Genomic DNA, 57,671 nt, shown 5'->3' on the forward strand with positions numbered 1-57,671 from the left:
CGTGCGCAGCACGCATCAACATCTGACCGGCCGTGGTTGTTTGAACGAAGCGGATGAAATCCGCGCAGTGAGTTCCACGGCCCCACCTCGGCGCGAGCATCGCAAGGCAGTCCCGCGCAGCGGGACCACCAAGCTGAAGCCCTGACGGAGACTGGCCCAGCCCGCGCCCCGCGCTGCCAAGACAAACCGCTCAAACCTGAGCGCACCAAGGCACTCAGCAGGCGTCGTCGAGGATGAGCAGCGCCTCATCGCGCCAATAGGCAGCGGCCGCAAAATAGCCCTCCCATACGCAGCCATTGCAGCCACGCCCACAGCAGGTGGTGGGCTCAGGCGGTGGTTGCCGCAACTCAACACCACGCGCCTGCGCCTGGGCTTGCAGGGCGGCAAACATGCGCTGGGCCGAAGCCAGGTCGGTGAGCGGAAAGTCCATGAACGGCAACGGCAACGGCAACGTCAACTCAGGCGCGAACCCCGAGGCGCCACAGCGAGGTCAGCTCCGCCTGGCGGGCCACGTGCAAAGGGTCGTTGTCGTCGGTGGCCTTGGGATGGTGGGGCTTCACGTCAAGGCGGGCGATGATGGTGAGTCCGGCGCCATCAATGGCCGCCTGCAACTCGGCCCGCGAACGCAAGCCCAGGTGCTCGGCCAAGTCGGACATGATCAGCCAGCCTTCGCCGCCGGGTTCCAGGTGAGCGGCCAGGCCGTTCAGGAAGCCCTTCAGCATGCGGCTGTCAGGGTCGTAGACGGCGTGCTCGATGGGGGAGCTGGGTCTGGCTGGCACCCAGGGTGGGTTGCAGACGATCAAGGGCGCGCGGTCTTCGGGGAACATGTCTGCCTGCACGATGTCCACTTTGGCGGACAGGCCCAGTCGGTCGATGTTCTCGCGTGCGCAGGCCAGTGCTCGCGGGTCCTGGTCGGTGCCGACCACACGGCTCACGCCACGCCGGGCCAGCACAGCAGCGATCACGCCAGTGCCCGTGCCGATGTCGAAGGCCAGCGCTTTGTTGGCGGGCAGCGGGGCCTTGGCCAGCAGGTCGATGTACTCGCCCCGCACGGGCGAAAACACGCCGTAGTGCGGATGGATGCGGGCTTTGAGGAAAGGGATCTCGACCCCTTTCTTGCGCCACTCGTGCGCACCAATCAGGCCCAGCAGTTCGCGCAGGGACACCACGCTCGCTTCGCTGCCCAGGCCATAAGCTTCCACGCAGGCTTGCTGCGCATCGGGCGCGCGGCGCAGTGGGATGGTGTGGTCAGCGTTCAATGGGATCAGCACCGAGGCCAGAACGCGCGCGCGCTGCGCCTGGGCCTGGCGATGCAGGTTGAAGGCCTCGGCCGGTGTCGCTGAATTTTTGCGGGTCTTGCGATCGTTGCGCCGCGCCAGGGCTTGCACCAGGTGGCGGGCGTTCTGATAGTCGCCACGCCACAGCAGGCCGGTGCCTTCGCAGGCCAGCCGGTAGGCGGTGTCGGCGCTCATGCGGTCATCGGCCAGCACGACGCGCTTGGGCGGCGGGGCAGCGCTTTCAGAACGCCAACGGGCGGATTGATTTTGCTCGGCCTCGATCCAATGGACGCAAGGGAAGGGCGCTTCTTCGAGCGCGGAGGGGGAGGGTGTGTTGAGACTCATTGGGGCTTTCCCAATGAGTGTAAGTCAGGCTTGCAGGTTGAGCAGCGTGCCCATCATGTCCTGCTGGGTGCGCACGGTGTGCAGGTTGGCCTGGAAGGAATAGGTGGACGAGATCTGCTGCACGATGTCGGCGGCCAGGTCGTGCCCGATGGTCTGGGTTTGTTCGATGGTGGTGGCCACGCCCCCGTTGGGCAACTCGCGTTGGCTGACGACCTCGCGTTTGAAATTCGACGTCTGGCTGTTGGCGACGTTATGGGCCGAGCTGTCCAGGTGCTGGAGGGCTGCGGTCATGCCGGATCGGCCGATCGATGAGACTGCGTTCATGGTGAACCTCAAGATCAATGACACAAGCTGTCAATGAAATGTAGGTCTTATCCGCAGACTGCGCTGACCGATAAGTGGCCAGGGCGGGAATTGTTCATGGTGGGGGCGCTTTGGGTGGCGCTTTGCACTGCACGGCCATCTGCGCCTTGTTATTGGTGGGGGTGTTGAGGTTGCCGGTGATGCGGTCCCACAGGCGCACGGGGTAGAGCTGGTCGTTGGCCATGCGCTGGTAGTGGTGCGACTGGCGCCGCACGTCGTAGCCGTGGGGGCACAGGCGTTGGGCCTCGGTTTCCAGCTGCGCGATGCTGGTGCCTGCCAGCTCGTAGGCGGCTTCACCGCCGCCCATGGCCACAGGGGTCACCTGCACGGTGGCGCACCCCATCAGGGCGGCCAGGGGCAGGGCGGTGGTCAGAGTTCTCAGGCGCAGGTGGTTCATCTTCAGGCAGGCGTGGATTCGGCGACGCGTTTGGCCAAGTGTGCCAGCGCGTCTTCCACTTGATCCACCAATATCAGGCACAGATCCCCCGGAGACAAGCGGTGCAGGGCGGTGTCGATGGCCACGAACTCGCCGCGGATCTCGTCGATGTTGCGGGTGCGCTTGGCGTCTTTCAGGCCATCGCGCAGCAGGGCCAATACCTCGCCGTCTACGCGGCCGCGCTGGCAGGCGTCCTGGAACAGCAGCACGTCGTCAAACGCATCGCCCAGGATGGCGGTCTGTTCGCGGATGTCGTCGTCGCGGCGGTCGCCCGCACCGCTGATCACCACCGAGCGGCGTTTGGCCGGGATGCCCTCCACGGCGGCCACCAGGGCGCGCATGGCGTCGGGGTTGTGGCCATAGTCGGCGATGACGGTGGCGCCCTTGTAGTCCATCACATTGAAGCGACCAGGGGCGTTGTCGGCGTCGTTCACGAAACTGGCCAGGCCGCTGCGCACGGCATCCCAGTCCAGGCCCACGCCCCAGGCAGCGGCCACGGCGGCCAGCACGTTCTCAACCTGGAAGCCGATGGTGCCGTTGCGGGTGATGGGGATGTCGCGCAGCGCGATGCGTTCGCGCCAGGCGCCTTGTGCGGCCACGATCGCGTCGCCATCGACGAACACGGTGCGCTTGTTCTGCGCACGGTGGGTGGCCATCACGGGGTGGTGGTGGTTCTGCGCGAAGAAGATGATTTCGCTCACGCACTTGCTGGCCATGGCCGACACATTGGGGTCGGCGGCGTTCAGCACGGCATAGCCCTTGGGCGACACGTTCTGCACGATCACCCGTTTGAGCACGGCCAGGTCTTCGACCGTGGTGATGTAGTTCAGGCCCAGGTGGTCGCCCGAGCCGATGTTGGTGACCACGGCCACCTGGCAGCGGTCAAAGCCCAGGCCTTCGCGCAGCACGCCGCCACGCGCGGTCTCGAACACGGCGGCATCCACGTCGGGGTGCATCAGCACATTGCGGGCGCTCTTGGGGCCGCTGCAATCGCCGCTGTCGATCTGGCGGCCTTCGACGTAGACGCCATCAGTGTTGGTCATGCCCACGCGCAGGCCGGTGGCGGCCAGCAGATGTGCGATCAGGCGCGCGGTGGTGGTTTTGCCATTGGTGCCCGTGACGGCCACGACCGGGATGCGGCCATCGTCGCCCGGGCCGAAGAGGTTGGCCACCATGGCCTCGCCCACCTGGCGGCCCTTGCCGTAAGACGGCGTCAGGTGCATGCGCAAGCCTGGCGCGGCATTCACTTCAACGATGCCGCCGTGCTGGTCTTCCAGGGGCTTGAGCACGGTCTCGCAAACCACGTCCACGCCACAAATGTGCAGCCCCACCATCTGCGCGGCGGCCACGGCGCGCGCCGCGACTTCGGGGTGCACGTCGTCGGTTACATCGGTGGCGGTGCCGCCGGTGCTGAGGTTGGCGTTGTTGCGCAGGATGACGCGGCGGCCCTTGTCGGGCACCGAGTCGGGTTTGAGGCCCTGCACATCCAGCCGCGCCACGGCGATGTCGTCAAAACGGATCTTGGTGAGCGAGGTGGCGTGGCCTTCGCCGCGCTTGGGGTCCTGGTTGACGATGTCGACCAACTGGCGCACGGTGTGCTGGCCATCGCCGATCACTTGTGGTGGGTCGCGACGGGCGGCGGCCACCAGGCGGTCGCCGACGACCAGCAGGCGGAAGTCGTCGCCGGGCAGGTATTTCTCAACCATGACTTCGCCATGCTCGGACGCGGCTTTGTAAGCGATGCCCAGGTGCTCGCGGCTGACGATGTTGACTGTCACGCCCTTGCCCTGATTGCCATCTTGCGGCTTGACGACCACGGGCAGGCCGATTTCGAGGGCCACGGCCCAGGCTTCATCCAGCGATTGCACCGGGCGGCCCATGGGCACGGGCACCCCGGCCGCGTGCAGCAGTTTTTTGCTCAGGTCCTTGTCCTGCGCGATGGATTCGGCCACGGCGCTGGTCGAGTCGACCTCGGCGGCCTGGATGCGGCGCTGGCGTGAGCCCCAGCCAAACTGCACCAAGCTGCCTTGCGTCAGGCGGCGCCAGGGGATGCCGCGCGCTGCAGCGGCCTCGACGATGGCGCCCGTGCTGGGGCCCATGCGCTCGCTCTCATCCAACTCGCGCAATTGCGTGATGGCGGCGGCCACGTCGAAGTCGCTGCCGTTCAGGGCGGCATTGACCAGGGCCTGCGCCAGCTCGAAGGCCAGGCGGCCGACGGCTTCTTCCGAGTACTCGACCACGGCCTGGTACACCCCGGGCTCCACCGTGATGGCCGTGCAACTGAACGTGACGGGGCAGCCGGCCTGCGCTTGCAGCGCCAGCGCGGCGGTTTCCAGCACATGCGCCAGCGAGACCTTGGTGTTGGCGCCCCGGTGCTGCAGCGCGCCGATGGTCGGGAACAGGGCACGCACGCGCGCCTCGAAGCCCGGCAGGTTGACGATTGAGCGTTCGGCCTCGGTGCAGGCCACGATGGCCTCCATGGCGGTGTGTCGGCTCCAGAGGTTGGGGCCCCTCAGTGCCCGGATGCGGGAAACGTCCATCAGCGTGTCTTTCTTCTTGTGCTTTGCGTCAGCGGGCGTAGGTGAAACCGAGCGCGGGCCGGGCCGGCGAGAGGTCGGCGTCGAAGGTTTCGATGCCCGCGGTGATCAGGTCGGGCTTGATGTCCAGCGCCCAGGCAACGGCCACGGCGGCCAGCAGGGTGTCGGACGACACGGGCGTGCCGCGTCCTTGGCGCAAGGTCAGGCTGCTCAGCTCGCTGAGGGTGTTTTCAAACGCCCCATTGGCCAGCACCACGATGCCGTGGCGCATGAAGACGGCGCGGCCGCCTTCCGCGCGGTGCGCCACGATGGTGGCCAGCTGAGGGTCTTCGCCGTACAGCAGGGCTTGGCCGTCGCACAGAGAGGCCATGGCCGCGATGCGCTCGTCGTTCGCGTTCAGCACGGCCACGCCTTCGGGCAAGACCACGTCCACCTGCGTGCGCATGACCTTGACCAGTTGGTCGGACTCGGTGATGTCGAACTCGGCGAGCTCGGCGGCGCCCTCCAGGTCGGTGACCACGCCCACCTGGCAGCGGTCGTAGGGCAGGCCGTCGCGCAAGATGGCACGGGCGCTGCTTTCAAACACGGCAGCTTCGACCGAGCGGTTCATCAGCAGGCGGTGGCCGGCTTCCCAGTGGGCGGCATCCTGGCGCTCCACGTGGCGGCGGTCCAGGAACAGGCCATCCCCGCAGGCCAGGCCCACGTACTTGCCGCTCAGGTGGATCAACCAGGTGATCAGGCGCGACAGGGTGCTGGTGCCTAGCGAGCCGGTCACGCCCACGATGGCGATGCGGCCGTCGTCGTCTTGCGGGAACAGATGGTCGACGATGGCGCGTCCCACTGGACGGGGCGAACCTTCGGCCGGTTTCAGGTGCATCAGCAGGCCAGGGCCCGCGTTGACTTCAACGATGGCGCCGCCTTGCGATTTCAAAGGGCGGGAGATGTCTTGCGCGACCACGTCCACCCCGGCGATGTCCAGGCCCACGACCCGCGCGGCCAGCGTGACGGCGTGTTCCACCTCCGGGTGGACCTCGTCGGTGCAGTCCAGGGCGACGTTGCCATTGCGCTGGATCAGCACCTGGCGGCCGGGATCGGGGATGGCGTCGATGCTGAGGTTCTGGCGCTGCAGGTCCAGCAGCACGGCCTCGTCTTCCAGCGGCTTGATGATGTTGAGCGGGAAGTCCTCGTTCAGACCACGGCGCGGGTCGGTGTTCAGCTGGGTGTCAATCAACTGCATGACGGTGGCGTGGCCGTCGCCCGTCACCCAGGCGGCTTCGCCCCGGGCGGCGGCGACCACTTTGCCGCCCACCACCAACAGGCGGTGCTCGTGGCCACGGATGAATTTCTCGACCAAAACCTCGCTGCCATGCCGGTCGGCCACTTCAAAGGCGGCCTCGACCTCGGCCTGGGTGTTCAGGTCCAGGGCCACGCCTCGGCCATGGTTGCCGTCGCTGGGCTTGACCACGACGGGCAGGCCGATGTCTTGCGCGGCCTCCCAGGCGGCGGATGGGCTGTCGACCACCTCGCCCTCGGGCACGGGCACGCCGCAGGCCTTGAGCAGGCCCTTGGTCAGGTCCTTGTCGCTGGCGATGCCTTCGGCGATGGCGCTGGTCAGGTCGGTTTCGGCCGTCCAGATGCGGCGCTGGCGGGCGCCATAGCCCAACTGGACCAGGTTGCCGTCGTTCAGTCGGATGTGGGGAATGCGCCGGTCGGTGGCGGCGGAGACGATGCACGCGGTGCTGGGGCCGAGGTAGCAGTCGTCCACCTGGTCGCGCACCTTGGCCACCGCGGCGGCCACGTCAAAAGGCTGCGCGTTGATGGCCGCCATCAGCAGGCAGTGCCCTTCGGCCAGGGCGGCGCGGGCCACATGCTCGTCACGCGCGCGGAACACCATGCGGTAGACGCCGGTGGTCGAGGTGCTGCGGGTCTGCCCGAAACCGGTGGGCATGCCCGCCAGGTTCAGCAGCTCGATCACCACGTGTTCCAGCACGTGACCGGCCCAGGTGCCTTCCTTCAGGCGCTCCAGGAAGCCGCCGCGCTCGCCTACGCCGCAGTGGTGCTCAATCAGGGCGGGCAATTGGGCCACCAGCCGGTCGTTGAAGCCGGGCAGCAGGTTGGAGGGGTAATCTTCCAGCAAACCCAAGTCCAGCCAGACTTCCAGCACGGGGCGGTAGGTCCAGACATTGGGGCCGCGCAAATAATTGATGCGCAGCAGTTTGATGTCGTCCATTCTTGTCATGTTCTTGTGCATTCTGGCGGCCGTTCAGGCGGCGCGCGACTCGGGATTGTGCTTGAGGACACCGGGGCTGCTCACAGTCACCCTGGCCGAAAGTGGCACCGATTCGGCGAGAATCCGCGATTGCGCTACGAAATCAAAATGCAACATCATCATCCTGTTGACGCTCGCGGGGCCCTGGCCAAACACGCTCAGGCAGGCCTGCAGGCCCAGCTTGCAAAAGAAGAGAACGTTTTAGCCACCCTGATGGTTGACCTGGACCCGCGCTTGCGGTTCTCTCAGGGCATTTTGGTGCTCACGGACCGGCGTGTTCTCTCCCAAGACGCCCCAGACGGCGCCTGGCGGTCCTGGCCCCTGGCCGAAGGCTTGGTCTTGAGGCAGGTTGACCACGCCGGGGTCGGCACCCTGGAATTGCACGGTGTGCACCAGCGGATCGCTCACTGGCACTTCACCATGGCCCTGGGCCCAGCTGCCCAAGGTTTTCAGACATTTTTCGACCGCCAGCAGGCACTGCTGAAAGCCGGGGTCCCGCCTGACCTGGACGATGACGGCCTGCCCCTGTGCCCCGCTTGCCACGCGCCCTTGCCGCCCGACAGCGAGGACTGCCCCGCTTGCGATCGCCATGCCGATGAGCCGCCCTCGACCTGGGTGCTGCTGCGGCTGTGGCGCTTTGCCCGGCCCTACCAGGGAAAACTGGCCCTGGGTTTCGGCCTGACCCTGGCCTCCACCGCCGCCACCTTGGTGCCGCCTTACCTCAGCATCCCACTGATGGACAAGGTGTTGATCCCCTTCCAGAGCGGCCAGACCATCGACACCTGGTACGTGGCTTCTTTGCTGGGCGGCTTGCTGATCTCGGCCCTGCTGGCCTGGAGCCTGGGCTGGGCGCGCACCTACGTGCTGGCGCTGGTGTCCGAGCGCATCAGCGCCGACTTGCGCACCTCTACCTTCGAGCACCTGCTGAACCTGTCGCTGGAGTATTTCGGCACCAAACGAACGGGCGACCTGATGTCGCGCATCGGCTCCGAGACCGATCGCATCAGCGTCTTCCTGTCCCTGCACGCGCTCGATTTCGCCACCGACGTGCTGATGATCACCATGACGGCGATCATCCTGTTCTCGATCAACCCCTGGCTGGCGCTGGTCACCTTGCTGCCGCTGCCCTTCATCGCCTGGCTGATCCACCTGGTGCGCGACCGCCTGCGCACCGGTTTCGAGAAGATCGACCGCGTCTGGGGCGAGGTCACCAATGTGCTGGCCGACACCATTCCCGGCATCCGGGTGGTCAAGGCCTTTGCGCAAGAGCAGCGCGAAGCCAAGCGTTTCAAGGACGCCAACTGGCACAACCTGGAGATCAACGACAAGCTCAACAAGACCTGGTCGCTGTTCTCGCCCACGGTGTCGCTGATGACCGAGATCGGGTTGCTGGTGGTGTGGGCCTTTGGCATCTGGTTGGTCTCGCACCAGCAGATCACGGTGGGCGTGCTCACCGCCTTCATCGCCTACATCGGGCGCTTCTATGGTCGGCTGGATTCGATGAGCCGCATCGTCTCGGTCACGCAGAAGGCGGCGGCGGGCGCCAAGCGCATCTTCGACATCCTGGACCACGTCTCGAACGTGCCCGAGCCCACGCACCCGGTGGCCTTGCCAACGGTACAGGGCCGCTTGCAGATGGAGGGCATTGGCTTTCGCTACGGCAGCCGCGCCGTGATCCGCGACCTGAGCTTGGACATCCAGCCTGGCGAGATGATCGGCCTGGTAGGCCACAGCGGTTCGGGCAAGAGCACATTGGTGAATCTCATCTGCCGCTTCTATGACGTGAGCGAAGGTGCCATCCGCATTGATGGCACCGACATCCGCCGCGTGGGCGTGGCCGATTTTCGGCGCCACATCGGGCTGGTGCTGCAAGAGCCTTTCCTGTTCTTTGGCACCATCGCCGAGAACATCGCCTATGGCAAGCCCGAGGCCACGCGCGCCGAGATCGTGGCGGCAGCCCGGGCCGCGCACGCGCACGAGTTCATCCTGCGCTTACCGCAAGGCTACGATTCGCTGGTGGGCGAGCGCGGTCAAGGCCTGTCGGGTGGGGAGCGCCAGCGCATCTCGATCGCGCGGGCACTGCTGATCGACCCGCGCATCCTGATCCTGGACGAGGCCACATCCTCCGTGGACACTGAGACGGAAAAAGAGATTCAGAAAGCCTTGGACAACCTGGTGCAAGGCCGCACCACCATCGCCATTGCCCACCGCCTGTCCACGCTGCGCAAGGCCGATCGCCTGGTGGTGATGGACCGGGGGCGAGTGGTCGAGGTGGGGCCGCACGACGAGCTGATGGCAAAGCAGGGCGCCTATTGGCGTCTGTACGATGCCCAGGCCCGCAAGGAACAACAGGCCGAGATGGAGGGGCTGGCATGAGCAGCAGCGACGCAATGATGACGTTCACACTGGTCCGCGACGCTTTCGGCCGCTTGGTCTTGACCGACGCGCAGGGTGTGCACCACGAGGGCGTCACCCCCGTGCGGGCCTTCCCGATCGCCGCGCCCGATGAGGGCGTGTCGCTGGTCGACACGCACGGACACGAACTGGCCTGGATCACGCGCCTGAGCGCGCTGCCCGAGGCTCCGCGCCAACTGCTGCAAGACGAGCTGGCCGTGCGCGAGTTCACCCCGGTGATCGAACGCCTGGAGGCGGTGTCCACCTTCGGCACGCCCAGCACCTGGGCCGTGGTCACCGACCGAGGCCCGGCCATTTTTGTGCTCAAGAGCGAGGACGACATCCGCCGACTGGCGGGCGGCGCTTTGCTGATCACCAGCAGCCACGGCGTGCAATTCTCGGTGCGCGACCGGCTGGCATTGGACGCGCCTTCGCGGCGTTTGCTGGAGCGTTTCCTCTGAACGGCCTATTTACACCTGGAGTGGGTCGGCTGTAAGCTGGGGGAAATGCTGCGTTGCAGCAAAAAATGCATCCAACACCGGGAGGTCGCCCATGATTGCGCCATTCGTGTCCATGTGGGCCACTTTGCTCATCGCTTTGTCATTGACTGCATCGGCCCAGGCCCAGGTCTTGTCGAGGCTGTCGGCGCTGGGTCTGCAGCGCGACGCCGTCACGGTGTCGGGCCTGTCGTCCGGGGCCTACATGGCTGGGCAGTTCCAGGTGGCTTACTCAGCCTCTTTGTCAGGCGCGGCGGTGTTGGCGGGCGGCCCCTACGGTTGCTCGCGTGGCAGCGTGTCGGCCGCCATGTTCAACTGCTCGTGCCCGGCCGATCAGAACTTCTTGCTGAGTGCCATGACGGCCATGGGCGGCGGCTGCCAGGTGTTCAACCCCGACGTGTACCTGGTGTTCAGCGAGCGGGCAGTGAAGGGCAATGCCAGTGCCCATGCGATTGATGACACCTTCCATGTGAAGGGGCACCGCATCTGGCTGTTCTCAGGTGGCCAGGACCACGTGGTGGACGCCCAACTGGTGAAGGCGGCCGAGAAGTTTTACCAACGCCTGGGTGTGCCTTCAGCGCAGGTGCACCTCGAGGCCAATAGCGAGGCGGGGCACGGCTTTCCCAGCCCCTTGGCCACCCAAGCCTGCAGCCTGACGCACACACCGTTCCTGACGCAATGCCATGTCGATGCGGCGGGCGAGTTGCTGAAGTGGCTTTATCCCAATCCGCCCCTGATGCAAGCTGGCGCGGCCGATGAGGGGTCTTTGAAGCAGTTCAAGCAGACTCCCTACGATGACCGGAACGTGTTCAGCAGCCTGGACAGCACCGGGTGGGCCTATGTGCCCAAGGCCTGCGAACAGCCGGGTGCCCAGTGCCGATTGCACGTGGCTTTTCACGGGTGTGAGCAAGGCCAGAGTTTTGTGCAGGATGGCCAGAAGTTCGGTCTGCAGTTCGTGAAAAAGGCGGGCTACAACCGCTGGGCAGAGGCGGGGCGCATTGTGGTTCTCTACCCGCAGGTCAAGCCCAGCACCCAGGGCAACTTCTTCAACCCCTATCAGTTCAACCCCAAAGGGTGTTGGGATTTCTGGGGCTACACCGAAAAGTTCGCGGCCTTGAACCCGGGCGCGCCGAACTTCGCCAAACAGTCGGCGCCGCAGATGAAGGCGGTGAAGGCGATGGTGGATGATTTGTTGAGGGGGCTGTGAGAGAGAGATTGTCACGCGCAAACCCCTCTTGTCATGAGGAATCCTTTTCAACCGATATGCAAAGAACCACATTCACCTGCATGTGAGCGGATGCGACAAGGCGACCCGGGCTGTCGGCACCATCAATGGCCGTTTGATTGATGCATGGAAAAAGCAGTTGCCCCAATGACACTCGCAGAAACAGGCGCATGAGCGTGCAGTCCCATGCCATCGCTCAGCCGTTGGTCCCCCAAGAGCCTTGGCTGGGGAGTAAGTTCGCGACCTTCTTTTTGACCTCGGTGCCTGAACAGCGAACCCGCATCGTGCGGTCGCTCTGGTCTGCGCTGGTGGTGGTCATGTGCGTGGGCTTGATCGCCTACGCGGTCCACACCGACGTGATGGTGTCCAAGGCGGGGTGGGCCTTGTCCTGCGTCATGATCGCCTCGAACATGGCGTTCTACGTGGCGCTGCGCAGTGGCTTCAACCTGCGATTTGCCGATCCGGCGCTGACCTTGCCACAGGTTTTGGCGGCCTTGACCTGGATTGCGGGGTGCTATGGCCTGACCGGTGAAACGCATGGCGGGCTCCTCATGTTCGTGGCCCTGGTGCTGGTGTTTGGTGCCTTCAATTTGACGCCTCGGCGTGCCCGCATCACCAGCCTGTATGCGCTCTTGGTCATGGGGCTGGTGATGGCCATCAAGAGCCTGAATGATCCCCTGCGTTATCAGCCGCGCGTCGAGTGGGCGTATTTCATCTTCCTGTTGACGATGGTGCCGACCGTGGCGGTCCTGGCTGCGCACCTGCAAAAGATGCGCCAACACCTGCGGGGGCAAACGGCGGATCTGGTCTCGGCGCTGGCGCGCATTCAGGACATGGCCGCGCGCGATCCGCTGACGGGTTTGATCAATCGCCGAAAGATGCTCGATGTGCTGGCACAGCATGCGGCCTTGAGCGAGCGTGAGATGCTGGCCTTTTCGCTGGCCTACATTGATCTGGACCACTTCAAACAGGTGAATGACAGCTGGGGCCACCGGGTGGGTGACGAGGTGTTGCGGGGTTTCGCTGACGAGGCCCAGCGCTTGCTGCGCGACACCGATGTGATGGCGCGCTGGGGTGGCGAAGAGTTTTTGGTGTTGTTGCCCGACCTGCCGCCTGGCAGCCCGCTCATGGCCGTCGAGCGCATGCGCGTGGCCATGGCCGGGATGGGGCTCAGCGCGAGCGCGCCAGCGTTGCGCATGACGTTTTCGGCGGGCATCGCGGTTCATCGCGTGGGCGAGACGATGGACGAAACGATTGAGCGCGCAGACAAGGCGCTTTACCAGGCCAAGGCATCAGGGCGCAATCAGATCGTGGTGGCGAGCGCCTGAGCAGGCCGTGCCGCATTGCTAAGCCATCAATTCGATCGCCACGGCAGTGGCTTCACCACCGCCAATGCACAGCGCGGCCACCCCGCGCTGTCCACCGCTTTGCCGCAAGGCGTGCAGCAGTGTCACGATGATGCGCGCCCCCGTGGCGCCGATAGGGTGCCCCAGGGCGCAGGCGCCACCGCGCACATTCACCCGGGCGTCTGTCAGGCCCAGTTCGCGCATGGCGATCATGGGCACGAGCGCGAAAGCCTCGTTGATCTCGAACAGGTCAACCTGTTCGACCGCCCAGTCGGCGCGTGACATCAACTTGGTGATGGCGCCCACGGGCGCGCTGGCAAAGTCGCCGGGCTCGGCCGCGTGCGTGCTGTGGGCCACGAGCCGTGCCAGAGGCGTCCAGCCGCGCGCGCGCGCCGTGCTTTCTCGGCACAGCACCAAGGCCGCCGCGCCATCCGAGATCGAGGCCGAGCTGGCCGGGGTCACGGTGCCGCCTTCATCACCACTGCGGAAAGCGGGCTTGAGCCGGGTGATCTTGTCCGGCAGGCACTGGCCCGGCGTTTCATCGGTGTCCATGGTGCGGCCGGGTGCGCCTTTGGCCCCAGGCACCTGGACCGGGCAGATCTCGGGGGCGAACAAACCTTGCGCCACAGCCGCCTGCGCGCGCTGCACCGACCTCAGCGCGTAGGCGTCCTGGCTGCTGCGGTCGAAGCCCAGGCGCTGCGCCATGCGGTCCGCGTGCGCGCCCATCAACTGGCCGTCATAGGCATCTTGCAGTCCGTCGAAGAACATGTGGTCGATCATCTGGCCATGGCCCAGGCGTTGACCCGCGCGGGCCGAGGGCAGCAGGTAAGGCGCGTTGCTCATGGACTCCATGCCGCCCGCCACGATCACCTCGGCCACGCCCGCGCGCAACTGGTCGTGCGCCAGCATCACGGTCTTCATGCCGGAGCCGCACATCTTGGTGAGCGTGGTGGCGGGCACGCTGACGGGAAGCCCCGCCGCGATCAAGGCTTGCCGGGCCGGGGCTTGGCCGATGCCTGCCATCAGGCAGCAGCCCATCAGCACCTCGTCCACGGCCGTTCCCGACAGGTCGGCGTCGGCCAGCGCCGCCGCGATGGCTGCGCCACCCAACGCCGGTGAGCTCAGCGCTGACAAGGCACCTTGAAAGCCGCCGATCGGTGTGCGCCGAGCCGCCAGGATCACGATGGGGTCGTTCATGGGGCTCATCTCCTCAAGCGGTCTCGGCAAACAGCTCGCGCCCGATCAGCATGCGCCTGATCTCGGACGTGCCCGCGCCGATCTCGTACAGCTTGGCATCACGCCACAACCTGCCCAATGGGTAGTCGTTGATGTAGCCATTGCCGCCAAAAATCTGGATGCCTTCGCCCGCCATCCAGGTGGCCTTCTCGGCGCACCACAAGATCAGTGAGGCGCAGTCCTTGCGCACCTGGCGCGCATGGTCTGGTCCCAAGGCATCGAGGTTCTTGGCCACGGTGTAGGCGAAGCTGCGGCCTGCCTGCAAGGTGGTGTACAGGTCAGCCACCTTGCCCTGGATCAACTGGAACTCGCCAATGGCCTGCCCAAACTGATGGCGCTCGTGGATGTAGGGCACCACGTTGTCCATCACCGCCTGCATGATGCCCAAAGGCCCGCCCGACAACACGGCGCGCTCGTAGTCCAGCCCACTCATCAGCACCTTCACGCCGCCGTTGACCTGGCCCAGCACGTTCTCGACCGGCACGCGCACGTTGTCGAACACCAACTCGCCCGTGTTCGAGCCGCGCATGCCCAGCTTGTCCAGCTTCTGCGCGATGCTGAAGCCAGCCATGCCCTTCTCAATGATGAAGGCGGTGATGCCTTGCGCCTTGCGCTCGGGCTCGGTTTTGGCATAGACCACCAGGGTGTCGGCATCGGGCCCGTTGGTGATCCACATTTTGGTGCCGTTGAGCACGTAGTGATCGCCTTTCAGTTCGGCGCGCAGCTTCATGCTGACCACGTCGGAGCCTGCGCCGGGCTCGCTCATCGCCAAGGCGCCGATGTGCTCGCCCGTGATCAGCTTGGGCAGGTAGTGGCGCTTTTGCAGGTCGGTGCCGGTGCGGTGGATTTGGTTGACGCACAGGTTGGAGTGCGCGCCGTAGCTCAGGGCTACCGAGGCCGAGGCGCGGCTGATCTCTTCCATGGTCACCATGTGGGCCAGGTAGCTCATGTTGGCGCCGCCATATTCTTCAGAGGCGGTGATGCCCAGCACGCCCAGGTCGCCCATCTTGCGCCACAGGTCCATGGGGAACTGGTCGTCGCGGTCGATGCTGGCGGCGCGTGGGGCAATCTCGGTTTGTGCGAAATGGCGCACCGCGTCGCGCAGGGCGTTGATGTCGTCGCCAAGCTGGTGGTCGAGTCCGGGCAATTGGTGCATGGGGTGTCTCCTCGGTGGGATGGTGGGGCTTGCTCAGGCCGCGGTCTGTGCCGCGCGTTTGGCCAGCAAGGCGTTGCTCACGCGCGAGACCGGCTTGCGGCCCAACACGTTCGAGATGAAGGCGCCTGCATCGACCAGGCGGTCCAGGTCCAGGCCGGTGTCGATGCCCAGGCCGTGCAGCAGGTAGACCACGTCTTCGGTGGCCACGTTGCCGGTGGCGCCCTTGGCATAAGGGCAGCCGCCCAGCCCCGCAATGCTGCTGTCAAAGGTGTGGATGCCCAATTGCAGGCAGGCGTGGATGTTGGTCAGGGCCTGGCCATAGGTGTCGTGGAAGTGGCCACTCAACTCGGCGATGGGCACGCGCTTGAGGGCGAGTGTCATCACCTCGCTGACACGGCCCGCCGTGCCCACGCCGATGGTGTCGGCGATGCCGATGTGGTCGGCGCCGATGTCCAGCAGGCGTTGCACCACCTCGTCCACTTGCTCAAGGCTCACTTCGCCTTGGTAAGGGCAACCCAGCGCGCACGACACGGCCGAGCGCACCTTCATGCCATGCGCATGCGCGGCCTCGACCACGGGCCTGAAGCGCTCGATGGACTCGGCGATGGAGCAGTTGATGTTGCGCTGGCTGAAGGCCTCGCTGGCGGCGGCAAAGATCACGACCTCGTCGGCCTTGGCCGCCAGGGCGCCTTCAAAGCCTTTCAGGTTGGGCGTGAGCACCGAATAGCGCACACCGGGCTGGCGCTGAATGCCCGCCATGACCTGGGCGTTGTCGCCCATCTGCGGCACCCACTTGGGACTGACAAAGCTGGTGACCTCGATCTGGCGCAGACCGGCTTGCTGCAGGCGGTGCACGAGTTCGACCTTGTGGGCCGCGCTGACGGTTTGCGCTTCGTTTTGCAGGCCATCGCGTGGACCGACTTCAACGAGGGTGACGTGTTGGGGGAGCATCGCTGGTTTCTCTTCTCAAGGTGCGTCGGTCAGGCGCAGCAGCTCGGCACCTTCGGGCACCTGGTCGCCCGCCGCGCACAGCAGTTCGGAGACCACGCCATCACGCGGCGCGGTCATGGTGTGCTCCATTTTCATGGCTTCGGTGACAGCCAGTGCGTCGCCGGTCTTGACGGCATCCCCCACCTTCACCAACAGGGCGACGACGCGGCCCGGCATGAGGGCGGTGAGCCGTCCGACCGCGTGCGCGGTGCTGGCCTGGGCCAAGGGGTCAATGAGGCTGAGCACGGCATGGCCGCTCGGGGCGAAGACTTCAAAGTGGTCTCGGTCGCGGTAAACCGCCATGGTCAGGCGCTGTCCGGCCAGGGTGAGGTCGAAGCGGTCGTGGCCCAGCGCCTGGGCTGAGAAAAATGCCGACTGTTCGCCGCATTGAAGCAGGTGGGTTCGACCAGGCTGGCAGGTCAGCGAGGCATTGACCGGTGAGCCCTCCAGCGTCAAGGCGAGTGGTCGGCGTGAGGCGCCGTGCAAACGCCAGCCATCGCGCTGGGACCAGGGGTCAAGGGTGGCGCTTGGGGCTTCATCGGCCAACAAGCGGGCCGCGACACCGGCCACGACCAGCAGCGGATCCAACGGTGTCGGCGAGAACAGCGAAGCGTGCTCGCGTTCGATCAGGGCCGTGTCCAGCTCGGCTTGCTGGAAGGAGGGCGTGCGGATGATGCGCCGCACAAAGGCCACGTTGGTGTGCAAGCCGGTGATGTGCAAATCGCCCAGGGCCGCGTCCAGGCGGTCCAGGGCCTGCGCGCGCGTTGGCCCCCACACGATGAGCTTGGAGATCATCGAGTCATAGTGGGGCGAGATCTCATCGCCTTCGCGCACACCGCTGTCCACGCGCACCGGGCTGACGCTGAAGTGGCTGGAGGCGGGGGGGCGGTAGGTTTTCAGGGTGCCGGTGGCGGGCAAGAACTGCTGCAGCGGGTTTTCGGCGCAGATGCGGGCTTCGATCGCGTGTCCCTGGATGGCCAGCTGGCTCTGCGTGAGCGGCAATGCCTCGCCCGATGCCACGCGCAGTTGCCATTCCACCAGGTCCAGGCCCGTGATGGCCTCCGTCACGGGGTGCTCAACCTGCAAGCGCGTGTTCATCTCCATGAAGTAGAAGTTTTTGACCTCCATGCCATCTTGCTCGACGATGAACTCGACTGTGCCTGCACCCACATAGCCCACGCTGCGCGCGGCGGCGATGGCGGCGGCGCCCATCTCGGCGCGGCGCTCGGCCGTCATGCCGGGGGCAGGGGCTTCTTCCAACACTTTCTGGTGACGGCGCTGCACCGAGCAATCGCGCTCGAACAGGTGAACGTAGTGGCCATGGCTGTCGCCAAATACCTGGATCTCGATGTGGCGGGGCCGCGTGACGTAGCGCTCGACCAGCACACGGTCGTCGCCAAAGCTGGCGATGGCTTCGCGTTGGCAAGAGGCGAGGGCGGCCGCGAAGTCTTCGCTCCGCTGCACGGTGCGCATGCCTTTGCCGCCACCGCCTGCGCTAGCCTTGATCAGCACGGGGTAAGCGATGAGGTCGGCTTCGGCCTGCAGAAACGCGCTCTCCTGACAGTCGCCGTGGTAGCCGGGCACCAGGGGCACACCGGCTTTTTCCATCAAGGCCTTGGCAGCGGATTTGCTGCCCATGGCCGCGATGCTGGACGCTGGGGGGCCAATGAACACCAGGCCAGCATCAACGCAAGCCTGCGCGAAGGCCGCGTTCTCGCTGAGGAAGCCATAGCCAGGATGGATCGCTTGTGCGCCGGTGGCATGTGCGGCGGCCAGGACGCGATCGCCCCGGAGGTAGCTTTCGCGCGGTGAGGCTGGACCGATGCACACCGCTTCATCGCACGCATGGACATGCGCCGCGTTGGCATCGGCATCCGAGTAGACGGCCACGGTGCGAACGCCCAGGCGCCGCGCGGTGGCGGCGATGCGGCAGGCGATTTCGCCGCGGTTGGCAATCAGGATCTTTTTGAACATCATCAGTTGGCCTTGCCTTGCCAGGGGGGCGTGGTTTTGTGCAGGAAGGCGTTCACCCCGGCCTTGCCTTCGTCGCTCGCGCGGATGTCGGCGATGGTGCGCGCGGTTTGGTCGCGCAAACCGGCGGTGAGCGGCATTCCGGCGGTGTCCCGGATCAGCCGCTTGCTGGCCCGCACCGCGTGCGGGCCGTTGGCCACGATGGCGTGCACCAAGCCATCGACCACGGCGTCGAGCGAATCCACCGCGCACACTTCCTGAACCAGGCCCAGGGCCTGAGCACGCTGCGCGTTCATGCGTTCCGCCGTCACGAAGTAACGGTGTGCCGAGCGCTCGCCGATGGCTCGGATCACGTAAGGTGCGATGGTGGCCGGGATCAGGCCCAGCTTGACTTCGGACAGGCAAAATCCTGCGCTGTCCACCGCGACGGCCATGTCGCAGGCCGCGACCAGGCCCACGCCGCCGCCATAGCAGTCACCCTGCACGCGCGCGATCACTGGCACCGGGCAGTTGGCGATGGCCCAGAGCATGCCGGCCAGGTGCGCGGCATCGGCGTGGTTCTCGGCCCAAGAGTAATCGGCCATGGCGCGCATCCAGTTCAGGTCGCCGCCCGCGCTGAAGGCCTTGCCATGCGCCCCCAGCACCACAGCGCGAACGGTCTGGTCCTGGCCAATCGATTGAAAGGCGTGCGTCAGCTCCTGGATGGTGGCCTCGTTGAAGGCGTTGCGGACGTCCGGCCGGTTGAGCCAGACCTGGGCCACATGGCCGTGGCGTTGGATGTCAAGGGTGGGCAGGTTCATGGTGTGCTCCTTGGGCTCACATGCGGAACACGCCAAAGCGCGTGTCGCCAATCGGCGCGTTCAGGCTGGCACTCAGGCCCAGGGACAGCACGCGCCGTGTGTCCGCCGGGCGGATCACGCCATCGTCCCACAGGCGGGCCGAGGCGTAATAGGGGTGACCTTGTTGTTCGTATTGCTCGCGGATGGGGGCCTTGAAAGCGGCTTCTTCCTCGGCGCTCCACTGCCCGCCCTTGCCCTCGATGCCGTCGCGCTTGACGGTGGCGAGCACGCTGGCGGCCTGCTCGCCACCCATCACGCTGATGCGCGCGTTGGGCCACATCCACAGAAAGCGCGGATTGAAGGCGCGCCCGCACATGCCGTAGTTGCCCGCGCCGAATGAGCCGCCAATGATCACGGTGAACTTCGGCACGCTGGCGCAGGCCACGGCCGTCACCATCTTGGCGCCGGCGCGGGCAATGCCCTCGTTCTCGTACTTGCGCCCGACCATGAAACCGGTGATGTTCTGCAGAAACACCAAAGGGATCTTGCGTTGGCAGCACAGTTCGATGAAGTGCGCGCCCTTGTTGGCGCTCTCTGAAAACAAGATGCCGTTGTTGGCCACGATGCCCACGGGCATGCCCTCGATGTGGGCAAATCCGGTGACCAGGGTGCTGCCGTAGCGGGGCTTGAACTCGTCGAACTCGGAATCGTCCACGATGCGGGCGATGACCTCGCGCACATCGAAGGGTTTGCGCGTGTCGCTGGGGATGATGCCCTGGAGTTCGTCGGCCGCAAAGCGTGGCGGGCGCGGTTCGATGAGCGCCATCAGTGGCGCCTTTCGCCAGTTGATCTGTGCCACGCTGCGCCGCGCCAGCGCCAGCGCGTGGGCATCATCATTGGCCAACTGGTCGGCCACGCCCGACAAGCGCGTGTGTACATCGCCACCGCCCAGGTCTTCCACGCTCACGACTTCGCCGGTGGCGGCCTTCACCAAGGGCGGGCCGCCCAGGAAGATCGTGCCCTGGTTCTTGACGATGATGGCCTCGTCGCTCATGGCGGGCACGTAGGCGCCGCCTGCGGTGCACGAACCCATCACCACCGCGATTTGCGGGATGCCTTGGGCGCTCATGTTGGCTTGGTTGTAGAAGATGCGGCCGAAGTGGTCGCGGTCGGGAAACACCTCGTCCTGGTTGGGCAGGTTGGCCCCGCCCGAATCGACCAGGTAGATGCAGGGCAGGCGGTTCTGCTGCGCGATCTCTTGCGCGCGCAGGTGCTTCTTGACCGAAATCGGGTAGTAGGTGCCACCCTTGACGGTGGCGTCGTTGCACACGATCACGCACTCCACGCCAGAGACGCGGCCGATGCCCGCGATCACCCCGGCACAGGGCGCGTCGTTGTCGTGCATGTTGAGCCCGGCCAGCGGTGCGATCTCCAGAAACGGTGTGCCCGGGTCCAGCAGCAGGTCAACCCGGTCGCGGGGCAGCAGTTTGCCGCGGGCCACGTGCTTGGCGCGTGGGCCATCGCCTCCGCCCAGCGCAATGCGGGCCAGTTGCGCGTCCAGGTCGTCGATCAGTGTTTGCATGGCCTGGGCATTGGCCTTGAATTCGTCCGAACGCGGGCTGATGAGGGATTCAAAAGGCATGGTTCATTTCCCCGCGCGCTTCTTGGGCGCGCGTTGGCTGTCGAGTTGCTTCAGGGCCGCGCCCACCTCGTCGCGAAAGCGGGCCAGGGCATCGAGCGAGGCATCTCGGGGCATCAGCGCACTCCAGATCAAACCTGTCAGCTGTTCGGCCGTGTCGTCAATCGGGGGGCGCTTGTGCGCGGTGATGGAGTCCCAGAGCACGTGCTCCATCGAGCCATAAACCAGGTCGCGCATCAAGCGCAATGGCATGTCTTGGCGGACCTCGCCATCGGTCATGGCCTGGGCCAGGCAATCCATCAGGGGCGCGGTGTAGCGGCGCTTGCAATCGGTGATCACCTCGGCCAACTCGGGCGCGCTGGTGCGGCCTTCGCCCAGCACAAGTGCGCACATGCCTGAGCCATCGGCGAGCAAGGTGAACAAGTGCTGCTTGACCACGTGGCTGAGCTTGGCGTGAACGCCGGACAGGCGCGGCACCTCGCGTTCCAGCTCGGTGCTGATCTCGTCGTACCAGTCCTTGATGACCTGGATGCACAGCTCGCGCTTGCCGGGAAAGTAGGTGAAGACGGTGGCTTCGGACACGCCAGCGGCCTCCGCAATCTGGGCGGTGGTGGCGCGGTGAAAACCCTGTTCGGAAAAAACCCGGCGCGCGGCTGCCAGCAACTCCGCGACTCGGAGCTGGGACTTCACACGACGGGGGGCAAGGCGTTGCAGTGCTGACATGATCAAATCATTGAGTGCGACTCAATTATTGACCAATCTGAAGGCGTTGTGGCCAACATTTGAAGACAAAAATGCCCTTGTCGGCTTGAGCGAAAGTCAAATGTGGCGAAATGCGCCACGCCTTGAAATGAAGCCGGGTAATCCCGAGTGGTGGCGGTGCCGTGGCGTCCTCAGATTGGTTTCAAGGCCCAAGAATGGGGCCGGTGGTGCGGACTATTCGGCACATCAAGAGGTGACGGCCCGCGCCAAGATCTCTACACTGGTTCTGCAGCATGTGGCTGCTTGGAGTTCGTCATGAACGCTCCGCTACCCGATTCGGTCCTCAAGGCCCTGGCGTCCCTCACGCTGGATGACAAGTACGCCATCGAACACGGGACCGCTTTCATGAGCGGCGTGCAGGCCCTGGTGCGTCTGCCGATGCTGCAGCGCACCAGAGATGTGGCGGCAGGCCTGAACACGGCGGGCTTTATCAGTGGTTACCGGGGTTCGCCTCTGGGGGGTTATGACCAGGCCTTGTGGAACGCCAAGGCCCACCTCAAAGCCCACCACGTGGTTTTCCAGCCTGGGGTGAACGAAGAGCTCGGCGCCACGGCCGTTTGGGGCACTCAGCAGCTCGATCTGTACCCGGAACACCGAAAGTTCGATGGCGTTTTTGGCCTCTGGTATGGCAAGGGGCCGGGGGTGGACCGCTGCTCCGATGTGTTCAAGCACGCCAACATGGCCGGCACGGCCCGGCACGGTGGTGTCATCGCCGTGGCGGGTGACGACCACGTGGCCAAAAGCTCATCGGTGGCCCACCAAAGCGACCACATTTTCAAGGCCTGCGGCCTGCCCGTGTTTTTTCCGAGCAGCGCTCAAGAAATCCTGGACCTGGGCTTGCACGCCTACGCAATGAGCCGCTTCTCGGGCCTGTGGGCGGGCATGAAAGTCATCCAGGAAGTGGTCGAATCGTCGAGCAGCGTGTCGATCGAGCCGGACCGCGTGCAGATCCTCCTGCCCGAAGACTTCACGATGCCACCCGGCGGCCTGCACATCCGCTGGCCCGACTCGCCTCTGGAGCAAGAAGCCCGGCTGATGGACTACAAGTGGTATGCCGCGCTGGCCTATGTGCGCGCCAACCGCCTGAACCGCACGGTGATCGACTCAAAGCACGCGCGCCTGGGCCTGATCGCCAGCGGCAAGGCCTACAACGACATGCGCCAAGCCCTGCATGACCTGGGCCTGGACGAGGTGACTTGTGCGCAGCTCGGCATCCGCGTCCACAAGGTGGCCGTGGTCTGGCCCCTGGAAGCCAGCGCCACGCGCGAGTTCGCCACGGGCTTGCAAGAGATCCTGGTGATCGAAGAAAAGCGCCAGGTCATCGAGTACCAGCTCAAGGAAGAGCTTTACAACTGGCGCGAGGATGTGCGCCCGAATGTGCTGGGCAAGTTCAATGAACCCCACGGCGACCAAAGCGGCGGCGAGTGGTCCATGTCCAACCCGGCCTCCAACTGGTTGCTGCGAGCCAAAGCCGACCTGAACCCATCGCTCATCGCCAAGGCGATTGCCCAGCGCCTGGACAAGCTGGGCATGTTGGACACCATGGGCCGCGACCTGCGTGACCGCATCGCGCAACGATTGGCCTTGATCGAAGCCAAGGAGCAAGCCCCCCTCGTCGTGCCCCAGGCCAATGCCGACCGCGCGCCCTGGTTCTGCAGCGGTTGCCCCCACAACACTTCGACCAAGGTGCCCGAAGGCTCGCGTGCCATGGCGGGCATCGGCTGCCACTACATGGTGGTGTGGATGGACCGCAGCACCACCACCTTCACACAGATGGGTGGCGAGGGCGTCACCTGGGTGGGCCAGGCGCCCTTCACCGACGAGAAGCATGTGTTCGCCAACCTGGGCGATGGCACCTACTTCCACTCGGGCCTGCTGGCCGTGCGTCAGAGCATCGCGGCCAAGGTCAACATCACCTACAAAATCCTGTTCAACGATGCGGTGGCCATGACCGGGGGGCAGCCGGTGGACGGCACCTTGCGCGTGCCGGAGATGAGCCGCGAGCTGGAAGCCGAGGGCGTGTCGCGCATTGCCATCGTCACCGACGAGCCTGAGAAGTACCTGGCCGTGTCCAACCTGGCGCCCGACACCACCGTGCACCACCGCGACGACCTGGACGCGGTGCAGCGCTTGATGCGCGAGGTGCCCGGCTGCAGCGTCATCATTTACGACCAGACCTGCGCCACCGAGAAGCGCCGCCGCCGCAAGCGAGGCACCATGCCGGCCGTGACCGAGCGCGTGGTCATCAACGAGCTGGTGTGCGAAGGCTGTGGCGATTGCTCCACCCAATCCAACTGCCTGAGCGTGGAGCCGGTGGACACTGAGTTCGGCCGCAAGCGGCACATCAACCAGAGCACCTGCAACCACGACATGTCCTGCGTCAAGGGCTTTTGCCCCAGCTTCGTCACGGTGACGGGTGGCCAGCTCAAGTCACCTCGCAAGAGCACTCAGCGCGTCGATCCCTTCACCTTGCCTGCCTTGCCCGAACCCAAGATCCCCTTGGCCCACGAGGCCTACGGCATCATCGTCGCGGGCATCGGCGGCACGGGGGTGATCACCATCGGGCAACTGCTGGGCGTGGCCGCGCACATCGAAGGCAAGGGCATCGTCACGCAGGACTCGGCGGGCCTGGCGCAAAAGGGCGGCGCCACCTGGAGCCACATCCAGATCGCCGACAGCATGGACGCCATCCACACCACGCGCGTGCCCACGGCGGCCGCCGACCTGGTGATCGGTTGCGACCCCCTCGTCACGGCCAACGCCAGCACCCTGGCCACCATGAACAACCAGCGCACGCGCGTGGCGCTCAACACGCATGGCACACCCACGGCGGCTTTTGTGCGTGACACCAACTGGCAGTTTCCGGCCGGCCATTGCGACGATGTCATTGGCCAGGCTGCCTTGCCGGGCCAGGTGGCCAGGCTGGATGCCAACCAGTTGGCCACCCAATTGCTGGGCGACACCATCTACGCCAACCCCTTGATGCTGGGTTACGCCTGGCAAAAAGGTTGGGTGCCATTGAGCCGCGACGCGCTGCTGCGCGCCATTGAGCTGAACGCCGTGCAGGTGGAGAACAACCAGGCCGCCTTCGAATGGGGTTGCCGAGCCGCCCACGATCTGGCGGCGGTGCAGTCGCTGGCCTTGCCCGCCCAACCGGTGCAAATCGTGCGCAAGACGGCCACCAACCTGGATGCCCTGATCCAGTCCCGCGTTGAGTTTCTGACGCACTACCAAAGCGCCGCTTACGCCGATGAGTACCTGGCCTTTGTCAACCAGGTGCGCGCCGCCGACCAGAAGCTGGGCTCGACCAAGCTGACCGATGCCGTTGCGCGGCAGCTCTTCAAGCTCATGGCTTACAAAGATGAGTACGAAGTCGCACGCCTGCTGACCGATCGTCGCTTTCACGACAAACTGGCCCAGGAGTTCGAGGGAAACTACAAGCTCTCTTACCACCTGGCGCCGCCGTTCATGGGCAAAACAGATTCCCAGGGCGTGGCCACCAAACAGCGCTTTGGTCCCTGGATGGGCCTGGCTTTCAAGGCCTTGGCGCCCCTCAAGGTCTTGCGTGGCACCGTCTTCGATCCCTTCGGCCGAACCCGCGAACGCCTGGCAGAACGCGGTTGGATTGCCCGGTATCGCCAAGGCATCGGGGCCCTGTTGGCGCACCTGAGCACGGACAATGCCGAGGCCGCGCTGGCCCTGGCCCGCGTTCCCGAAGACATCAAAGGCTATGGCCACATCAAGCAGTCGAACATGGACAGGGCGCAAACCCGGTGGGCCCAGTTGACGCAGGCAGGGGGAGAGGCCTGAATTGATCCAACGACTTCTGGCGGTGCTGTTGAGCACCGATTCCAAGCAGCGGGTGCGCGTCATCCGTTCCCTGATGGCCGCCAACGTCTACGTGCTGTGCATCGGCATCATGGGCTTTGCCTCCCAGCAGGGGCTGATGCGCGGCGACGAGGCCGCTTTGCTGTCCGGCCTGATCATGTTGAACGTGGTGGTCTGGTACGGTCTCTTGCGCAGCGGCTTCAATCGGCGCTTTCGCGAGCCCTCACTGACCTTGCCGCAGATCTTGTCCGCCCTGACCTGGATCGTGGCCGCGTATGCCATCACGGGGGTTTTCCACGGCGCCACGATGATGCTGCTCACGCTGGTGCTGGTGTTCGGCATCTTCAACCTCAATGCCCGCGACGCCAAGATCGCGGGCGGGTATGCCGTGGTCCTGACCGGCATCGTCATGGGCTACAAGACGATGACCGACCCGGCGGGTTACCCGGTGGCGCTGGAGTCGGTGCACTTCGCCCTGGTGGTGTCCTCGGTGCCGACCATCTCCATGTTGACCGCGCAACTCAGCAACCTGCGAGCCCGGCTGCGCGCCAAGCAGGAAGAACTCACGCAGGCCCTGGACCGCATCCAGGTGCTCGCCACGCACGACGAGTTGACTGGCCTGTACAACCGCCGCCACATGATGTCGGTGCTGGACGAGCACCAGCGGCGCCTGTCGCGCTCATCGGGCCACGATTTTTGCCTGGCGATCCTGGACATCGACTTCTTCAAGCACATCAACGACACGCATGGCCACAGCGTGGGTGACGAAGTGCTGCGCAATTTCGCCACCCACGCGGCCACCATGACCCGCGAGACCGACGTGCTGGCGCGCTGGGGTGGCGAGGAGTTCATGCTGGTGCTGGTGGGCACCACCGCCGAGGATGCCGAGCATGGCATCCAGCGGCTGAGGGATTCCCTGAAGAACGTGACCATGGCCCAGGACCACCTGGCTTTGCGCCCCTCGTTTTCTGCGGGGTTGAGTGCCTATCAAACCGGCGAGAACCTGGCGGCTTGCATCGAGCGGGCCGACAAGGCGCTCTACAGCGCGAAGCAGAGCGGTCGCAACCGCACGGTGATCTGGTCTGATGTTGTGCTCGCCAGGTCAGCCACAATGGAGGGATGACTCAAAAAATCAGCTTTTGGGGGCTTGGCGTGCTGTGCCTGTTGGGCATCGGAGGGGCCCAGGCTCAATCCAAATCATCGGACGCTGCGCGCGCCTTGCCAGTGTCCACCCGCCTTGGTTTCGAGACCATCACCTTGCCGGGTGACGAAGCCATGGGCCTGCTGGGTGGCAGCTACCTGATGACGTTCGCGCCCGGTTGGCTCGGTGGGCCGGCGGTGTACGGCGCTGCCACAGGGCGACGAGGCGGCTTCTTTGTCGGCGGGGCTGAGCTGGCCTACCGGCTGCCCCTGGCGAGTCGGGTCAGGCTGGAGTTGGGCCTGTTCGCAGGTGGCGGCGGCGGCGGTGGCGCACCGGTGGGTGGCGGCCTGATGCTGCGTCCGCACCTTGACCTGTTGTGGCGCTTGAGCGGTGCGGCCAACGAGCCTGGGGTGTGGGCGGGCCTGTCGGCGTCGAGCGTGCGTTTTCCCAATGGCAACATTCGCTCCAACCAGGCTGGTCTTGTTTTGGCGGTGGATGGCGACTTTGTCTACACCTTGCCCTCGGCCGTCGGCAAAAGCTCTTCGATATGGGCCCGAGGGGGCATGGGCTTTGACCGCATCAGCATCATGGGCGTGCTCGATGAGCCGCGGGGCGCTGATCAACAGCAACGCATTGGCCTGGCGGGCTTTCGGTTGGACCATTGGCTGCATCCCAATGTTTACTGGGGCTTGGAGGCAGCCGGGGCGGCGGGTGGGGGCGCTGGGGGGTATGCCGAGGTTCTGGCCAACCTGGGGTTTGAGCAGCCCCTCAAAGGCACGCCTTTGGCCGTGGGCGCCCGGGCGGCGGTGGGCCTGGGCGGTGGTGGCGGCGTGCCCACCGATGGCGGTCTGCTGGCCAAAGCCGGCATTTCCGTCAGTTGGCATCTCAGCCGGGACTTTTTCGTGTCGGTGGAAGGCGGGACGGTGGTTGCGCCCCAGGGCTCGTTCAGAGCGCGCTACGCGCAGGCTTCGATTGGTTGGGACCTGGACCATCCTTCCAACGCGCCTGCCGCTCTGGGCCGCTTGTCGCCCCGCTCATGGATCGAGGGTATGGAATGGAATCTGGCCCTGGAGCACCTGGATGGCGCTGCGCGCAAAAATGGTCCCGCCAAATCCATGCAAGCAGTAGGGTTGGTGCTGCGCCGCTCGCTGACCGAACTTCTTTACTTAACAGGGCAGGCCCACAGTGCGTTCAACGGCGACGCGGGCGCTTATTCTGTCGGTCTGGTGGGGATGGGCGTGCAATCGCCGGTTTTCGCCACTCGGTGGTCCGTGGGCGCTGAACTGCTGGCGGGTGCCGCAGGCGGTGGCGGCGTGGACACTGATGGTGGTGCCGTTGTGCAACCCATGCTCCGCTTGAATTTGGAGTTGGGAGCCCAAAGTAGAGCCCATTTGGGCATCGGCCGCATTCGCGCCTTGAAGGGCGAACTCGACAGTCCTGTGGTTGAATTGGCATGGGGCCTCGCATTTGGTGTGTCGGCCCGTTGAATTTTTGGAGAGTTGAATTGAAAAAAATCCTGATGAGCGTGTGCATGGCTGTGCTCAGCCTGACTTTCGTGGCGCAGCACGTCGAGGCCAAGCGCCTGGGCGGTGGCAGTTCGTCTGGCATGAAACGCCAGATGCCCGCACAAAACTCACCTGCGCAGCAAGCTGCCAAGCCCACGGCGGCACCCGGCGCTCAAGGCGTGCCCCCTACCGTGGCGCCCAAGCGCAACTGGATGGGCCCCATTGCTGGCTTGGCCGCAGGTTTGGGCATCGCGGCCTTGATGAGTCACCTGGGCATGGGCGCCGCCTTCGGCAACATGATCATGATGGCGCTGCTGGCCGCCGTGGCCTTCTTCGCCATTCGCTGGGCCATGAAGCGGTTCTCGAACGCCTCGCCGGTGCCCGCCGCCAGTGGCGGCCCACGCCTGTCGCCCAATGACTTTGCCCGCGCGCCCACACCACCCGCGCAGCCCATGAGCCGCGACATGTCCGTCGCCCCTCAAGGTGTCAACGATGGCATGCTCAGCGGCCCCAGCTTTGCCTCGCTGTCCGCAGGCGCGGCCTCATCCAGCTTGCCCCCCGGTTTTGACGCTCCCGCGTTCGAGCGCATCGCCAAGCTGATCTTCATCCGCATGCAGGCCGCCAACGACGCGTCCAACCTGGACGACCTGCGCCAGTTCTCCACCCCCGAGATGTTCGCCGTCTTCAAGCTGGAGTTGCAAGACCGTGGCAACGCGCCTCAAGTGACCGACGTGGTCCAGTTGAACGCTGAAGTCCTGGACTTTGCCGACGAGACTGATCGCCAGATCGTCAGCGTGCGTTTCCATGGCCTGATCCGCGAAGAAAAAGACGCGCCAACCACCACCTTCGACGAGATCTGGCACTTGGCCAAGCCCAAGGCTGGCAATGGCGAGTGGGCCATCGCCGGGATCGCGCAAACCGCCTGATCCATGCACGTGCCCATCCCGGACGAAGAGATCGAGCTTCGGGCCATCCGTGCGCAAGGCGCGGGTGGCCAAAACGTCAACAAGGTGTCCAGCGCGATCCACCTGCGGTTTGACATCCGGGCGTCGTCAGCCCTGAACGACGAGCACAAAGAGCGACTGCTGGCCTTGAGCGACCGGCGCATCAGCGCCGATGGCGTGCTGGTCATCAAGGCCCAGGAGTACCGCAGCCAAGAGCAAAACCGCACCGAGGCCCTGCGGCGCCTGGCCGAGCTGGTGGACAGCGTGGCCCGGCCCCCTCGGTTTCGCAAGGCCACCCAGCCCACCTACGGCGCCAAGCAGCGCCGCCTGGAGGGCAAGAGCCAACGCTCGGAGATCAAGTCATCCCGAGGTCGGGTGACCGACTAAATCCAGAGTTTTTTCCAGCCTTCGTGGCCCAAGGCGCGCAGCGTCTCGATGTTGTGCTCGTAGATGTTGGCCGCGTCCGGGAAGGACTCCACCGCCTTGTCGATGCTGCTTTCGCGCAGCAGGTGCAAGGTGGGATACGGCGAGCGGTTGCTGAAGTTGTCGATGTCATCTGCATCGCTGCCCGCGAACTGGTAATCCGGGTGAAAGCTGGCCACCTGCAACTCACCTTCCAGGTCGAGTTCGCCCACGGCGGCGTCGGCCACTTCCAGAAAATCGTTGTAGTCCAGGAAATCCGTCAGCACGCCAGGGTGGATCAGCAAGGTGGTCTCCACCTCTTCCGGGTTGGCGCTTTGCAGAAACTGCAACTCGTGCAGCAGGTCGGCCAGCAAGGCTTCTTCATTGGTGGCTTCGCTGACCACGTAGCGGATCTGCTGCTTGATCTGCACGGCCTTGGCAAAAGGGCACAGGTTCAGGCCGATCACCGCTTTGTCCAACCAAAGGTGCGTGGCGGCGATCACCTCATCGGGTGTGAATTTGTTCATGGTTGCTGTTCATCCGCAGTGGCCAAATCGACGGTCTTCTCGATCACCTTGCCCGTCACCGACACGGTGGTGACCACCACGGTGCTGGCCACGGACACCGCCGCGCCTGCCACGCTGGCGGCCGCACCCACCACGGCGCAACCCGGCAGGATGGCCAGGCCCCACAGGGGAATAAGGCGGCGGCACCAAGTGCGTGCAAAGGCTCGGTTCATGAGAATTCCGGGGTAAAGGCTGCGCATTTTCCCAGGTTTGGGGGCAGTGCATTCAAGTTTGATGACCGGGGGCCGAAACCTCATGAACGCTGCCGCCCAAGTATCCGATCAGGATCCGTCTTCCATGAGCCTCTTTCTCCCCTGTCGCCATGTCGTTGAGCCAGCCTCCGAATTTCGGCGGTGGGTGCGTTCTTGCGGGGTGGCACGATGACCGTGGAGTCCACGCTGGAGCGAACCCTCTCGGAGCACCAGGCGCTGTTCAAACAGTTGGTGGACGGCTCGCCGGACGCGATCATGCGCCACGACGCCACCCTGCGCTGCATCTATGCCAACGCGACCTTGATGTTCGTGTCCGGGCAGCCGCCGGACACCATCGTGGGTGCCATGCCGCAGGAGCTGCCTTTCGTGTTCGACGCCAAGGCCTACGCCGAGCGCTTGCACAATGTGCTGCGCTTGGGCACGGCGTGCAGTTTCGAAATGGAGTGGGGCCTGCCCGACGGCACCGTGCGTTGGTGCCAGGTCAGGTTGGTGCCCGAGCGCGACGCGGTCGGCCGCGTGGTGGGTGTGATGTCGGTGTGCCATGACATCACCGCCCACAAGGAACTGCAGACCAAGCTGGAGAGGGCTGAAGAACTGGCCAAAATCGGGTTCTGGGAGCTGGACCTGGCCAGCAACAAGGCCCGGATGTCTGATCATGCTTGCCGCCTGATGGGCCGTTTGCCAGGCTGGTCGCCCACGACCGAAGAACTGTTGGCCATCCATTCTGAAGAGGAAGGCCAGCGCATCAGGAAGCTGTACGAAGCGGCCATCCGTCAGCGGGACAGCACGGTTCAGTACGATTACACCGTGGTGGTCGACGGCGAAGTGCGCCACCTGCACCTGCATGCCGAGCTCGCCTACACCGTCAAGGGCAAGCCCAAAACCTTCTTTGCGGTCTCGCAAGACTTCACCGAGCGGGCGCTGGCCGATGAGAGGCTGCGTGCCCGCGAACAGGAATACCGCGTCCTGGTCGAAAACACCCCGGACAACATCGCCCGCTACGACCGCGATTGCCGCCGTGTGTACGTCAACGAGGCCTTGGTCAATTGGTTGGGGCAACCCCGGGAAGCCCTGATCGGGCGCCGTCCCAGCGAGTACGCCGACGCCCCCCAGGCGCGTGAGTACGAGCGGACTTTGGCCCTGGCCATCAGCACGGGCGAGCTACAAGAATTCACCTATCGGCTGAAAGGCCAGGACCGGCGCGACCGCACCGTTCACCTGCGCATCGTGCCTGAACTGGACAGCACTGGCCACGTGCTCAGCGTGCTGTCGATTGGCCGGGACATCTCGGCCATTGAAGCCACCGAACGCCGCCTGGAGGATGCCCAGCGCATTGCGCGCATCTGCCATTGGGAGTGGGACTACGTCACCAAGCGCTCATCGATCAGCCGCGTTGGATTGGACGTGCTGGGTTTGTCGAGCGCAGGCGACCTCACCATGGAGGAGTTCCACGCCATCATGTTGCCGGATGAGCGCGCATCGACCTTCTTGCTCTACCAGGATGCTTTCGCCAAACGCCTGGGCGAACTGAGCTACGAGCACAGCCTGATCCTGCCCGATGGCAGCCACCGCGAGACCCACAGCTGGGTGCGCCTGGAGTACGGCCAGGATGGCCGGGCCGTGCGGGCCTTGGGCGTCACTCAGGATGTCACCGACCTGAAGGCCCTGCAGCGGCAGACCCATCAGCTGGAGTTCTACGACCCACTGACCAGCTTGCCCAACCGAGCTCTGCTGCATGACCGCCTGAAGCTGGCCATCGCCGACGCCAGCCGACAGGGCGGCAGCGTGGGCGTGGTGCTGCTGGACATTGACCACTTCCAGAAGATCAACGATTCTTTGGGCGCCGGTGCTGGCGATGTGCTGCTCAAAGCCGTGGCCGGGCGCTTGTCCCAAGCCTTGCGAGAGTACGACACCGTGGCGCGCTTGGGGGGCGACGAGTTCGCCATCATCGTGCCGCAGATTCGTCAGCCCTCCGACCTGGACGTGGTGGCAAGCCGCATCAAGCATGTCTTTGAAGCCTCGGTGGCGCTTAACGACACCGAAATCTTCGTGACCGCCAGTGCGGGCATCGCCATGTTCCCGGCCGACGGCGCGGATGTGAATGAGCTGATGGCCCACGCCGACGCAGCCATGTACCACGCCAAGAGTTGCGGCCGCGACAACTTCCAGTTCTATGCCCGCGAATTGACGGTCACGGCGCTGGAGCGCCTGAAGATTGAGGGCGATCTGCGCAAGGCCGTAGAGCGCAACGAACTCGAATTGTTCTACCAACCCAAGGTGGAGCTGTCCTCTGGCCGCGTGGTGGGTGCAGAAGCCCTGATGCGCTGGCGCCATCCCGAGCGCGGCCTGGTCCCGCCCGACCGCTTCATCGGCATTGCCGAAGACACCGGCCTGATCATCGACATGGGCGAATGGGCCTTGCGCTCGGCCTGCACCGTGGCGCGCCAATGGCATGACGAGCATGGCGAGCCCTTGAAGATTGCGGTGAACCTCTCACCGCGCCAGTTCTACTCAGGCGACCTGCTGGGCACGGTGCGTCGCGCTTTGGAGGACACCGGTTGCCTGTCTGAATGGATCGAGTTGGAGATCACTGAAAGTCTGCTGCTCAACGACCGCGTGGACATCCGCTCGATGCTGGAGGCCCTGCACGCCATGGGCTTCACCATCGCCATCGACGACTTTGGCACGGGCTACTCGGCCCTGTCCTACCTGACCCGCTTCCCGGTGGACACCTTGAAAATTGACCGCTCCTTCATCCGAGAGCTGACCACTGACCGCGACAGCGCGGTGCTGGCCAAGGCCATCGTGACCCTGGCCCGCAGTCTGCGCATGGAGGTGGTGGCCGAAGGTGTGGAGACCGCCTTGCAACGCGATCACCTGGGTGCCTGGGGTTGCCACCTTGCCCAGGGCTTCCACTACAGCAAGCCGGTGCCGTGGCCCGATTTCGTGATGCTGTTGGCGCAGTGGACGCACGACAAGAAAGGGGGCTGAAAACATGGACAACTCCCTGGTCGCCCCACCCACCCCTTCTGACCAGAACACCAGCGCCGAACTCTTTCGCAAAATGATGCTAGGGGTCTCCGTGATGTGCGGTTTCACCCACCTGGCTTTCCTGGTGCTGTTCCACGTCAATGGCATCCGCGACATGGCCCTGGTCAACGTGGGCAGCATCCTGTGCTACGTGTTGACTTTCGTGCTGGCCCTGCGCCACCAAGTGACCTTGGCCTGGATGCTGATCACCACCGAGGTGGTTGGGCACGCCGTGCTGGCGGTCTATTACATCGGTTGGGACAGCGGCTTTCACATCTACATCATGTGCGTGCCGCCCGTGATGGTGGTCAGCACCCTGCCTGTCTGGCGCGGCAAGGTCCCCGTGGTCACTGGCCTGATGGCGCTCTACCTTTGGTTGGACTACGCGCGCCGCGATGCCACGCCCTTGTTCGAACTCGACCGCCCGGTGCTCAATGGGGTGCACTACTTCACCGTGGTCACGGCCTTGACCATCCTGGTCCTGCTGGCAGGGATGTACTACCGCTTCGTGCTGCAAAGCGAGCAACAACTGCGTGAAATGGCCACCACCGATCCGCTGACCCGCCTGCGCAACCGCCGCAGCGTGCTGGACACCTCCGTGGCCGAAGCCGCCAAACAGCGTCGCGATGGTCGGCCCTTGTCCTTCATCCTGTGTGATGTGGACCATTTCAAGATGGTGAATGACACCCATGGCCACCAGGCTGGTGACGATGTTCTGAAGGCGGTGGCCAAGATCTTGCGCTCCGGAGTGCGGGAAGTGGACCACGCTGCCCGCTGGGGCGGCGAAGAATTCCTGCTCCTTTTGCCGGAAACCGCCTCGCCTGGTGCCGAGTTGGTGGCCAACCGCCTGCGCGAAGCCATCTCCGAGCTTCAGGTGCCGGGCAAGGATGGTCCTTTGAAAGTGACCATGACCTTCGGCATCAGCAACCTCCACCTGAACGAGCCCATCGAGCAGGCCATCGCCCGCGCCGACAAGGCCCTGTACCAAGGCAAGCGCGGTGGCCGCAACCGGGTTGAATTGGCCCCTGAAGACGTGCTCCTGCGGGCCTGACCCGGTTCAGCTCGGCAAGGCCACGGTCGACAGCACAAAGGCGCGAACATCGCTGGCGTCGTAACCCAGCTCGGAACCCCAGCCGTCCGTGGCCATCGAGTCCACGTACAGGTTCTCGCTGAAGCCGGCTACCACGCAGTTCACGCCGCTGCAGCCCGGGGCCGGGTTCAGCGTCATCAGGTTGTTCACCGTCTCGACGGCGGTGCCACCTCCGGTGTCCTCATTGACCAGCGTGCCGGGGTCGTCCACCGACGAATTGCGGCTCACCACCGCTTGCGTGCCGCGCACGACACTGAAGCTGTATTGCGCAAAGCCGTGCGGGTGGTAGGCCGTGTAGGGCATGGACACGTTGTCAGCGGGTTGCGAGATCAGCAGCCCACAGCACGGGTCGGCCAGCGTGGCCCCGATGGAGGGCGCGCCGATGGACGCGAAGCAGCGGTTGTTGTCCACGTGCAGGGTGATGACCATGCTGTTGCCCGAGACCAGGCCCAAGGGGGCGGCATCGGTGGTGTAGATCGTGCCGCTCAGGTCGGGCACATCGGGCACCACGTACTTGATGCCCATCGCCACGATGTTGATGGGCTGGCCTTGTGCATCGAACAGGTCCACCTTGAGCTGGTAGCGGTCGCTTTCATCCGTGGTGCCGGACACGATCGTGCCATCTTCGTGGAAGACCAGGCCGGGTGCAAAGGCGTTGGTCGGGAACTTGGCGCTGCTCAGGTGTTCCACGATTTCGCCGCTGCTCGGCGGGGTGTCCCACACGCCTTCAGGGGCCACCGAGGCGTAGGGGATCTTGGTCAGGTCGGGCACGAAGTTGCCGCTGCCATCGGCCACGGGGGCGGGCCCCAAGGTGTAAGGGGTCCACGCTGGCACATCGCCAGTGGGCGTGCTGACGTCGTGCCGGTAGTAGTGCTGGATGCCATCCTTGAGGGCCACGAAGCTGCCACTGGTGCCACGCCGCCATGAGACCTGGTAGTAGCGCACGCCCAGGGCTTCGAGTTCGTTGGAGAACAGCAGGCGTGGGCGCAGCAAACTGCCCCAAGGCTGGCCGGCCTCCGTCAAGCCCAGCTTGGCCGCCACTTCAGCAGGTGGCTTGGTGTCGCGCAGCTCTTGGCTGGTGCCGTAGATCTTGCTCAAGGGCGTGCCGCCGATGGCCAGGAAGGCCACCCAACGGCCATGGCCTTCGGGGCCAACCACGGGCGGGCAGGGCGAGCAGGTGTGGGCCAGCGGGCTGTGGGTGTACAGCGTGACCTCGGTGCCGCATTGATAGTTCCACCAGGTGTGGCAGGCGATGGGCGTGGGCGCGTAGATCGACACGTCGAAAAAGCCGAACAGCTTTTGCGTGGCCTTGAAGTACAGGTCGGGCGTGTCGTGGTTCAGGCAGCCCTGGAAGAACAAGGTGCTGAAGTGGCCGCATTCATCCGTGTGCGCGGTGCCCACGCGCTGCTTGGTCACGAAGCGGGGGTAGAAGTAACACAGCAAGGGTCGGATCACGATCGGGTTCTTGATCAGGGCTTGCTGGAACTGCAGGCGGCTACCCACCTGCGCCAGGTAGCGCAACTCGGTGGCATCGCTCAACTGCATCAGCAAGCGGGCGCCCTCGGCATCCAGTCGGTGCTCGGAGGGCATCGCACGCCTCAAGGGGGCCTTGGCCATGGGGCCGATCTCAGGCAGGGGTTCAGGGAAAGGCCGTGGCTTGATGATCAGTTCGCGGAGGCGCTCGATGACCAACTCGGGCAGCTTGGGGATGATGATGAACAAAGGGTCCACTTCGTAGATCTCAACGGTGGCGTTGCACACCGGGAAGTTCTCCCACATGCCACCAATCTGCACGCGCTTGAGCAAGTTGCCTTTCACAAAGCACGCGCTGCGCCACCAGCAATGCCAGATGTCGGGAAACACCTTGAAGCGCGCCTGCAACACCGGCTGACGCGGGTTGTAGCGCAGGTGTTGCTCCAGCGCGCCCCGGCGCATCAGCTCGTCAAAGCTGGGCGATTTCTCGGTGGTGGCGGGCCCCACCAGCACGCGCAAATTGCTCGCGGTGGCCGTGGCCGTGAACTTCAGGCGGGCTTCGCCTTTCTCGGTCAAGGGCGCACTGGCCAGCAAGGTGGCCTCCGAGCTGAAGACATAAGCGACCGCACTGGTCTTGCCGTGCGATGAAGTGTCGTCGGGCAGTTCGGCCTGCACGACAATGTCGATGGGATGGGTGTTGTCCGAGGTGTTCATGGTCCGCGCTCCTGAGTTGATGCACCTTGTGTCAAGGCTTGTCGCGACTCTAGGGCGGCGGTGAACGCAGCGCTTCCCCATACCTTAGGGATGAGGCCGGTTCACATTAGGGGTCTCATCACCCTGCCATTCAAGGAGCTGAGTCATGAGTGAAGAACGTCCCGTGTTGGCATTGCCACACCTCAAGCTGGGGGTCTACCGCCACTACAAAGGCGAGCGCTACCAGGTCTATGGCGTGGCCCGCCACAGCGAAACCCTGGAGGCCTTGGTGGTTTACCGGCCCTTGTACGGCGAAGGCGCTTTGTGGGTGCGCCCCTACGCCATGTTCACCGGCCGCATCACCATTGATGGGCTTGATCAACCTCGTTTTGAATGGGTGGATGCCGGCCACGAAGGCGCCCTGCATTGATGGAATAGCGGGGCATTGCGCCGGTCAATTCGGCGGTTAAGGCTGGGAGTGACGCCAGATACTGAGGTCAGCTGAAAAGGATGCCGACCATGTCACGCCTCAACCTTCACCACATGATGGGCTGGATCACCGCCGCCGTGGTTTGCCATCCTCATGACCTGATCGCGCACGTCGCCGAGCGCGTGCATGCCAGCAGGCCCGCCGCCCGCAAGGCCGTGGCGCGATTGGTGGAGGCGGGCTGGTTGATCAAGGAAGGCTCGACCTCCCGACCGGTGTACCGGCCGGGTTCATTTCGGCAAGTGGTGACCAGCTACCCCTTGCAAGGCCTGGTGGAAGACGTGCCTTGGGAGCGAGACTTCATGCCCAACTTCGTGCTGCCACCCCAGGTGCAGCGCATGGCCCAGCACGTCTTCAACGAAATCCTGAACAACGCGATTGACCACAGCGGCGGCACCACCGTCACCGTGTCCTTGCGCCAGACGCCCAACCATGTGCAGTTGCTCGTGTCCGACGATGGCCGGGGCCTGTTCGACCGCATCCGCGAATCATTCGCCATCGACGATGCCCAGCACGCCATGCTGGAACTCAGCAAGGGCAAGCTCACCAGCCTGCCCGATCGGCACACGGGCCGTGGCCTGTTCTTCTCGGCCCAACTGGCCGATGTGTTCGAGGTGCATGCCAACGGCTCGAACTTTCAGCGGCGTGGCTGGGATGGCGGGGGCTGGCACTGCGGTAAGCCCCTGGCCCGCCAAGGCACGTCGGTTTACGCCTCGATCGCGCTGGACACCGAACGCACGCTGGATTCGGTCCTGAACGTTTGGAGCACCGACCGCCAGGGCATCGCGTTTGACCGCACCCGCGTGCCCTTGCGCCTGCTGCTGTCGACCAACACCGCCTTGGATTCGCGCTCGCAAGCCCGCCGCGCGGCATCCAGGTTGCAGCAGTTCAGCCATGCCCGGATCGACTTCAGTGGTGTGACCGACATCGGCCACAGCTTTGCCGATGAATTGTTCCGCGTGTTCGCGGGGCAACACCCCGAGCTGGAGTTGGTGGCCGAGAACATGTCGCCCAAGGTGGCCAATCTGGTCCACGCCACGATTTCCGGTCAGGCATGAAAAAAGCGGCCTAAGCCGCTTTTTGGTGCGATCAACGCGCGCTGGAATTACAGCGGGCGAATGTTCGAAGCTTGGGGGCCCTTTTGGCCTTGCTTGACTTCGAATTCCACGCGTTGGTTTTCTTGCAGGCTGCGGAAGCCGCCTTCGCTGCGGATTTCGCTGAAGTGGGCGAACAGGTCCTTGCTGCCATCTTCAGGAGCGATGAAGCCAAAGCCCTTACCGTCGTCAAACCATTTCACGGTGCCAGTTTGTGTCGTACTCATGGATGTTGTTCCTTGTAGAGTGATTGAAAAAATTAAGAATCCGCTCAAGCTTGCTTTTAAGGGCAGGACCTGCGCGGCAGAAACACTCAAGAAACGTCAAACCGGGAGTTGAAACCTGGACCGTGTCAGCAGCGTTGAACAAGTTCAGCGTGCCTTGCGGTAGAAAACGAAGACCTTGAGGAAACGGTCTTGTGCATGTCTGTGGGCTTAATGTACCTGCATTGCACCAAAATGTCACGCCACGAATTTCAGCACTGTGAAATAGTGGCTGGCAGTGCCGCCCAGCACGAACAAATGCCAGATGCCATGGGCGTGCCGCATGCGCGTGTCGATCACGTAGAAAATGATGCCCACGGTGTAGAGCAGCCCGCCCGCCACCAACCAATGCCAGCCACCATCTTGCAGACCATTCATCAAGGGCACCGCGGCGGCCACGCCGCACCAGCCCATCAGCACATACAGTGGCACCGACGGCACGGTGTCACGGCCCCACCACAGCTCTTTGCAGATGCCGATGGCGGCCAGCGTCCACACGAAGGCGAACAGCGACCAGCCCAGCGTGCCGTGCAAGGTGACCAGGGTGAATGGGGTGTAGGTGCCCGCGATGAGCAAATAGATGGCGCAGTGGTCGACCTTGGCCCAGCGCTCTTTGCTGGCCCCACGGATGCTGTGATAAACCGCGGACGCCCCATACAGCAACACCATCGACAGGCCAAAGATGCTGAAGCTGATGAGTTTCAGGGCATCACCGGCCTCCAGCGCCTGGCCAATCAGCACGGCCGAGCCTGCCACTGCCAGTGCCAGGCCCAGCAAGTGGGTGGCACTGTTGAATCGTTCTCCGTGGTACATGAAAACCAGCCTCTTGGGGTGTGAGTTTAATGATGACACGCTCTTGGGTCGCCCACCTTGACATGGATGCGTTTTACGCCTCCGTGGAGTTGCTGCGCTACCCCGAGTTGCGGGGGCAGCCTGTGGTGATCGGGGGTGGGCAGCGTCATCAACCTGTCATGCAGGACGACGGCACGCGGCGCTTTTCAGTGTTGCGTGACTATGCCGGCCGAGGCGTGGTCACCACGTCCACCTACGAGGCCCGTGCTCTGGGCGTGCACTCGGCCATGGGCATGATGAAGGCGGCGGTGCTGGCACCGCAGGTGGTGTTGCTGCCGGTGGATTTTGAGCAGTACCGAAGCTATTCGCGCCGTTTCAAGGCCGCCGTGGCCGAGATCGCGCCGGTCATTGAAGACCGCGGGGTTGATGAGATCTACATCGACCTGAATGCCATGCCCGGCGTGCACGATGCCTGGGGTGATGATCCGCACGGTGGTGTGCGGGCACTGTCGCAGCGCATCAAGGACCGGGTGCGCGAGGCCACTGGCCTGAGTTGTTCGATCGGGGTCACGCCTAACAAGCTTCTCTCCAAGCTGTGTTCAGACCTGGAAAAGCCCGATGGCCTGACCATCCTGACCGAGGAAGACATCCCAGCGCGCATCTGGCCCTTGCCCGTCAAGCGCATCAATGGCATCGGCCCGAAATCCACCGCGCGCCTGGAGGCCTTGGGCATCCACACCATTGGCGACCTGGCCGCGGCGCCACCCACCTGGCTGATCGAGCAGTTCGGAGGCAACTACGGCGCCTGGTTGCACGAGGCCGCGCATGGCCGCGATGAGCGCGCCGTGGTCACCTGGCGCGAGCCCAAGTCCATCAGCCGCGAGACCACCTTCGAGCGCGACCTGCATGCCCGCGACGACCGTGAAGCGCTGGGCGAAATCTTCACTCGCCTGTGCGAGAAGCTGGCGGGCGACCTGGCCCGCAAGGGTTATGTGGCCAAGACCATTGGCGTCAAGCTTCGCTACACCGATTTCAAAATTGCCACGCGCGAGATCACCTTGCCAGTCCACACGGCCGACGCGCGGGACATCCGCCTGTGGGCTGGCCGTTGCCTGAAGAAAGTCCCTCTGGACCAACGCCTGCGTTTGCTGGGCGTGCGCGCGGGCGCCTTGCGCAAACTGGCGGATCTGCCTGTCTTGGCGGTGGCGCCCAGCGCCCAGGATCGCCCTCTGGAATACACCTTGCCCCTGTTCGACTGGGAGGATGCGCCAACCCAGCCCCCAAGCCAGCGCACAATGGAGGGTTAGCCCATCGGGGCCCCTTGCCTTGCCCACCATGATCTGGAACCGACTCGACCGCATCGCCCATGTTCTGCGCCCACACCGCCAGGCGGCCGTGCTGTTGGTCGACGCCTGCCTGATCGTGCTGGCCTGGCACGCCACCTATCTGTTCCGCATGGGGGTCGAGCGCTGGCTGCACGAACGGCCCAGCTACGACACGGTGGTGCTGCTGGGGGTGATCGCGGTGTACAGCGCGGTGTCCTGGGCCCTGGGCGTGCCGCGCGCGGCCTGGCGCTACACCAGCTTCAACGAGATCACCCGACTGGGCTGGGTCTGCCTGGGTGGCGGCTTGGCCAGCGCGGTGGTGGTCTTGATGGCACAGTTGGTGGAGATTCCGCGTGCGGTGCTGGCCCTGCACCCTTTCATGGTCCTGGTCACCTGGTCTTTGGCGCGCATGCTGGTGCGCATGCTCAGCGAGCAGTCACGTGCGCGCCGCCAGGGCGGTGATGCCACGGGGCGCCGGGCCATCGTGCTGGGCGCGGGTGCGGCGGCCAAGTTGCTGATCGCGGGCATCCAACACCGAGGCTGGACCGTGATGGGCTTGCTCGACGATGATCCGCGCAAGCATGGTGCCCGGATGGCCGGTGTCACCGTGTGGGGCGGGTTGGACAAGCTCCAGGACGAAGGCACGCTCGATGACGTGACCCACTTGGTTCTGGCCATGCCCTCGGCCAGCGGCGCCCAACGCAAGCGTGCCCTGGACATGGCCGCAGCCACCGGCTTGCCCGTGTTGACCGTGCCCAGCGCCGATGAGTTGCGCGAAGGCGGCTCGCGCATCGACCGCGTGCGCGACATCGAACCCGACGACCTTCTGGGCCGCGAACCCGTCAAGCTGGACGAGTCCGCGCTGTCGGCCCTGATCAGCGGCCAGACCGTGATGGTGACGGGCGCAGGCGGCTCCATCGGCTCCGAACTGTGCCGCCAGATCGCGCGTTTCGGCCCCAGTCGACTGGTGTTGTTCGAACTCAGCGAATTCGCGCTCTACAACATCGAGCAGGACCTGAGCGAGCGCTTTCCCCGCGTGCCCCTGGTGCGCCTGGTGGGTGACGTGAAAGACCTGCCCGAGCTGCGCCGCGTGATGAGCACTCACCGGCCCGACCTGGTCTTCCACGCGGCGGCTTACAAGCACGTGCCCTTGATGGAAGACGACAACGCCTGGATCGCCTTGCGCAACAACACCCTGGGCACCTACCAGGTGGCGCAGGCGGCGGGCGAATGCGGGGTCAAGCGCTTCGTCCTCATCTCGACCGACAAGGCCGTCAACCCGACCAATGTGATGGGCGCCACCAAGCGCGCGGCCGAGATGGTGGTGTCGCACTGGGCCACCCAGATGCCGGGCACGCGCTACATGGCCGTGCGCTTTGGCAATGTGCTGGGCTCCAGCGGCAGCGTGATCCCCAAGTTCAAGGAGCAGATCGCCAAGGGCGGCCCGGTCACGGTCACGCACCCCGACATCACTCGCTACTTCATGACCATCCCCGAGGCGGCGCAACTGGTGCTGCAGGCGGCGGTGCTGGCCGAATCAGGCCAGGTCTTCGTGATGGACATGGGTGCGGCCGTGCGCATCGCCGACCTGGCGCGCGAGATGATTTTGTTGTCCGGCCACACCGAAGCCGAGATCCCCATCGTGTTCAGCGGACTGCGCCCGGGCGAGAAGCTGTTCGAAGAGTTGCTGGCCGATGCCGATACCTCGCTGCCCACGCCACACCCGCGCCTGCGCCTGGCGCAACTGCGTGGCGAGTTGCCCGCCGACTGGATCGAGTGCCTGCTGGCCTTGGCCCAGGACGAATCGGCCAGCGTGCCCAGCACCTTGCGACAGCGCCTGCATGGCCTGGTGCCGGAGTACCAGCCCCGGTGATGCCTCAGGTGTGCGTGGCCAGCAGGTCGTCCACGTGCATCAGCAAGGCCGGCAGTTGCACCGGTTTGGTCAGGTAGCAATAGGCGCCCGCTGACAGGGCGGCGTCCACCTGTTCAGGCATGGCATCGGCCGAGATCATGATCACTGGCGTGGCGGCTGTCTGAGGGTTGGCCTTCATCAGCTTGAGGAACTCCAGCCCTGAGGCGTCGGGCAGGTGCACGTCCAGCAAGACCAGGTCGGGGGCGGGGCCAGTGACCCGGTCGTGCAGCACGGCCAGGCCTTCTTCAATGGTGGGCGCTACGGTCAAACGAATCCAGCTGCGCGAGGCCAGCGCACCCCTCACGACTTCGCTGTTCACGTGGTTGTCTTCAACGTACAGCACATGGCGGACAGGCTGGTTGGCCTTGATGATCACGCTGGTGGGCGCCGGGGCCGGCGGCATGATCGGTTTGGCCATGGCCAGCCTGGCGGCGGGCAAGGTCAATGTGAAGGTGGAGCCTTTGTCTTCTTGGCTGCGCACGTCCAGTTGGCCATCCATCAGCTGGGCCAAGTGCTGGCTGATCACCAGGCCAATGCCGGCACCATCGGGCGCGACCCGTTCTCGGCCCAAGCGATTGAAGGGCTGAAACAATTGCGCCAACTGCTCGGGGTTCATGCCCAAGCCGGTGTCTTCCACGGTCAGGTGGATGCATTCGTCCCGTCCGGGCAGCGAGACCATCTCCATGGACACCTTGACGGTGCCCCCCGGGCGGTTGTATTTGATGGCATTGCTGAGCAGGTTGATGAGGATCTGTCGCAGCCTGATCGCATCGGCGCGCACACCCCAGCCTGCCGGTGCGGGTTCCGGGTCCAGCAAATGCACTTTCTGTTTCTGCGCCAACTCCCGGACCATGTCCATCGCGACGATGGCGGCTTCATTGATGGGCACGACTTCGGTGTTCAGCTTGAGCGTGCCGGTGTCAATGCGGGACAGGTCCAGCACGTCGTCGATCATGTCCAGCAAATGCCAGCCGGCCTGCTGGATTTGCTGCAGCCGTTGTGATTGCGTGGGCGTCAGGGGCGACTGCTTGTCCAGGTCCATCACCTGTGCGAAACCCAGCACGGCGTTCAAGGGGGTGCGCAATTCATGGCTCATGCGCGACAAGAACTCGCTTTTCGAGCGATTGGCGGTTTCCGCCGCAGCCTTCTGCCGCCGGGCCACTTCCATGGCGGCTTCCACGCGCCGCGTGTGCCCGGTGATCACCAGCAGCAAAGCACCCAGGGCGGCGGCCAGCACCACACCGCCAATGGCCAACAACCACGACCAAGCCAAGCCCGCCACGACGGGCACCGGGGCATGGGCCCAGGTCACCAGACGCCATTGGCGGCCGGCGAACTCGATGGGGGTCACGCTTTGGTAGGCTTGCTTTTGATCCGGGACGCCGCTTGAGCAAAGGGTGGCGCCGCCCAGCAAGTTGGAGGGGGCTTGGCTGACATCCATCAGGCAGGCGCTCAAGTAGGGAGGCAGCCCGTGGGTCATGGCCTTGATCATGTCGTCCATGCGCAGTGCCAAAAACACCGCGCCCCGGGTGCTTTGCACGCGGGCCTGCGGGGTGTAGGGCTGGCCCTGGTAGACCACTCTGTAAATCACCACGCCTGTTTGTCGGCCGGCTTCCTGCGCCAGTTCAAATCCCTTGGTGGCCGCCGGCCGGTCTTCGCGCCGTGACTGCTCGAAGGCGTCCCTGGCGGCGGGGCTGGACAAGGAGTTGTAGCCCAGCGCTTTTTCATTGCCGCTCATGGGCTCCAGAAACCGGATGGCGGCCACTTCAGGTCCCTTCGGGACCAAGCGTGCGCGTGTGTCGTGGACCTGGTATTCGCTCAGGCCCTCGGCGTGTTGGCGTCCCTCAAAGCTGGGGATCTGGTCCAGGGTCAGCCGTTCGGTCCAGCCCAGGGCCTGGATGCCGCTCAGGGTGTTCAGCCAGTAAGTGCTGGCCAGTTTGAACTCTTGTCGGCTGACCTCCGACGACCCGATGTACAGCCCATGGAGGGCCTCCAGCGCATTCAGATAACCATTGAGTCGCATGTTCACGGCATTGGTCACGGCCTCCACGTCATGGTCGAACACCGCCTGGGCGCGTTCCTCCTCCCACAACTGCACCTGGCGGATGGTCAGCCCCAGCAGCAAGGTGGTCACCAGCAGCGGCACCCCCACGATCAGGCGGCGGGCCCGCCACAGGTCGACCGGCCGACCGACCAGGGTCAGCATCATGGGCGTGCCGATCAGCACCCCCAGCGTGTCGCCTGCCCACCAGGACAAGGCGGCTTGGGTGGCATTCGCGGCGGGTAAAGCGCCCAGGGCGACCATGGCGGGAACCGACATGCCGGCGTTGATCAGGCACGACACGGGTCCCGCCATCAGCAGGAATCGACCTATGTCAAAAGGGTGCTCCAGGGGCAGGTCCTGCTCGTCACCGCGCGTGGACCATCGTGCCGCCACCCAGGCTTGCAGGGCGCCACCCAGGCAAGTGACCACCGCCAGCGCCGAGAACGGCCAGAAACCGAGGGGGTCTTGCGCATGCCAGTGGGCAATCGTAAGTACAGTGGCCGAGCCCAGGCCCACGGGCAGCACCATGGTTTTGCCCCATCCCAGGACGCAGGCCAACCCGAAGCCAGCCGACAAATAAAGCGGCTCGACATGGTCTTGTGGTGAGGCCAGGCCCAAGGCCAGCACGCCCGCCCCGGTGTAGACCAACCAGGTGATGAAACCCCTGGTCCACGGCGAGGTGAGGGCTAAAGCCTGGCGCATGGACGTCCTTCCGAGTCTCAGTGAATGTATTTTTTTGCGCACCTTATCACCCATTGCCCCCCAGGCGTGAAGGGGGAGATCCGGGGGTGATCGTCAGCTTCTTGCGACTAAACGGTGCAAAGCCCCATACAGAGGCCAAGTTCTGCCCTTATTGAACTTTGTCCTGCGTTGGGCGGTCCTATACTGGAAAAACATTTCGTCATCTGAGGTTTCAGGTGGCATCGCTGGGTTCGTTGCGGGTTCGAAAAGGCGCCATTGGCCATGACTTCCAAATTCAAGATTGCGGGCTGGGTGGCACTGGGTGTGCTGGCCGGCGGTTTGACCACTATGCAGTTCCAGGCCACCGCCCGCAACACTGTGGCTCCCTTGCCGCTGGAAGAGATGCAGCAGTTGGCCGCCGTGTTCGGCATGATCAAGACCGATTATGTCGAGCCGGTGGACGAGAAAAAGCTCATCAGCGATGCCATTGGGGGCATGGTGTCGGGCCTCGATCCCCACTCCACGTATTTTGACAAAACCACCTTCAAGGAGTTCCGCGAAGGCACCACGGGCAAGTTTGTGGGCGTCGGCATTGAAATCGGCATGGAAGACGGCCTCGTCAAGGTCGTCTCGCCCATCGAAGGCTCGCCCGCTTTCCGCGCGGGGCTCAAGAGTGGCGACTTGATCACCAAGATCGATGACACCTTCGTCAAGGGCCTGACCATGGACCAGGCCGTCAAGCGCATGCGCGGCGAGCCCCAGACCAAGGTGGTCCTGACCATTTTCCGCAAGCTTGAAAACCGCAGCTTCCCGGTCACCATCACCCGCGAAGAAATCCGCGTGCAAAGCGTGCGCGCCAAGATTGTCGAGCCAGGTTATGGCTGGATCCGCGTCACCCAGTTCCAGGACCGCACGGTTGAAGACTTCGTCGCCAAGGCCGACAAGCTCTTCAAGGAAGAGCCCAAGATGAAGGGCTTGGTGCTGGACCTGCGCAACGACCCGGGTGGCTTGCTGGAAGGCGCCATCGCCGTGTCGGCCGCTTTCCTGCCCAAAGACGTGACGGTGGTGTCCACCAACGGCCAGATCCCCGAATCCAAGGCCATCTTCAAGGCCCGCCCCGAGGATTACACCCGCCGCCTGGGCGCCGATCCGCTGGCCAAACTGCCTGCGGCCATCAAGAACGTGCAGTTGGTGGTGCTGGTCAATGAAGGTTCGGCCTCGGCCAGTGAAATCGTCTCCGGTGCGTTGCAGGACCACAAGCGCGCAGTCATCATGGGGGCCCAGACTTTCGGCAAGGGCTCGGTGCAAACCGTGCGCCAGCTGACGGCCGACACCGCGCTCAAGATCACCACGGCGCGCTATTACACCCCCAGCGGGCGATCCATCCAGGCCAAAGGCATCGTGCCCGACGTGATGCTGGACGAAACGGCCGAAGGCAACCTGTTCAGCGCGCTCCGTATGCGCGAAGCCGACCTGGAAAAGCACATTGCCAGCGGGCAGGGTGCCGAGGCCAAGGATGCCGCCCGTGAAAAGGCGCGCGAAGAGGCCATGAAGAAGCTGGAAGAAGCCTCCGCCAAAAAGAACGAGCCGCCCAAGCCGCTGCCTGAATTCGGCAGCACTGAAGACTTCCAGCTTCAGCAGGCCGTGGCCCAGCTCAAGGGCAAGCCGGTTGTTGTGTCCAAGACCATGACCGAGCGCAAGCCCGAGGACACCAAGGCGCAGTGAACGACGACCAACGCCTGCGCTACAGCCGCCATCTCTTGTTGGATGAGTGGTCGGAAGAGGCTCAGACGCATCTCTTGAACGCCCACGCCCTGGTCATCGGGGCGGGTGGTCTGGGGTCTCCGGCCTTGATGTACCTGGCCAGCGCAGGTGTCGGCCGCATCACGGTGATCGACCCTGATACGGTCGATTTGACCAACCTGCAGCGCCAGATCGTGCACACAACCGAGCGGGTCGGCCAGACTAAGGTGGCTTCTGCCGCCCTTGGTTTGGCCCAGATTAACCCCGAAGTGCAGGTGCACACGGTGCCCCAGGCGGCCGATGCCGCGCTATTGGCCCACTGGGTGCCCCAGGCGGATGTGGTGCTGGACTGCACCGACCACTTCGCCATCCGCCAACTGATCAACCGCGCTTGCATTGAGGCGCGCGTGCCTCTGGTTTCGGCCGCTGCCGTGCGCTTTGACGGCCAAATCAGCGTCTTTGACCCCAGGCGGCCGGAATCCCCCTGCTACGCCTGCCTGTTTCCACCCGACCAGGCGCCGCCTGAAACCCGCTGCGCCACCCTCGGGATTTTCGCGCCCGTCGTGGGCATGCTGGGCGTGATGCAGGCGGGTGAAGCGCTCAAACTGCTGGCGGGATTGAATAGCCACCCGGCGCACATTTCATTGGCAGGACGCCTGCTGATGTTGGATGGCCGAAGCTGGCGTTGGACTGAATTGAGGGCGCGCCGCGAGCCGGCGTGCTCAGTGTGTGGACCACAAGGCACTGAACACCATGAACGACCCCAAAGAACTGCTTGAACGTAACTTCCCCACAGCGGTTCAGGACGCGCGCAACGCCGCCAAACCCTCGCTGTACGCGGGGGCCGACAGCAGCTACGACCTGGCGTTTGCCGACCCGGAATTCCTGCTCAACCCGGACCTGCGCCCGGTGCGCATGCAGCTGGAGTTGCTCAAGCCCGAGATGGTCCAACGCGAGGAGGGCATCAAATCCACCATCGTGATGTTCGGCAGCGCCCGCATCCTCCCGGCCACCGAGGCCCATGCTCGCCTCGCCGAAGCGGAGGCCCTGCCCCAGGGGTCCGAGCGCGAGGTGGCCTTGCGCCAGGCCCGTCGGCACCAGGAGATGTCTCATTACTACGAAGAGGCGCGCAAGTTTGCCACCCTGGTCACCACGCATTCGGCCCAACTCCAGACGCCCATCTACGTGGTCACCGGTGGCGGCCCCGGCATCATGGAAGCGGGCAACCGGGGCGCTTTCGAGGTGGGGGGTAAAAGCATCGGCCTGAACATCGTGTTGCCCCACGAGCAAGAGCCCAACCCTTACATCACGCCTCGGCTGTGCTTCCAGTTCCACTACTTTGCCTTGCGCAAGATGCATTTCCTGATGCGCTCGGTGGCCCTAGTGTGCTTTCCCGGTGGGTTTGGCACGCTCGATGAATTGTTCGAAGCGCTCACCCTGATGCAGACCGGCAAATGCCGCAAGCGCCCTGTGCTGCTGGTCGGGCGCGAATTCTGGACCAAGCTCATCAACATCGACCACTTGGTGGACACCGGCATGATCAGTCCCGGCGATGTGCACTTGTTCCGTTACGTTGAAACCGCCGACGAAGCCTGGGAAACGCTGCAACAGGTCTACGGCCTGGGACGGCCGGACGAGGACTCGGCCTGCGGCTGGTAAGCCGGGCTTCACGTGGAAAAAGGGGCCCGCATGAACAGCCGCACCGTCAGACTCATCGGCGCGCCCACCGACGTGGGGGCCAGCATGCGCGGGGCTGGCCTGGGGCCCGAGGCCTTGCGAGTGGCCGGTCTGCCGGAGGCTTTGGCTCGGCTGGGCTTGACGGTCAACGATGGTGGCAACCTGATTGGGCCCACCAACCCCTGGCAGCCACCCGTGAATGGGCACCGCCACCTGAAGGAAGTACTCGCCTGGAACCAGCAGGTTTTCCAGGCCGTGTCCGCCGCCTTGGCGACCGGTGAGATGCCCATGCTGTTGGGCGGCGACCATTGCCTGGCCATGGGTTCGATCGGTGCCGTAGCGGCGCATTGCCGCTCCACCGGCCAGAACCTGCGCGTCATCTGGCTGGACGCCCATGCGGATTTCAACACCAGTGACATCACCCCCAGCGGCAACTTGCATGGCATGCCCGTGGCCGTCCTGTTTGGCCTGGGCCCGGATGATCTGGTACACCTGGCCGCCGCCGACTTGCCGCAGCCCGCCCTGTCGCGAGACGAACTCCGCCTGATCGGCGTGCGCAGCGTGGACGAACATGAGCGCCAATTCGTGCACGCCCAGGGCCTGGAAGTCTTCGACATGCGCCACCTGGACGAACACGGCATGCGGGCCGTCATGCAGCAGGCCTTGATGGGCGTGGACGAACGCACCCACCTGCATGTCAGCTTCGACGTTGACTTCCTCGACCCGGACATCGCGCCCGGCGTGGGCACGGCCGTGCGCGGCGGGCCCACCTACCGCGAAGCCCAACTCTGCATGGAAATGATCGCCGACACCGGCCGCCTGTCGTCCCTGGACATCATGGAGCTCAACCCGGCCCGAGACTTGCAAAACCGAACCGCCGAGCTGGTGGTCGACTTGGTCGAAAGCCTGTTCGGCAAGTCCACCTTGATGCGTCTTCGCACCTGATGAGGGTATCTTCCCCCTCAGATCTGACGGCTTTGTGCCGATAAGTGCCATATGAGCCTGCCCGGAAAAACAGCTTTGGTCCTCACTGGCGGTGGCGCCCGCGCCGCCTACCAGGTCGGCGTGCTCCAAGCCATGATGCTGATCCGCCGTGACAGCGGCGAAAAGCAGCGCGGCAATCCCTTTCAGATCATCTCCGGCACCTCGGCCGGTGCGCTCAATGGTCTGGGTCTGGCTTGCCGGGCTGACCACTTCGAGCTGGCCGTGCGCGCCATGGTCGAGGTCTGGCGCGATTTCAAATCCGAGCAGGTCTACCACTCTGACTCACTGGGCATCATCCGCAGTGGTGCGCAGTGGCTGACCCTGTTCTCGCTTGGTTGGGCTTTGGCCCGCTGGCGTCGGGCGCGCCCGCGCTCCCTGCTCGACAACGAGCCCCTGCGCGAACTCTTGCCCGACCTGTTCAAGATCGACCGCCTGCCCAAGCTCATGGAGGAGGGGCATCTTCACGCTGTGGCGATCTCCGCGTCCAGCTACACCACGGGTGAGCACGTCACCTTCTACGACTGCGCCGAGCCGGTGGCCTCCTGGGACCGCTCCCAGCGCATCAGTGTGCGCGACAGCTTGTCAATCGAACACCTGATGGCCTCCAGCGCCATCCCCTTCGTCTTCCCCGCAGTGCAGTTGTCGGTCAATGGTCGACCGCACTATTTCGGCGATGGCTCCATGCGCCAAGCCGCCCCCATGTCGCCCGCCATCCACCTGGGCGCCGACCGCATCCTGGTGATTGGTGCCGGCCGCCTGCACGAACCCCCCGCGCCGCGCGACACCATCCTTGAATATCCCAACCTGGCGCAGATCGCCGGCCACGCCATGTCCAGCATCTTCCTGGACGCCCTGGCGGTGGATATCGAACGCATGCAGCGCGTCAACAGCACCCTGAGCCTGATGTCGGACGAGGCGCGCGAGCGCTCAACGTTGCGCCAGGTGGACGTGCTGGTGATCGCGCCCAGCCAGCGCATCGACGACATCGCCGCCCGCCACCTGTGGGCATTGCCACCCGCCGTGCGGGGCATGTTGCGCGCGGTCGGTGTGTATGGCCGCGGCAAAACCGCCCGAGGCTCGGCGCTGGCCAGCTATTTGTTGTTCGAATCGTCGTTCACCCGCGAGTTGATCCACCTGGGCTTCACTGACGCCTTGGCCAAGCGCGACGAAGTGACGGCCTTTTTCGGCTGGGGTGCCCCCCAGGACGAACTGGACCCCGGCGCGGGCACCGATCCTTTCGGCGCCAGCAGGGGTGAAGGCCACGGCCCGATCCTGACTGCCCAGACCATGGAAAACAGTGCGGCCGACCCGCTGGCTTGCAAACAAGGCAGACCACGTGGTAGTATCGAGAGCTTCGCACTTTGAGTGTGCGGAGATTCGTCGCCTTCTTTTCAATGCGGACTCAACGCAGACGTGTGTAGAAGATTCGGGATTTTTCCTGATCTGATCGCCGCGACCCTGTTTGAGATGCTGTTTGACAAGCGGGCATCAGATATTTGAAAGGTCTCCCTATGTACGCGGTCATAAAAACCGGCGGCAAGCAATACAAAGTTGCTGCTGGCGAAAAGATCAAAGTAGAACAGATTACTGCGGACGTTGGCCAAGAGATCGTGATCGACCAAGTTTTGGCAGTCGGAATCGGCGCTGAAATGAAGATCGGCACGCCCTTGGTGGCTGGCGCAACCGTCAAAGCAACTGTTCTCTCGCAAGGCCGTCACGACAAAGTGCGCATCTTCAAGATGCGTCGTCGTAAGCACTATCAAAAGCGCCAAGGCCATCGTCAGAACTACACTGAGCTGCAAATCAGCTCCGTGAACGCTTAACCCACCAAGGAGCAGATCCATGGCACAGAAAAAGGGCGGCGGTTCCACGCGGAACGGCCGCGACTCCCAACCAAAAATGCTCGGCGTCAAGGCTTTCGGTAGCCAGCTCGTGTCGGCAGGTTCGATCATTGTTCGCCAACGTGGCACCCGCTTCCATGCAGGTACCAACGTCGGCATGGGCCGCGATCACACCCTGTTCGCACTGGTCGACGGCACCGTGTCCTTCACCGTCAAGGGTTCTCTGAACCGCAAGACGGTGGTCGTGACTCCGGTCTGATCGTCACTTCAGCGGTTTGGCCTTTCGGGGTCGCCCGCTGAGACAAAGCCCCGGCTCGCCGGGGCTTTTGCGTTTTTTCGCCGACGGCCAAGGCAGTCGGCTTTCATGTCGATAATCACCGGGTTTCATCCGGTCGCGACGGCACACACAAGGACACCCGCCCCATGAGATTTGTCGATGAAGCCACGATTGAAGTGGCCGCAGGCGATGGCGGCAGCGGTGCCGCGAGTTTCCGTCGCGAAAAATTCATCCCCTTCGGTGGCCCCGATGGCGGCGATGGCGGACGCGGCGGGCACATCTACGTGCAGGCCGACCGCAACATCAACACCCTGATCGATTACCGCTACGCCCGCAAGCACTTCGCCCGCAATGGCGAACAAGGTCGCGGCGCAGATTGCTTCGGCGCTGCTGGCCCGGACATCACCCTGCGCATGCCGGTGGGCACCATCATCCGCGACTTCGAAACCGGCGAGGTCATCAAGGAGATGATCGAGCACGGCGAGATCTACCTGCTGTGCAAGGGCGGTGACGGCGGCTTTGGCAACCTGCGCTTCAAAACTGCCACCAACCGCGCGCCCAAGAAGAAGACGCCCGGCTGGCCCGGTGCTGGCCTGAAGGTCAAGCTGGAGTTGCGCGTGCTGGCCGACGTCGGCTTGCTGGGCATGCCCAACGCGGGCAAGTCCACGCTGATCACCGCGGTGTCCAACGCCCGCCCCAAGATTGCCGACTACCCCTTCACCACGCTGCACCCCAACCTGGGTGTGGTGCGCGTGGGCCCTGAAAAGAGTTTCGTCATGGCCGACATCCCCGGCCTGATCGAGGGGGCTTCCGAAGGCGCTGGTCTGGGCCACCTCTTCCTGCGCCACCTTCAGCGCACCCGCGTGCTGCTGCACGTGGTGGACATGGCCCCCTTCGATGACAACGTGGACCCGGTCAAGCAGGCCAAAGCCATCGTCAACGAATTGAAGAAGTACGACAAGGCCCTGGCCGACAAGCCGCGCTGGATGGTGCTCAACAAGATGGACGTGGTGCCGCCCGAAGAGCGTGCCCAGCGTGTGGCGGATTTCGTTAAGCGCTACAAGTGGAAAGGCCCCGTCTTCCAGATCTCGGCCTTGAGCCACGAAGGTTGCGAGCACCTGGCCCTGAAAATTTACGAGTTCGTGGCCAGCATGCAAGAGCACCACGAAGACCGCGACATCCGCTTCGACTTCACCGAGGAGGATGTGCCGCTGACCCAGCCCCCCCTGGCCCATGCGTCGATGGATTTGCCCGACCTTGAGAGCTTGGTGCCCGCGAAGAAGGCCCCCGCCACGAAAGTCGCCGCAAAGAAGGCTGTGGCTGAAAAAGCTGCCCCCGCTAAGAAGGTGGCCGCTAAGAAGGTGGCCGCCAAAAAGATTGTCGCCAAAAAGGTTGTCGCCAAAAAAGCGGCCGCCAAGAAAGCCGCTGAAGCGCCCGAAGCCTATGTTCCGGACGTGGACGATCCTCGTTTCCGCTGATTCTTCCCCACCTCACTCCTCGCTCTGACACCATGAATGACGTTCTGAAAAACGCCCGCCGCATCGTGGTCAAGGTGGGATCGAGCTTGGTGACCAATGAGGGGCGGGGCATCGACGCCGAAGCCATCGGCACCTGGTGTCGCCAGTTGGCAGCCCTGGCGCAAGACGGTCGCGAAGTGATCATGGTGTCCAGCGGTGCCATTGCCGAAGGCATGAAGCGCCTGGGCTGGGCCACGCGCCCCAAAGAGTTGCACGAACTGCAGGCCGCCGCCGCTGTTGGCCAGATGGGCTTGGCCCAGATGTACGAAACCAAGCTCAGCGAGCATGGCCTGGGCAGCGCGCAAGTCCTGCTCACGCACGCCGATCTGGCCGACCGCGAGCGCTACCTCAATGCCCGCTCCACCTTGCTGACACTGCTGTCGCACAAGGTCGTGCCCGTCATCAACGAGAACGACACCGTGGTCACCGACGAAATCAAGTTCGGGGACAACGACACCCTGGGTGCGCTGGTGGCCAACCTGGTTGAGGCCGATGTGCTGGTCATCCTGACCGACCAGAAGGGCCTGTACAGCGCCGATCCCCGCAAGGACGTCAACGCCCGCTTCATCGACGTGGCCACGGCGGGAGACCCGGCTTTGGAACAGATGGCTGGCGGTGCGGGCTCCAGCATTGGCCGGGGCGGCATGATCACCAAGGTGCTGGCCGCCAAGCGCGCGGCCGGCAGTGGCGCCAACACGGTGGTGGCCTGGGGCCGCGAGACCGACGTGCTGGTGCGCTTGTCTCAAGGCGAGTCCATCGGCACCTTGTTCGTCGCCACCACGGCCAAGGTCGCTGCGCGCAAGCAATGGATGGCCGATCACCTGCAACTTCGTGGTGCCGTGGTCATTGATGACGGTGCAGTGCTCAAGCTGCGCGATGAAGGCAAGAGCCTGCTGCCCATTGGCATGACCGAAGTGGTGGGTGAATTCCACCGGGGTGATGTCATTGCTGTCCGAAATGCGCAAGGGCAAGATGTGGCGCGTGGCTTGGCCAATTACGCCAGCAGCGAGGCCCGACGCATCGCGCGCAAGCCTTCCAGCGAATTCGAGGCCTTGCTTGGTTTCACCGGTGAACCCGAAATGATTCACCGCGACAACCTCGTCTTGGTCTGATCAATCCCCCATGAGGTTGGTGTTCAGCTAGGGTTCACCCTGTCCGTGTTGAGCGCCAATTCCGCGTTGAATCAGGGTCCTCCTTGTTATTGAACAAAGTTGGAACCATTTGGTGGTGCAGATGTCCACAAAGCGTGGAGACATCAATGTCAGGAAATCAAAGGACTCAGATGAAAATGAAATCATGGTCGAAGGCTGCTGCAGTGTTGGCAGTGGCAAGTTGCGTGGCCCCTCCAGTGATGGCCAAATCTATGATCTGCGTTTGGGACGTGGCTGGTAAATCCGGCGACGTCACTTCATCGGCGGTGGACTATGTCGTGGCCATGCAAAAGCACGGCGTCGAGCTGGAAATCAAAGGCTACGTCGATGAGCGCGTGGCGATTGAGGAGTTCCGTTCTGGCCAATGTGATGCCGTGATAGCGACGACTTTGCGGACACGTCCATTCAACGCCATCTCTGGCGCCCTCGACAGCATTGGTGCCACCACCATCGTGCGCAACGGCAAGATCGACATCAAGGCCAGCTACGAAGTCGTGCGCAAGGTCACCCAGGTGTTCAGCCTGCCTCAGGCTGCCAAGCTGATGGTGGAAGGCAACTACGAAGTCGGCGGCCTGTTCCCCTTGGGCGCGGCTTATCCCATCGTGCGTGATCGTCGAATCAATTCGGTCGAAGCCCTGTCCGGTAAAAAGATTGCCGCCTTCGACTACGACAAGGCCCAGGGCGTGATGATCCAGCGCATCGGCGCCCAGCCCGTGTCGGCAGACGTGACCAACATCGGGCCCAAGTTCAACAATGGTTCGGTTGACATGGTTACCTTGCCGGCCGTGGCCTTCAAGCCCTTTGAGCTGTACAAGGGCATTGGCACCACCGGGGGCATTGGCCGTTTGCCGATCCTGATCCCGACCGTGCAGATTGTGCTGAACAAAACCAAGTTCCCCGAGGGTTTTGGCGAGAAGTCGCGTCAGTATTGGGTCACGCAGTTCGACCGCGCCTTGCACTTCATTGATGTGGCCGAGAAGGGCGTGCCAGCCAACATGTGGGTTGACCTGCCGCCCGAAAACATCCCGAAGTACGTGCAGATGTTCCGCGAAGCCCGCATCGAGATTGCCAATCAGGGCATCTACAACAAGCGCGGCCTGAACATCGTCAAGCGCGCCCGTTGTGATGTGAATCCATCTGACGCTGAGTGCGCGACCAAGACCGAAGTCGACTGAGTCGGGTGAGGGTTGGTGCTTGAGCCTGCCTTGGCTCAAGCACCGCTTTGGCTGGTTGGGTCAGCGGTGGGTGCCATCGATGATGATGATGCCCTCGTCCGGCCCGACCACTTGGTCTGGGTCTTCTGATCCCTCCGGGTCCGCATTCATGTCTTCGAGCCGATGCGCACCGCGCATGCTGGCCCGCAAGTAGCGGTTGGGTTGCTGCCCTTGTGGCTTGGGCACGAAGCGCGCCAATTCGGACAAAGCCAATTGGTAGACACCGCGCTTGAACTCAATCACGGTTTCCAACGGGATCCAGTAGTCGTGCCAACGCCATGCGTCAAACTCAGGGTGGTTTGAGGCGCGCAGATTCATGTCCGTGTCGCGACCCATGAGCTGCAACAAGAACCAGATCTGTTTTTGGCCTTTGTAGTGGCCACGCGCATCCTTGCGGATGAAGTGATTGGGCACCTCATAGCGCAGCCAATCGCGCGTGCGGGCAACGATGCGGACATGGTCGGGCAGCAAGCCCACTTCTTCGTGGAGCTCGCGAAACATCGCCTGCTCAGGCGACTCGCCATGCTTGATGCCGCCTTGCGGAAACTGCCAGGAATGGGTGCGGATGCGCTTGCCCCAAAAAACCTGGTTCCGATGATTGAGCAGGATGATGCCGACGTTGGGGCGAAAGCCTTCACGGTCGAGCATAATCAACTCCGAATTTTTCAACTGATTTCATTATTGCACCGCTCGGTTGAAACGCAAGCGCGAGTCCCTAAGCAACGGTGCATTTTTCATACCCATGCAAGCTTCCCAGTTCTTCATTTCCACACTCAAAGAAGCCCCGGCCGATGCAGAGATCGTCAGCCACAAGCTGATGATGCGCGGCGGGTTCATCAAGAAATTGGGCGCCGGCCTGTACAACTACATGCCCATGGGCTTGCGCACCATCCGCAAGGTCGAGGGCATCATCCGTGAAGAAATGACCCGCGCTGGTGCGGTTGAGCTGTTGATGCCGGTGGTGCAACCCGCCGAGCTGTGGCAAGAGACGGGCCGCTTCGACAAGATGGGCCCCGAGTTGCTGCGCGTGAAGGACCGGCATGGCCGCGACTTCATCATCCAGCCCACTTCCGAGGAAGTTGTCACGGACATTGCCCGGCAAGAGTTGCGCAGCTACCGCCAGTTGCCCAAGAACTTCTACCATGTGCAGACCAAGTTCCGCGATGAGCGCCGTCCGCGCTTTGGCGTGATGCGTGGCCGCGAATTCACGATGAAGGACGCTTATTCCTTCGATCGGGATGCTGCCTGCGCTGGTAAAAGCTACGACATCATGTTTGCCGCCTACAGCCGCATCTTCGACCGACTCGGTCTTCAATACCGCGCCGTGGCCGCCGACACCGGCGCCATCGGGGGTGATCGTTCGCACGAGTTCCAGGTCATTGCCGACACGGGCGAGGACGCCATCGTCTATTGCCCGACCAGCGATTACGCAGCCAACATCGAACTGGCCGAAGGGGTGCCGCTGATCGCATCGCGCGCGGCGGCTACGCAAGCGCTTGAAAAGACCGCGACGCCCGGCAAGAGCACTTGCCCGGATGTGGCCGCTTTGCTCGGCTTGCCTCTGAGCCAGACCGTCAAGTCCCTGGTGTTGGCCACAGACGAGGCCAATGAAGCGGGCGAGATTGTCAAATCCACCGTCTGGCTGCTGCTGGTGCGCGGCGACCATGAGCTGAACGAAGTCAAGGCGGGCAAGATCGAGCTGACCGATGCGAACGGGCAGGTGACTGGCTTGAAGGCCGGTCACCGCTTCGCCACCGAGAAAGAAATCATCGAGCACTTCGGCTGCAAGCCTGGCTACCTGGGCCCGGTCCAACTGGTCAAGCCCGTCAAGGTGGTGGCCGATCGCACGGTGGCCAACATGGCTGATTTTGTGTGCGGTGCCAACGAAGAAGGTTTCCACCTCAAGGGCGTGAACTGGGGCCGTGACCTGCCCGAGCCCGACCTGGTGGCCGACTTGCGCAACGTGGTCGAAGGCGACCCAAGCCCCGACGGCCAAGGCGTGCTGGCCATCCAGCGCGGCATCGAGGTGGGCCACGTGTTCTACCTTGGCACCAAATACTCCAAGGCCATGAACGCGACCTTCCTGGACGAAGACGGCCGCCCCAAGCATTTCGAGATGGGTTGCTACGGCATTGGCGTGACCCGCATCCTGGGCGCGGCCATTGAGCAAAAGCACGACGAGCGCGGCATCATCTGGCCCGATTCGATCGCACCGTTCACCGTGGTGATCTGCCCGATCGGGTATGACCGCTCGGCCGACGTCAAAGCGGCGGCTGACCAGTTGCACGATGAGTTGGCGGCCTCGGGCATCGACGTGATCCTGGACGACCGTGGCGAGCGCCCTGGTGCGATGTTCGCGGACTGGGAGCTGATCGGCGTGCCTCACCGTGTGGTGCTGGGCGACAAGGGCCTCAAGGACGGCATTGCCGAGTACCAGGGGCGTCAGGACAAGGAAGCGACCAAAGTGGCCGTGGCTGAAGTGGCCGCCTGGGTCAAGGCGCGTGTGAAGGTGTGATGGGATGAAGGCAGGCGCTCGTTCGGTGCTGATGCGCTGGTGTCTGGC

At 64.1% G+C, this 57,671-nt stretch carries 47 protein-coding genes and 1 pseudogene (1 of these 48 running past the window's edge); 28 read left to right on the top strand and 20 right to left on the bottom strand.

Going from position 1 to position 57,671, the window contains the following annotated elements; all coding sequences use genetic code 11:
- Positions 1-214: 214 nt before the first annotated feature.
- The 6 genes from PSV38_RS02825 to cphA (PSV38_RS02850) form a co-directional block, all read right to left on the bottom strand.
- The gene (locus PSV38_RS02825) at positions 215-430 is read right to left on the bottom strand and encodes an oxidoreductase-like domain-containing protein (protein WP_300544631.1); all 216 of its coding nucleotides are present in this window, start codon (positions 428-430) and stop codon (positions 215-217) included.
- Positions 431-458: 28 nt separating this feature from the next.
- A complete protein-coding gene (locus PSV38_RS02830; RefSeq protein ID WP_300544633.1) occupies positions 459-1,622 on the bottom strand; it encodes a class I SAM-dependent methyltransferase in 1,164 nt (387 codons plus the stop codon).
- Between the two features lie 24 nt (positions 1,623-1,646).
- Positions 1,647-1,946 (bottom strand): flagellar basal body rod protein, encoded by a 300-nt coding sequence (locus PSV38_RS02835; protein ID WP_300544635.1) that lies wholly within the window; start codon positions 1,944-1,946, stop codon positions 1,647-1,649.
- A gap of 94 nt (positions 1,947-2,040) precedes the next feature.
- Positions 2,041-2,382 (bottom strand): hypothetical protein, encoded by a 342-nt coding sequence (locus PSV38_RS02840; protein WP_300544637.1) that lies wholly within the window; start codon positions 2,380-2,382, stop codon positions 2,041-2,043.
- Positions 2,383-2,384: 2 nt separating this feature from the next.
- Entirely contained in the window at positions 2,385-4,961 is a 2,577-nt protein-coding gene (gene cphA / locus PSV38_RS02845; protein WP_300544639.1) for a cyanophycin synthetase, read from the bottom strand.
- A 28-nt stretch (positions 4,962-4,989) separates the two neighbouring features.
- Positions 4,990-7,197, bottom strand: a complete 2,208-nt coding sequence (gene cphA, locus PSV38_RS02850) for a cyanophycin synthetase (protein WP_300544640.1) — start codon at positions 7,195-7,197, stop codon at positions 4,990-4,992.
- Between the two features lie 138 nt (positions 7,198-7,335).
- Here cphA (PSV38_RS02850) and PSV38_RS02855 point away from each other — a divergent pair, with 138 nt between their 5' ends.
- The 4 genes from PSV38_RS02855 (at position 7,336) to PSV38_RS02870 (ending at position 12,671) form a co-directional block, all read left to right on the top strand.
- Positions 7,336-9,603, top strand: a complete 2,268-nt coding sequence (locus PSV38_RS02855; RefSeq protein ID WP_300544641.1) for an ABC transporter ATP-binding protein — start codon at positions 7,336-7,338, stop codon at positions 9,601-9,603.
- Positions 9,600-10,082: a DUF1854 domain-containing protein gene (locus PSV38_RS02860; RefSeq protein WP_300544643.1), complete on the top strand. Its 483-nt coding sequence runs from the start codon at positions 9,600-9,602 to the stop codon at positions 10,080-10,082. Before PSV38_RS02855 ends, PSV38_RS02860 begins: the two co-directional genes overlap by 4 nt.
- A gap of 91 nt (positions 10,083-10,173) precedes the next feature.
- Entirely contained in the window at positions 10,174-11,325 is a 1,152-nt protein-coding gene (locus PSV38_RS02865) for a poly(3-hydroxybutyrate) depolymerase (protein ID WP_300544644.1), read from the top strand.
- Between the two features lie 188 nt (positions 11,326-11,513).
- Positions 11,514-12,671, top strand: coding sequence for a GGDEF domain-containing protein (locus PSV38_RS02870; RefSeq protein ID WP_300544645.1), 1,158 nt, complete (start codon positions 11,514-11,516; stop codon positions 12,669-12,671).
- A gap of 18 nt (positions 12,672-12,689) precedes the next feature.
- On the opposite strand, the gene PSV38_RS02875 is transcribed toward PSV38_RS02870, so the two are convergent.
- The 7 genes from PSV38_RS02875 to PSV38_RS02905 are packed head-to-tail and all read right to left on the bottom strand — an operon-like array spanning position 12,690 to position 21,183.
- Entirely contained in the window at positions 12,690-13,895 is a 1,206-nt protein-coding gene (locus tag PSV38_RS02875) for an acetyl-CoA C-acyltransferase (protein ID WP_300544646.1), read from the bottom strand.
- Between the two features lie 4 nt (positions 13,896-13,899).
- Positions 13,900-15,081, bottom strand: coding sequence for an isovaleryl-CoA dehydrogenase (locus PSV38_RS02880; RefSeq protein WP_300544647.1), 1,182 nt, complete (start codon positions 15,079-15,081; stop codon positions 13,900-13,902).
- Positions 15,082-15,114: 33 nt separating this feature from the next.
- Positions 15,115-16,032 carry a hydroxymethylglutaryl-CoA lyase gene (locus PSV38_RS02885; protein ID WP_300544648.1) on the bottom strand — a complete coding sequence of 306 codons (918 nt, stop codon included), beginning with the start codon at positions 16,030-16,032 and terminating at the stop codon, positions 15,115-15,117.
- A 15-nt stretch (positions 16,033-16,047) separates the two neighbouring features.
- Positions 16,048-18,045, bottom strand: coding sequence for an acetyl/propionyl/methylcrotonyl-CoA carboxylase subunit alpha (locus PSV38_RS02890; protein ID WP_300544745.1), 1,998 nt, complete (start codon positions 18,043-18,045; stop codon positions 16,048-16,050).
- 2 nt (positions 18,046-18,047) lie between these two features.
- Complete coding sequence (locus PSV38_RS02895; protein WP_300544650.1) at positions 18,048-18,842, bottom strand: enoyl-CoA hydratase/isomerase family protein; 795 nt, start codon at positions 18,840-18,842, stop codon at positions 18,048-18,050.
- A 16-nt stretch (positions 18,843-18,858) separates the two neighbouring features.
- On the bottom strand, positions 18,859-20,463 hold the full coding sequence (locus tag PSV38_RS02900; RefSeq protein ID WP_300544651.1) for a carboxyl transferase domain-containing protein: 1,605 nt from the start codon (positions 20,461-20,463) through the stop codon (positions 18,859-18,861).
- A gap of 3 nt (positions 20,464-20,466) precedes the next feature.
- Positions 20,467-21,183: a TetR/AcrR family transcriptional regulator gene (locus PSV38_RS02905; protein ID WP_300544653.1), complete on the bottom strand. Its 717-nt coding sequence runs from the start codon at positions 21,181-21,183 to the stop codon at positions 20,467-20,469.
- On the opposite strand from PSV38_RS02905, the gene PSV38_RS02910 reads away from it, so the two are divergent.
- From PSV38_RS02910 to arfB, 6 genes are read left to right on the top strand one after another with little or no spacing between them, the layout of a single operon-like run.
- Complete coding sequence (locus PSV38_RS02910) at positions 21,182-21,481, top strand: hypothetical protein (protein WP_300544654.1); 300 nt, start codon at positions 21,182-21,184, stop codon at positions 21,479-21,481. The genes PSV38_RS02905 and PSV38_RS02910 overlap by 2 nt on opposite strands.
- A complete protein-coding gene (locus tag PSV38_RS02915; protein WP_300544656.1) occupies positions 21,478-25,032 on the top strand; it encodes an indolepyruvate ferredoxin oxidoreductase family protein in 3,555 nt (1,184 codons plus the stop codon). The genes PSV38_RS02910 and PSV38_RS02915 overlap by 4 nt, the downstream gene beginning before the upstream one ends.
- A gap of 1 nt (position 25,033) precedes the next feature.
- Positions 25,034-26,173 (top strand): GGDEF domain-containing protein, encoded by a 1,140-nt coding sequence (locus tag PSV38_RS02920; RefSeq protein ID WP_300544657.1) that lies wholly within the window; start codon positions 25,034-25,036, stop codon positions 26,171-26,173.
- Entirely contained in the window at positions 26,170-27,678 is a 1,509-nt protein-coding gene (locus tag PSV38_RS02925; protein ID WP_300544658.1) for a hypothetical protein, read from the top strand. The genes PSV38_RS02920 and PSV38_RS02925 overlap by 4 nt, the downstream gene beginning before the upstream one ends.
- 17 nt (positions 27,679-27,695) lie before the next feature.
- Positions 27,696-28,622, top strand: coding sequence for a TIM44-like domain-containing protein (locus PSV38_RS02930; RefSeq protein WP_300544660.1), 927 nt, complete (start codon positions 27,696-27,698; stop codon positions 28,620-28,622).
- Positions 28,623-28,625: 3 nt separating this feature from the next.
- Complete coding sequence (arfB, locus tag PSV38_RS02935; RefSeq protein WP_300544661.1) at positions 28,626-29,027, top strand: alternative ribosome rescue aminoacyl-tRNA hydrolase ArfB; 402 nt, start codon at positions 28,626-28,628, stop codon at positions 29,025-29,027.
- Here arfB and PSV38_RS02940 read toward each other — a convergent pair.
- Both PSV38_RS02940 and PSV38_RS02945 read right to left on the bottom strand, forming a co-directional pair.
- Positions 29,024-29,569: a DUF1415 domain-containing protein gene (locus PSV38_RS02940; RefSeq protein ID WP_300544662.1), complete on the bottom strand. Its 546-nt coding sequence runs from the start codon at positions 29,567-29,569 to the stop codon at positions 29,024-29,026. The two genes, arfB and PSV38_RS02940, sit on opposite strands and share 4 nt — an antisense overlap.
- A complete protein-coding gene (locus PSV38_RS02945; protein WP_300544663.1) occupies positions 29,566-29,781 on the bottom strand; it encodes a hypothetical protein in 216 nt (71 codons plus the stop codon). Before PSV38_RS02945 ends, PSV38_RS02940 begins: the two co-directional genes overlap by 4 nt.
- A 207-nt stretch (positions 29,782-29,988) precedes the next feature.
- On the opposite strand from PSV38_RS02945, the gene PSV38_RS02950 reads away from it, so the two are divergent.
- Positions 29,989-32,811 carry a GGDEF domain-containing phosphodiesterase gene (locus tag PSV38_RS02950; RefSeq protein ID WP_300544664.1) on the top strand — a complete coding sequence of 941 codons (2,823 nt, stop codon included), beginning with the start codon at positions 29,989-29,991 and terminating at the stop codon, positions 32,809-32,811.
- 4 nt (positions 32,812-32,815) lie between these two features.
- Positions 32,816-33,901 (top strand): GGDEF domain-containing protein, encoded by a 1,086-nt coding sequence (locus PSV38_RS02955; protein WP_300544665.1) that lies wholly within the window; start codon positions 32,816-32,818, stop codon positions 33,899-33,901.
- A gap of 6 nt (positions 33,902-33,907) precedes the next feature.
- Here PSV38_RS02955 and PSV38_RS02960 read toward each other — a convergent pair whose 3' ends face one another.
- The gene (locus PSV38_RS02960) at positions 33,908-36,127 is read right to left on the bottom strand and encodes a hypothetical protein (protein ID WP_300544666.1); all 2,220 of its coding nucleotides are present in this window, start codon (positions 36,125-36,127) and stop codon (positions 33,908-33,910) included.
- 145 nt (positions 36,128-36,272) lie between these two features.
- On the opposite strand from PSV38_RS02960, the gene PSV38_RS02965 reads away from it, so the two are divergent.
- Together PSV38_RS02965 and PSV38_RS02970 are read left to right on the top strand one after the other, a co-directional pair.
- A complete protein-coding gene (locus PSV38_RS02965; protein ID WP_300544668.1) occupies positions 36,273-36,536 on the top strand; it encodes a DUF1653 domain-containing protein in 264 nt (87 codons plus the stop codon).
- A gap of 89 nt (positions 36,537-36,625) precedes the next feature.
- Positions 36,626-37,651 (top strand): DUF4325 domain-containing protein, encoded by a 1,026-nt coding sequence (locus tag PSV38_RS02970; protein WP_300544670.1) that lies wholly within the window; start codon positions 36,626-36,628, stop codon positions 37,649-37,651.
- A gap of 47 nt (positions 37,652-37,698) precedes the next feature.
- On the opposite strand, the gene PSV38_RS02975 is transcribed toward PSV38_RS02970, so the two are convergent.
- Positions 37,699-37,914 carry a cold-shock protein gene (locus tag PSV38_RS02975; protein WP_230178750.1) on the bottom strand — a complete coding sequence of 72 codons (216 nt, stop codon included), beginning with the start codon at positions 37,912-37,914 and terminating at the stop codon, positions 37,699-37,701.
- Between the two features lie 234 nt (positions 37,915-38,148).
- Complete coding sequence (locus tag PSV38_RS02980) at positions 38,149-38,763, bottom strand: hemolysin III family protein (RefSeq protein WP_300544672.1); 615 nt, start codon at positions 38,761-38,763, stop codon at positions 38,149-38,151.
- A gap of 29 nt (positions 38,764-38,792) precedes the next feature.
- Here PSV38_RS02980 and dinB point away from each other — a divergent pair, with 29 nt between their 5' ends.
- On the top strand, positions 38,793-40,049 hold the full coding sequence (gene dinB / locus PSV38_RS02985; protein WP_300544674.1) for a DNA polymerase IV: 1,257 nt from the start codon (positions 38,793-38,795) through the stop codon (positions 40,047-40,049).
- A 28-nt stretch (positions 40,050-40,077) separates the two neighbouring features.
- Positions 40,078-41,940, top strand: a complete 1,863-nt coding sequence (locus PSV38_RS02990; RefSeq protein ID WP_300544676.1) for a nucleoside-diphosphate sugar epimerase/dehydratase — start codon at positions 40,078-40,080, stop codon at positions 41,938-41,940.
- Positions 41,941-41,944: 4 nt separating this feature from the next.
- Here the strand turns inward: PSV38_RS02990 and PSV38_RS02995 are convergent, their stop codons facing one another.
- Positions 41,945-44,725, bottom strand: coding sequence for a CHASE domain-containing protein (locus PSV38_RS02995; protein ID WP_300544679.1), 2,781 nt, complete (start codon positions 44,723-44,725; stop codon positions 41,945-41,947).
- A 261-nt stretch (positions 44,726-44,986) separates the two neighbouring features.
- Between PSV38_RS02995 and PSV38_RS03000 the strand changes: the two genes are divergently transcribed.
- From PSV38_RS03000 to PSV38_RS03045, 10 genes and pseudogenes are all read left to right on the top strand, one after another.
- The gene (locus PSV38_RS03000; RefSeq protein ID WP_300544681.1) at positions 44,987-46,429 is read left to right on the top strand and encodes a S41 family peptidase; all 1,443 of its coding nucleotides are present in this window, start codon (positions 44,987-44,989) and stop codon (positions 46,427-46,429) included.
- The gene (locus PSV38_RS03005) at positions 46,426-47,226 is read left to right on the top strand and encodes a HesA/MoeB/ThiF family protein (protein ID WP_300544683.1); all 801 of its coding nucleotides are present in this window, start codon (positions 46,426-46,428) and stop codon (positions 47,224-47,226) included. The genes PSV38_RS03000 and PSV38_RS03005 overlap by 4 nt, the downstream gene beginning before the upstream one ends.
- Positions 47,201-48,106 (top strand): TIGR00730 family Rossman fold protein, encoded by a 906-nt coding sequence (locus tag PSV38_RS03010; protein ID WP_300544685.1) that lies wholly within the window; start codon positions 47,201-47,203, stop codon positions 48,104-48,106. Before PSV38_RS03005 ends, PSV38_RS03010 begins: the two co-directional genes overlap by 26 nt.
- 30 nt (positions 48,107-48,136) lie before the next feature.
- Complete coding sequence (gene rocF, locus PSV38_RS03015; protein ID WP_300544688.1) at positions 48,137-49,069, top strand: arginase; 933 nt, start codon at positions 48,137-48,139, stop codon at positions 49,067-49,069.
- Between the two features lie 51 nt (positions 49,070-49,120).
- Positions 49,121-50,473 carry a patatin-like phospholipase family protein gene (locus PSV38_RS03020; RefSeq protein WP_300544690.1) on the top strand — a complete coding sequence of 451 codons (1,353 nt, stop codon included), beginning with the start codon at positions 49,121-49,123 and terminating at the stop codon, positions 50,471-50,473.
- Positions 50,474-50,619: 146 nt separating this feature from the next.
- On the top strand, positions 50,620-50,931 hold the full coding sequence (rplU, locus tag PSV38_RS03025) for a 50S ribosomal protein L21 (protein WP_230178785.1): 312 nt from the start codon (positions 50,620-50,622) through the stop codon (positions 50,929-50,931).
- Between the two features lie 19 nt (positions 50,932-50,950).
- A complete protein-coding gene (gene rpmA, locus PSV38_RS03030) occupies positions 50,951-51,208 on the top strand; it encodes a 50S ribosomal protein L27 (protein ID WP_300544696.1) in 258 nt (85 codons plus the stop codon).
- Positions 51,209-51,372: 164 nt separating this feature from the next.
- Positions 51,373-52,386, top strand: a pseudogene (cgtA, locus tag PSV38_RS03035) (Obg family GTPase CgtA); the annotation flags it as partial.
- 350 nt (positions 52,387-52,736) lie between these two features.
- Positions 52,737-53,855 (top strand): glutamate 5-kinase, encoded by a 1,119-nt coding sequence (proB, locus tag PSV38_RS03040; RefSeq protein WP_300544699.1) that lies wholly within the window; start codon positions 52,737-52,739, stop codon positions 53,853-53,855.
- Positions 53,856-54,106: 251 nt separating this feature from the next.
- Positions 54,107-55,069: a putative solute-binding protein gene (locus PSV38_RS03045; RefSeq protein ID WP_300544702.1), complete on the top strand. Its 963-nt coding sequence runs from the start codon at positions 54,107-54,109 to the stop codon at positions 55,067-55,069.
- Between the two features lie 60 nt (positions 55,070-55,129).
- Here the strand turns inward: PSV38_RS03045 and PSV38_RS03050 are convergent, their stop codons facing one another.
- Positions 55,130-55,756, bottom strand: a complete 627-nt coding sequence (locus PSV38_RS03050) for an RNA pyrophosphohydrolase (protein ID WP_300544705.1) — start codon at positions 55,754-55,756, stop codon at positions 55,130-55,132.
- 94 nt (positions 55,757-55,850) lie between these two features.
- Here PSV38_RS03050 and PSV38_RS03055 point away from each other — a divergent pair, with 94 nt between their 5' ends.
- Positions 55,851-57,623 carry a proline--tRNA ligase gene (locus PSV38_RS03055; RefSeq protein ID WP_300544707.1) on the top strand — a complete coding sequence of 591 codons (1,773 nt, stop codon included), beginning with the start codon at positions 55,851-55,853 and terminating at the stop codon, positions 57,621-57,623.
- Between the two features lie 31 nt (positions 57,624-57,654).
- A protein-coding gene (locus PSV38_RS03060; RefSeq protein WP_300544748.1) for a transglycosylase SLT domain-containing protein crosses the window boundary here: on the top strand, positions 57,655-57,671 show its beginning. It continues 613 nt past the right edge of the window; the window shows 17 of its 630 coding nt (coding positions 1-17); the start codon lies at positions 57,655-57,657; its stop codon lies beyond the right edge, outside the window.

Source organism: Aquabacterium sp., assembly GCF_029946005.1.
In the GTDB taxonomy this organism is placed as follows: domain Bacteria; phylum Pseudomonadota; class Gammaproteobacteria; order Burkholderiales; family Burkholderiaceae_C; genus Aquabacterium.

Bases quoted from the DNA above. Each gene is read 5' to 3' on its own strand.
- PSV38_RS02915 (WP_300544656.1), top strand. From the start codon at position 21,478: ATGAACGCTCCGCTACCCGATTCGGTCCTCAAGGCCCTGGCGTCCCTC.
- PSV38_RS02855 (WP_300544641.1), top strand. From the start codon at position 7,336: ATGCAACATCATCATCCTGTTGACGCTCGCGGGGCCCTGGCCAAACAC.
- PSV38_RS02950 (WP_300544664.1), top strand. From the start codon at position 29,989: ATGACCGTGGAGTCCACGCTGGAGCGAACCCTCTCGGAGCACCAGGCG.
- PSV38_RS02940 (WP_300544662.1), bottom strand. From the start codon at position 29,569: ATGAACAAATTCACACCCGATGAGGTGATCGCCGCCACGCACCTTTGG.
- PSV38_RS03055 (WP_300544707.1), top strand. From the start codon at position 55,851: ATGCAAGCTTCCCAGTTCTTCATTTCCACACTCAAAGAAGCCCCGGCC.
- PSV38_RS02880 (WP_300544647.1), bottom strand. From the start codon at position 15,081: ATGCACCAATTGCCCGGACTCGACCACCAGCTTGGCGACGACATCAAC.
- PSV38_RS02965 (WP_300544668.1), top strand. From the start codon at position 36,273: ATGAGTGAAGAACGTCCCGTGTTGGCATTGCCACACCTCAAGCTGGGG.
- PSV38_RS02980 (WP_300544672.1), bottom strand. From the start codon at position 38,763: ATGTACCACGGAGAACGATTCAACAGTGCCACCCACTTGCTGGGCCTG.
- PSV38_RS02875 (WP_300544646.1), bottom strand. From the start codon at position 13,895: ATGAGCCCCATGAACGACCCCATCGTGATCCTGGCGGCTCGGCGCACA.
- PSV38_RS02910 (WP_300544654.1), top strand. From the start codon at position 21,182: ATGATCAAATCATTGAGTGCGACTCAATTATTGACCAATCTGAAGGCG.
- PSV38_RS02945 (WP_300544663.1), bottom strand. From the start codon at position 29,781: ATGAACCGAGCCTTTGCACGCACTTGGTGCCGCCGCCTTATTCCCCTG.
- PSV38_RS02860 (WP_300544643.1), top strand. From the start codon at position 9,600: ATGAGCAGCAGCGACGCAATGATGACGTTCACACTGGTCCGCGACGCT.
- rplU (WP_230178785.1), top strand. From the start codon at position 50,620: ATGTACGCGGTCATAAAAACCGGCGGCAAGCAATACAAAGTTGCTGCT.
- PSV38_RS02960 (WP_300544666.1), bottom strand. From the start codon at position 36,127: ATGAACACCTCGGACAACACCCATCCCATCGACATTGTCGTGCAGGCC.
- rocF (WP_300544688.1), top strand. From the start codon at position 48,137: ATGAACAGCCGCACCGTCAGACTCATCGGCGCGCCCACCGACGTGGGG.
- PSV38_RS03020 (WP_300544690.1), top strand. From the start codon at position 49,121: ATGAGCCTGCCCGGAAAAACAGCTTTGGTCCTCACTGGCGGTGGCGCC.
- PSV38_RS02900 (WP_300544651.1), bottom strand. From the start codon at position 20,463: ATGCCTTTTGAATCCCTCATCAGCCCGCGTTCGGACGAATTCAAGGCC.
- PSV38_RS03045 (WP_300544702.1), top strand. From the start codon at position 54,107: ATGATCTGCGTTTGGGACGTGGCTGGTAAATCCGGCGACGTCACTTCA.
- PSV38_RS02970 (WP_300544670.1), top strand. From the start codon at position 36,626: ATGTCACGCCTCAACCTTCACCACATGATGGGCTGGATCACCGCCGCC.
- PSV38_RS02865 (WP_300544644.1), top strand. From the start codon at position 10,174: ATGATTGCGCCATTCGTGTCCATGTGGGCCACTTTGCTCATCGCTTTG.
- PSV38_RS02925 (WP_300544658.1), top strand. From the start codon at position 26,170: ATGACTCAAAAAATCAGCTTTTGGGGGCTTGGCGTGCTGTGCCTGTTG.
- PSV38_RS02955 (WP_300544665.1), top strand. From the start codon at position 32,816: ATGGACAACTCCCTGGTCGCCCCACCCACCCCTTCTGACCAGAACACC.
- PSV38_RS02895 (WP_300544650.1), bottom strand. From the start codon at position 18,842: ATGAACCTGCCCACCCTTGACATCCAACGCCACGGCCATGTGGCCCAG.
- cphA (WP_300544640.1), bottom strand. From the start codon at position 7,197: ATGACAAGAATGGACGACATCAAACTGCTGCGCATCAATTATTTGCGC.
- PSV38_RS02830 (WP_300544633.1), bottom strand. From the start codon at position 1,622: ATGAGTCTCAACACACCCTCCCCCTCCGCGCTCGAAGAAGCGCCCTTC.
- PSV38_RS02885 (WP_300544648.1), bottom strand. From the start codon at position 16,032: ATGCTCCCCCAACACGTCACCCTCGTTGAAGTCGGTCCACGCGATGGC.
- PSV38_RS02975 (WP_230178750.1), bottom strand. From the start codon at position 37,914: ATGAGTACGACACAAACTGGCACCGTGAAATGGTTTGACGACGGTAAG.
- PSV38_RS03000 (WP_300544681.1), top strand. From the start codon at position 44,987: ATGACTTCCAAATTCAAGATTGCGGGCTGGGTGGCACTGGGTGTGCTG.
- PSV38_RS02995 (WP_300544679.1), bottom strand. From the start codon at position 44,725: ATGCGCCAGGCTTTAGCCCTCACCTCGCCGTGGACCAGGGGTTTCATC.
- rpmA (WP_300544696.1), top strand. From the start codon at position 50,951: ATGGCACAGAAAAAGGGCGGCGGTTCCACGCGGAACGGCCGCGACTCC.
- PSV38_RS02835 (WP_300544635.1), bottom strand. From the start codon at position 1,946: ATGAACGCAGTCTCATCGATCGGCCGATCCGGCATGACCGCAGCCCTC.
- dinB (WP_300544674.1), top strand. From the start codon at position 38,793: ATGATGACACGCTCTTGGGTCGCCCACCTTGACATGGATGCGTTTTAC.
- proB (WP_300544699.1), top strand. From the start codon at position 52,737: ATGAATGACGTTCTGAAAAACGCCCGCCGCATCGTGGTCAAGGTGGGA.
- PSV38_RS03010 (WP_300544685.1), top strand. From the start codon at position 47,201: ATGAACGACCCCAAAGAACTGCTTGAACGTAACTTCCCCACAGCGGTT.
- cphA (WP_300544639.1), bottom strand. From the start codon at position 4,961: ATGGACGTTTCCCGCATCCGGGCACTGAGGGGCCCCAACCTCTGGAGC.
- PSV38_RS02890 (WP_300544745.1), bottom strand. From the start codon at position 18,045: ATGTTCAAAAAGATCCTGATTGCCAACCGCGGCGAAATCGCCTGCCGC.
- PSV38_RS02840 (WP_300544637.1), bottom strand. From the start codon at position 2,382: ATGAACCACCTGCGCCTGAGAACTCTGACCACCGCCCTGCCCCTGGCC.
- arfB (WP_300544661.1), top strand. From the start codon at position 28,626: ATGCACGTGCCCATCCCGGACGAAGAGATCGAGCTTCGGGCCATCCGT.
- PSV38_RS03050 (WP_300544705.1), bottom strand. From the start codon at position 55,756: ATGCTCGACCGTGAAGGCTTTCGCCCCAACGTCGGCATCATCCTGCTC.
- PSV38_RS02905 (WP_300544653.1), bottom strand. From the start codon at position 21,183: ATGTCAGCACTGCAACGCCTTGCCCCCCGTCGTGTGAAGTCCCAGCTC.
- PSV38_RS02825 (WP_300544631.1), bottom strand. From the start codon at position 430: ATGGACTTTCCGCTCACCGACCTGGCTTCGGCCCAGCGCATGTTTGCC.
- PSV38_RS02990 (WP_300544676.1), top strand. From the start codon at position 40,078: ATGATCTGGAACCGACTCGACCGCATCGCCCATGTTCTGCGCCCACAC.
- PSV38_RS02870 (WP_300544645.1), top strand. From the start codon at position 11,514: ATGAGCGTGCAGTCCCATGCCATCGCTCAGCCGTTGGTCCCCCAAGAG.